This is a genomic window from Pseudomonas psychrophila HA-4, from assembly GCF_000282975.1.
Lineage (GTDB): Bacteria > Pseudomonadota > Gammaproteobacteria > Pseudomonadales > Pseudomonadaceae > Aquipseudomonas > Aquipseudomonas psychrophila_A.
Window position 1 is genome coordinate 1 of the sequence record NZ_ALJC01000015.1, and the last position, 57,671, is coordinate 57,671.

Here is a 57,671-nt window from a genome sequence, read left to right on the forward strand (position 1 = left end):
AAAAAGGCGGCGCCCTCAAAACCATCGACCTCAACGGCCAGCGCTTCACCGGCCACCGATTTGCGGGCGGCCTGGAAACACTTCGTCATCGTCAGCCACTACCAATACGACGAACAAGGCCGCCTGCAAGACCACGCCATCAGCCAACTCAATGCCAGCGGCAGCCTCGACGGCGAACCGCTGTACCGGCGCCACTACCGATACGACGCCTACGGCAACCTCAGACAGGAACGACGCGGCGCAGGCCAACGCCTCACCCGCGATTACCGCTACGACAGCCAACACCGACTGTTCAGCATCACCCTGCCAGAAGGCAGCCACGTGACCTACCGCTACGACGTCTTTGTCCGTCGCATCGCCAAAGAAGTCGACGCCACCACCACCCAATTCATCTGGCAAGGTGAACGCCTGATCGCCGAAAGCGCCCAATAAAGCGGCCTGCGCGGCACCAGCCACTACTGCAGTTACCACTCCCCACGCAACATCAACCTCATCCACGAATGCCGCAAGTCATTTACCTGTCTCCTATTTGAATAATGACGTGGCTTTGCGTCCGTTTGGAGGGGCTTTAATTGACGCTCCACCCCCAACCCTCTAACCTTCGCGGCTTGTTTCAGGTGCTCTGCAACCCAAGGTTGGCCGAGTGAAACAGGGAAGCCGGTGAGGGCGCGTTTACCCCACGCAATCGCTTTGATCCCGGCGCTGCCCCCGCAACGGTAAATGAGTCAATGTCACGCCCAATGCCACTGTGTTTATTGCACGGGAAGGCGCGTGATTAGGCGCTGTTTTTTGTGCAAAAAACGCCCCGCTCATGAGCCCGGAGACCGGCCTGATCCATCCAGCACCCTTGCGGCGGGCAAGGTGTGTCGTTTTTAACGAATTCTCCCGCCTCCCGTTTGCTTAATTCAGCCCCAACGGAGAGCTGCCATGAACGAATCCCCCGAGCGCGACGAACGTCATCTGGCGCGCATGTTGCGTAAAAAAGCTGTGATGGACGAGCGCATTGCCAGTGCCCCTAATGAGTGCGGGCTGTTGCTGGTGTTGACGGGCAATGGCAAAGGTAAAAGCAGTTCGGCGTTTGGCATGTTGGCCCGGGCTATGGGCCATGGTCTGCAATGCGGCGTGGTGCAGTTCATCAAGGGCCGCAACAGCACCGGCGAAGAGATTTTTTTCCGTCGCTTCCCGGAACAAGTGCGCTATCACGTGATGGGCGAAGGTTTTACTTGGGAAACTCAAGATCGTCAGCGTGATATCGCGGCCGCTGAGGCAGCGTGGGAAGTGTCTCGCGAGATGCTGCGTGATCCGTCCATTGGGCTGGTGGTGCTGGATGAGCTAAACATTGCGCTCAAGCACGGCTATCTCGACCTTGAGCAGGTGTTGAGCGACTTGCAAGCCCGCCCGCCGATGCAGCACGTACTGGTTACGGGGCGTGGCGCTAAACCTGAATTGATTGATCTGGCCGATACCGTGACTGAAATGGGTGTGATCAAGCATGCATTCCAGGCCGGGATCAAAGCCCAGAAAGGCATTGAATTGTGAGTGTTGAAGCATGAGAGAGTCGCGTCATTGCCCGGCGGTACTGATCGCCGCGCCGGCTTCCGGCCAGGGCAAGACCACCGTCACCGCAGCTTTGGCCCGGTTGCATCGCAATCAAGGGCGCAAGGTTCGGGTATTTAAATGTGGCCCGGATTTCCTCGACCCCATGATCCTGGAGCGCGCCAGCGGTGCGCCGGTGTATCAGGTGGATTTGTGGATGGTGGGCGCCGATGAAAGCCGTCGCTTATTGTGGGAAGCGGCCGGTGAAGCGGACCTGATTTTGATCGAAGGCGTGATGGGCCTGTTCGATGGCACGCCGTCCAGCGCCGATCTGGCCCGTCATTTTGGTGTGCCGGTGTTGGGTGTGATTGATGGCACCGCCATGGCCCAGACTTTTGGCGCGTTGGCGTTGGGGCTGGCGCGTTATCAGCCGGACCTGCCGTTTGCCGGGGTGTTGGCGAACCGGGTCGGCACGGTGCGGCATGCGCAGTTGCTCGAAGGCAGCCTGACCGAAGGCTTGCGCTGGTACGGCGCGTTGTCTCGCGAGACCGGGATTGAACTGCCAAGCCGTCATTTAGGCTTGGTGCAAGCCAGCGAATTGAATGACTTGGATGCGCGCCTCAATGCGGCGGCCAATGCCTTGGCCAGCACGTGTGAGGTAGCGCTGCCACCGGCGGTGGAGTTTGCCGCCCCAGAACCTGTCGCCGTTGAGCCGTTATTGGCCGGGGTGCGGATTGCGGTGGCGTGCGATGAAGCCTTCGCCTTCACCTATGGCGCGAGTTTGGCGCTGATGCGCGACATGGGCGCCGAACTGGTGTTTTTCTCGCCGATTCGTGACACGCAATTGCCTGTGGCTGACAGTCTGTATTTGCCGGGCGGTTACCCCGAACTGCATCACCTCGAACTGTCGCGCAACACGTCGATGCTGGATGCAATCCGTGCACACCATCACGCGGGTAAGCCGTTGCTGGCCGAATGTGGCGGCATGCTTTATTTGCTTGATGCCTTGACCGACGTCGACGGTCAGCGCGCCGAGTTGGTCGGCTTGCTCAAAGGCGAGGCAACCATGCAAAAACGCTTGGCGGCCCTCGCGTTGCAGGCGGTTGAGTTGCCGGAAGGCCTGTTGCGCGGACACACCTATCACCATTCGTTAACCAGCACCGCGCTTGAGCCTATCGCACGTGGCCTGAGCCCCAATGGCGGTCGTGGTGCAGAGGCGGTGTATCGCGAAGGACGTATGACAGCGTCGTATGTGCACTTTTACTTTCCGTCCAATCCCCAGGCCGTGGCTGCGTTGTTCGCGCCGTGTGCCGTGAAGGTGTCATGAGCAACAACGCATTTAGTCCCGAAGAAAAGGCCGCGGTGTATCGGGCCATTGCTGAGCGCCGAGACATGCGGCACTTCAGCGGGGGCTGCGTGGCCCCTGAGCTGTTGGCACGTTTGCTGGAAGCCGCGCACCAAGCGCCGAGTGTGGGCCTGATGCAGCCGTGGCGGTTTATCCGCATTACCGACCGTGAACTGAGAGGCAAGATTCAAGCGGTCGTTGAGGACGAGCGGGTACGCACCGCCGAGGCGCTGGGTGAGCGTTCGGATGAATTCATGACCCTTAAGGTCGAAGGCATCAACGATTGCGCCGAGGTGCTGGTGGCGGCGTTGATGGAGGATCGCGAAAAACACATTTTCGGCCGACGCACGCTGCCGGAAATGGACATGGCGTCATTGTCTTGTGCTATTCAAAACTTGTGGCTGGCCGCGCGGGTAGAAGGCTTGGGTATGGGCTGGGTGTCGTTGTTCGAGCCGCAGGCGCTGGCGGATTTGTTGGGGTTGCCCGCAGGTGCCAAGCCACTCGCAGTGTTGTGCCTAGGCCCGGTTGAGGCGTTTTATCCTGCGCCGATGCTGGTGCTCGAAGGGTGGGCGCAAGCGCGTCCGCTGAGTGAGTTGGTGTACGAGAATTTTTGGGGAGTAAAGCCATGAGTGTGGCGTTGTTGTGCGTTGCCGGCGTGGCGTTGGATGCGCTATTCGGCGAGCCTAAACGCTGGCATCCGCTGGTTGCGTTTGGCCGGATGGCTGACCGCATCGAGCAGCGTTTTAATTCGGGCGGGCGGGGCTGGCGCAGCCATGGCGTTACCGCCTGGGTGCTGGCGGTGTTACCCCTGACGATTCTGGCCACGGCGTTGTCGTGGTTGCCTTATATCGGCTGGCTGGTGGAAATTGTGGCGCTGTACTGCGCGCTGGGCATGCGCAGCTTAGGTGAGCATGTGCAGCCTGTGGCCGAGGCGTTGCGCGCCGATGATCTGGACGAGGCCCGCACACGGGTCGGGTACTTGGTCAGCCGGCAAACCAGTGAGCTGGATTCGACCGAAGTGGCACGCGCCGCCACAGAGTCAGTGTTGGAAAACGGCAGCGATGCGGTGTTCGCGGCTTTGTTCTGGTTTGCAGTGGCTGGCGCGCCGGGGGTGGTGCTCTACCGTTTGAGCAACACCTTGGATGCGATGTGGGGTTATCGCAACGAACGCTTTGAGCGTTTTGGCTGGGCGGCTGCGCGCATCGACGATGTACTGAACTATATTCCTGCACGGCTAGTGGCGTTGACCTACGCCTTGCTGGGCAAGACGCGCTTGGCGATGAAGTGCTGGCGTCAACAGGCGCCGCAGTGGGACAGCCCTAATGCCGGGCCGGTGATGGCGGCGGGTGCTGGAGCGTTGGGTGTCGAGCTGGGCGGCGCGGCGATTTATCACGGTGAGCTGCATGAGCGTCCACAACTGGGTGAAGGTGTGCCCGCCGACGCTGACTCAATCGGCCGAGGCTGGCAGTTGGTACAGCGCGGTGTGTGGTTGTGGTTACTGATCCTGTGTGTGGGGAGTGAGTTTTATGCTTGAGCACGGCGGACGTTTACGTCAGGCGGCCTTGCACTACGGCATTGCCGAGTCGGCCTGGCTGGATTTGTCCAGTGGCTTGGCGCCCTGGCCTTTTGCGATTCCTGCTATCGCGGAGCGGGCCTGGGCACGTTTGCCAGAAACCGATGACGGGCTAGAGCAAGCAGCCTGCACGTACTACGGCGCGCAAAATGTCTTGCCGGTGCCGGGCTCGCAATGTGCGATCCAGTTACTGCCGCGGTTGCGCCGCAGTGGCAAGGTAGGCGTGTTATCGCCGTGCTACGCCGAGCATGCCGAGGCCTGGCGGCGCAGCGGACACATCGTGCGCGAAGTCATGGAGCACGAAGTCGACTTCTACCTCGACACGCTGGATGTGCTGGTGGTGGTAAACCCAAATAACCCCACGGGCTTGAGCCTGCCCCTCGAGCGTTTGCTGGAATGGCACACGCGGCTGGCGCAGCGTGGCGGTTGGCTGGTGGTGGACGAAGCGTTCATGGACAACACCCCAGACGTGAGCCTGGCGTCTGAGAGCTGGCGTACCGGGTTGATTGTGCTGCGTTCATTCGGCAAATTTTTTGGTCTGGCGGGCGTGCGTTTGGGCTTTGTGCTTGCCGAGCTCAGGTTGCTCAAGCTGCTGGCTGAACAGGTAGGGCCATGGGCCGTCAGTGGCCCAACCCGCATTGTGGGGCAGGCATGCTTGCTCGACACCGCCAGCCAGGCTCACCAGCGCGAACGCACGGAGCAGGCCAGTGCGCGCTTGCAGCGATTGCTGGGTTTGCACGATCTGCTGCCGCAAGGCGGTTGCGCCCTGTTCCAGTGGCTGATCACGCCGCATGCGCAACGTCTTTATGAATTTATGGCGCAGCGCGGAATTTTGCTGCGCCTGTTTACCAGTAACAGCAGCGTCCGTTTTGGTTTGCCCGCCGATGAGGCTGACTGGTCGAGGCTGGAGCAGGCGTTGCAGGCCTATACCCAAGCGTCCACGGAGAGAGTGTCATGAGCACATTGATGGTGCAGGGCACCACCTCCGATGCCGGTAAAAGCACCTTGGTTACGGCCTTGTGCCGCTGGCTAACCCGCCAAGGCGTGCGCGTGGTGCCTTTCAAACCGCAGAACATGGCGCTCAATAGTGCGGTGACGGCTGAAGGTGGTGAGATTGGCCGCGCCCAGGCCGTACAGGCGCAGGCTGCTGGGTTGGCGCCGCACACCGACATGAACCCGGTGCTGCTCAAGCCCAACAGCGACACTGGCGCGCAAGTGATTATTCATGGTCGCGCGGTCACCAGCATGAATGCGGTGGCGTACCACGACTACAAAGCCATCGCCATGCAAGCGGTGCTGGCCTCGCACCAACGCTTGAGCGCTGCGTACCCGGTGGTCATGGTTGAGGGCGCAGGCTCCCCGGCCGAGATCAATTTGCGCGCTGGTGATATTGCCAATATGGGCTTTGCCGAAGCGGTGGATTGTCCGGTGGTGCTGATTGCCGACATCAACCGTGGCGGGGTGTTTGCGCATTTGGTCGGGACGCTGGAGTTGCTGTCCGAGACCGAGCAGGCACGGGTTAAAGGTTTCATCATCAACCGCTTTCGCGGTGATATCGCCTTGCTGCAACCGGGGCTTGACTGGCTGGAACAGCGTACGGGCAAACCGGTGATTGGCGTGTTGCCTTACGTGCTGGACCTGCACCTTGAAGCCGAAGACGGTATCGACCAGCGCCAGACCGATAAGGCTGACCAGGTGCTCAACGTGGTGGTGCCGGTGTTGCCGCGCATCAGCAATCACACTGACTTCGACCCGTTGCGCCTGCACCCGCAGGTGAATTTGCAGTTTGTGGGGCCGGGGCAGCCGATACCTCCTGCGGACTTGATCATCCTGCCGGGCTCAAAAAGCGTGCGCAGTGATTTGGTCTATTTGCGCGCCAATGGTTGGGATGCGGCCATCAGTCGGCACTTGCGCTACGGCGGCAAAGTGCTTGGCATTTGCGGCGGTTTGCAAATGCTCGGCGAGCAGGTGCATGACCCATTGGGGCTGGAAGGCACGGCGGGTTCCAGCGATGGCCTGGGTTTGCTGGCCTTCAGCACTGAACTGGCGGCTGAGAAACAACTGCGCAACGTGCGTGGACACTTAGTGTTGGAAAACGCCGAGGTCATCGGCTATGAAATTCACGCGGGGGTGACCGCCGGCGTGGCGCTTGAGCAGCCAGTGGTGCGTCTGGATGACGGCCGTTGTGACGGTGCGCAAAGTGCTGACGGGCAAATTCTCGGCACCTATCTACACGGCTTATTCGAGTCGCCCGCCGCCTGCAGCGCCTTGCTGCGTTGGGCCGGTTTGCACGACGTGCAGCAAGTGGACTACCACGCCTTGCGCGAGCGCGACATCGAGCGCTTGGCCGACATGGTCGAGAAGCACCTGGACACCGCGTATTTGCGCGAGCTGTGCGGCATCCCTTAGAGGTTTATAAACATGCTGCAACTGATTTTGGGTGGCGCCCGCTCGGGTAAAAGTCGCTTAGCCGAGAAGCTCGCAGCCGACTCGGGCTGCGCCGTCATTTACATTGCAACCAGCCAACCGCTGGACGGGGAGATGAGCGAGCGGGTACGTCATCACCGTGAACGCCGACCTGAGCACTGGGGCTTGATTGAAGAACCGCTCGAACTGGCTCGTGTCCTGCGTGACAACGCGCGTGCCGACACGTGCCTGTTGGTGGATTGCCTGACGTTGTGGCTGACTAATCTGCTGATGCTCGAAGACCCACAGCGTTTGAGCGCCGAGCGTGATGCGCTGCTGGAATGCCTGGCTGAATTGCCGGGCGAGATTGTTTTTGTCAGCAACGAAACCGGAATGGGTGTCGTGCCGCTGGGCGAATTGACTCGCCGCTATGTCGATGAAGCCGGTTGGTTGCATCAAGCCTTGGCCGAGCGTTGTCAGCGCGTGGTGCTGACCGTGGCGGGCCTGCCCCTGACCCTGAAAGGAACTGCTCTATGAATACTCCGTGGTGGCTGAAACCGTGCAAACCGGTTGACCGTGACATGCAGGCAGCCGCGGCCGAGCGCCAGCAACAGTTGACCAAACCTGCTGGCTCGCTGGGGCAACTGGAAGCCCTGGCTGTGCAATTGGCTGGGTTGCAAGGTCGATTGAAGCCACGCGTCGACCAGCTGTGGATCGCGATTTTTGCCGGTGATCATGGCGTAGTTGCCGAGGGTGTATCGGCCTATCCGCAGGCAGTCACCGGGCAAATGTTGCACAACTTTGTCAGTGGTGGGGCGGCAATTAGCGTGCTGGCCCGCCAGTTGGGCGCGCATTTGGACGTGGTGGACCTGGGCACTGTGACACCGATGCTCAATCTGCTGGGTGTACGGCATTTACAACTGGGCGCGGGCACAGCGAACTTTGCCACCGGCCCTGCCATGAGCGATGCACAAGGCCTGAAAGCGCTGGCCGCGGGTCGTGAGAGTATCGCTCGGGCTGAAGAGCAGGGCACTGAGCTGTTTGTCGGCGGCGAGATGGGCATCGGCAACACCGCTTCGGCCAGTGCCGTGGCCAGTGCCCTGCTGAACTGCTCGGCCTCTTTGCTGACCGGGCCGGGTACAGGGCTGGATGCGGCCGGGGTTAGCCATAAGGCGCAGGTGATTGAGCGGGCGCTGGCGTTTCATGAGGGGTACCTCGACGACCCGTTGCAGACACTGTTTCGCTTAGGTGGGTTTGAAATCGCGGCCTTGGCCGGTGCTTATGTCGCGTGCGCGCAAGCCGGAATCGTGGCGCTGGTCGACGGCTTTATCTGCACCGTCGCGGCCATGGTGGCCGTGCGCTTGAATCCGGAGTGTCGCGAGTGGCTGGTGTTCAGTCATCGTGGCGCCGAGCAGGGGCATCGCCATGTACTCGACAGTTTGCAGGCTCAGCCGTTGTTTGATCTGGGTTTGCGCTTGGGCGAAGGCAGCGGCGCGGCGCTGGCGGTGCCGCTGGTGCGTCTGGCCTGTGACCTGCACGGGCAGATGGCAACCTTTGCCGAAGCGGCTGTCGCAGATCGTCCGGCATGAGCATCACTTTGGATTTGCTGCGTCATGGTGAAACCGAATTGGGCGGCGGCCTGCGCGGCAGCCTAGATGACGCGCTGACAGCGCCGGGCTGGGCGCAAATGCGCGTAGCCGTTCAGGGGCAAGGCCCGTGGGACCGAATCATCAGCTCGCCCTTGCAACGTTGCGCCTTGTTCGCCCATGAGTTGGGCGAGCAGCTCGGGTTGCCGGTGTCTTTGGACAAAGACCTGCAAGAGCTGCACTTTGGCGCATGGGAAGGGCAAAGCGCAGCCGCGTTGATGGAAACGGATGCCGAGGCGCTGGGCTTGTTTTGGTCTGACCCTTACGCATTTACCCCGCCTGATGGTGAGCCGGTACTTGAGTTCGCGCGGCGTGTGTTGTCAGCCGTCAATCGCCTGCTGCAGGCGCATGCAGGCGAACGGGTTTTGGTGGTGTGCCATGGCGGGGTGATGAAGTTGTTGCTGGCACAGGCGCGTGGCTTGCCCCGTGAGCAGTTGCTACAGATCCAAGTGGTCAATGGTGCGCTGTTCGAGTTGCAGGTTGACGCGCACGGCGTGTTGATCGAGGGGCGCTGAGCATGTTGCCTTTCTGGATCGCTTTGCAGTTTTTGAGCAGTCTGCCGATTCGCTTACCCGGTATGCCGCAACCCCAGGAGCTGGGGCGTTCGCTGTTGTTCTATCCGCTGGTCGGGCTACTGTTTGGCCTGTTGCTGTGGGTGTTGAACAGCGTACTGACGGGCACGCCGTTGATGTTGCACGCGGCGCTGCTACTGACGGCCTGGGTATTGCTCAGTGGCGGTTTGCATCTGGATGGCTTGGCGGACAGCGCGGACGCCTGGTTGGGTGGTTTCGGGGATCGCGAGCGCACCCTGACTATCATGAAAGACCCTCGTAGTGGTCCCATTGCTGTGGTCACGCTGGTTCTGGTGTTGCTGATCAAGTTTTGCGCGTTGCTGGCGCTGATCGAACAGCAGCACACCGCTGTCTTGTTGATCGTCCCGCTGATCGGGCGCAGCGCCTTGCTGGCCTTGTTCCTGACCACCCCGTACGTACGGGCGGGTGGTTTGGGACAATCCTTGGCCGACCATTTACCCTGCAAGGCGGGCTGGTGGGTGCTGGGGCTGAGTGCGTTGGCCGGTGTCGTGTTGACCGGTTTTTGGGTCATGGTGTTGGCGGCGTCAGGCTTTGTATGGCTACGCCGGGTGATGATCAAACGCTTGGGCGGCACCACAGGTGATACGGCAGGTGCACTGCTGGAGTTGCTTGAAGTGCTGGTCTTGGTAGGTGTGGCGCTAATCTAATCCCTGCTGGGGCGAGCTTGCCTATAGGGGATAGGTCACTGTTTAAATCTTGATTCTCTTTTATTGCGGGTATATACATACAAAATGTTACCAACCCAGTGTTTATGCACCAACCTGCGGCGTGCGTCGCGGGGCATCAGCAAGCATTACGACGGAGCCCTTGATGGTTTCGGGATTAATGTTGCCCAGTTTTCGCTGATGAGTAATCTCAAACGACTTGATCAACCCAGCATTTCCAGCTTGGCTGAGGCCATGGGGCTGGATCGCAGTACGTTGGGGCGTAATCTGCGGGTGCTTGAAAGCGCCGGCTTAGTGAAGCTGTCTGAGGGCCAAGACCAACGTAATCGGCTGGTGTGCATGACAGCAGAAGGGGAGAAGCGCTTCAGTGCTGCCTGGCCAGCCTGGGAGGCCGCGCAGCAACGTTTAATCGAGCGTTTGGGCGAAGAGCGGCGCGAACAACTCTTGCAGTTATTGGATGAGCTGGCGGGTGCTGAATAAGCCCCCGCTGTACGAATAAAAATAGGTATATACCCGCTTACGGAGAATAAAAATGACATCGGTGTGGCGGGCGAGCGTGTGGGTATTGGTGGGCAGTGCGCTGATTTTGGCGCTGTCGTTGGGGGTCAGGCATGGCTTTGGCCTGTTTTTGCCGCCAATGAGTGCTCAGTTTGGCTGGGGTCGTGAGGTTTTTGCCTTCGCGATTGCCTTGCAGAATTTGATCTGGGGCCTTGCGCAGCCGTTTACTGGGGCGTTGGCTGACCGCTTTGGTGCGGCCAAGGTGGTGCTGATCGGTGGCGTGTTGTACGCCGTCGGTCTGGTGCTGATGGGCTTGTCTGATTCGTTACTGACGTTATCACTCAGTGCCGGCTTGTTAATTGGTATCGGTCTGTCTGGAACTTCGTTCTCCGTCATTTTGGGTGTCGTGGGGCGTGCCTTGCCACCGGAAAAACGCAGTATGGGCATGGGGATCGCCAGTGCCGCCGGCTCCTTTGGCCAATTTGCAATGTTGCCGGGTACGCTGGGCCTGATCGGCTGGCTCGGCTGGTCGTCGGCATTGCTGGTGCTGGGGCTGCTGGTGGCATTGATTGTGCCGTTGGTGAGCATGCTCAAAGACCGCCCGATGCCAAGTCTGGGCGGCGAGCAAACCCTTAAGGAAGCGCTGCGCGAAGCATGCAGTCACTCGGGGTTCTGGTTGTTGGCGTTTGGTTTTTTTGTGTGCGGGTTTCAGGTGGTGTTCATCGGCATCCACTTGCCGGCTTATCTGGTCGACCAGCATCTGCCCGCCACTGTGGGCACAACGGTCTTGGCGTTGATCGGCCTGTTTAATATCTTCGGTACCTACACAGCGGGCTGGTTGGGTGGGCGTATGTCCAAGCCGCGTTTGCTGACGGCGTTGTATCTGGCGCGAGCCGTGGTGATCGTGCTGTTTTTATGGGCGCCGGTGACGCAATTCAGTGCTTACCTGTTCGGCATGGCCATGGGCTTTTTGTGGTTGTCGACCGTGCCGCTGACCAACGGAACGGTCGCGACCATGTTTGGGGTGCGCAACTTGTCGATGTTGGGTGGGATCGTCTTCCTGTTTCACCAGTTGGGGGCATTCCTGGGCGGCTGGCTAGGCGGGGTGGTCTATGATCAAACCGGCAGCTATGACTTGGTTTGGCAAGGTTCCATTTTGCTGAGTCTGTTGGCAGCCGCTTTGAATTGGCCGGTACGTGAGCGCCCGGTAGCGCGTTTACAAGCACGAGGAAGCGTGGCGTGAATTCAGCGTGGCTTTGGTTAGGTGCCGTCAGTGCGGGCTTTCTCCTGCTGGCGCTGACTTGGTGGGGGTGGCATCAGGGCGGTTTGGCGTTATTACAGTTGGGTATGGGTGCTTGCTAGGCGGGTAGAGGGGCGAGTAAGTTCTGTACCTGCCTCTTCGTCACAGGACACTCATAATGCTAAAGCGCTGGATTGCGATGCCTGTACTACTGTTAGCGTGCGCGGGTACAGTTTGGGCGGCCGATTGCCCGCCGCTACTGGAGGGCTCGTTGCCCAAGTTACGGGCTAAAGAGTCTATCGATCTGTGCCAGCACTTCGCAGGCAAACCTCTGTTGATTGTTAATACAGCTAGCTTTTGCGGTTTCGCGCCGCAGTTCAAAGGACTTGAGGCGTTGAATCAACGCTTCAAGGGGCAAGGATTGGAAGTGATTGGTGTGCCATCGGATGACTTCAAGCAAGAGTCTAAGGATGGCGAGGAGACCGCCAAGGTCTGCTACGTCAATTACGGCGTGACCTTCACTATGACTGAGCCGCAAAAGGTTCGCGGTGATGACGCAACGCATCTGTTCAAGGTGTTGGCTGATCAATCCAACGCGCCGAAGTGGAATTTCTACAAGTACGTCGTCGACCGGCAAGGTAAGGTCATTGCCAGCTTCTCCAGCCTGACCAAGCCGGATAGTCCGGAGCTGGTTGAAGCTATAGAAAAAGCCATCGCATCAAAGCCTTAATTCCGACACAAAAAAAGCCCCGCCTCGATGAAGAGAGCGGGGTTTTTTGGGTTCAGCCGGCGAGCGATTCAGGCTCGTGGTGAATTAGAACTTGTACGTTGCGCCAACTGCAAAGCCGTTAGCGCTGTTTTCATACTTGGAGCTGTAGTAGCTACCGAGCGCTGGTTTGGAGTCGTTAACCTTGACCGACTCTTCTTTCAGGTAAGAGTAAGCCACGTCGATAACGAGGTTGTCATTGACGGCATAGCCAGCACCCAAGCTGAAAATCGTACGGTCGCCAGTCGGGATGCGCGGCGAGCGATTTTCATTGTTGGTAGGCGATTGGTCCCAAGTCAGACCGGTACGCAAGACCCACTGCTTGTTCAACTGATACGAAGTACCGATGGCGTATGCCCAGGTATCGTGCCAATTCTGCTCTTCGGTGATGGTGCTAAACAGCGCTGAGTTGGTTGGACCTGTAACGCCTTTGTTTTCGATGGTGATGTCTTTCAGGCGGCTCCAGCGGGTCCATGTAGTACCTGCATAGACTTTCCAGGCATCACTCAGTTCTTGAGTTACCGAGAGATCGTAGGACTCTGGAGTGTCGATTTTCAGCGAAGCGTCATAGCGATCGCTTTTCAGTCGAGCCGCAGTGAATGGGTCGCTGCTGGCTGTGATTGCAGTGTGACCATCCAGCTTGTATTTAACTTGCGAGTGGTAGGTCAAGCCCACACGTGTTGTGTCGGTCGCTTGTACCAGTACGCCAATGTTGAAACCGAGCGCCGTATCATTGCCCTTGATTTTCACATTGTTGTCGCCAGCCCCAGCCAGTGGGTTAGGGGTAAGTCTGATATCGGACTCAAGCGTACCGGAAATTCGGTTGATGGTCGGACCGAAACCAATAGACACTCTGTCGTTGAATGCGTAGCTGACAGTGGGTTGCAGGGTGACAACTTTCACTTCGCTTTTGCTGCCAAAGCCGCGGCCCTGGAAGCTGCTTTCGTAGTCTGTAACGAGACCAAACGGTGCGTAGACACCAAAGCCGACAGCCCACTGATCATTGAGCTTGTTGGTGTAGAAGCCCATAGGTACGGCAGTAAACGGGACCATGTCACCTTTGTTGGTGCCTGAGATACTGCCCCTGCCGTCTTTGATGTCAGTCGACGCGTCGATGACTGCGAAACCACCTGTGATTTGCTGCCCTTCGAGGCGGGCCATACCGGCAGGGTTACCGAAAACGGTACTTGCATCGTCAGCAGAAGATGAGCGACCTGCGAAACCGGTCCCCATACCGCTAACGCTTTGTTCGTTGAGGGCGAAGCCGCTGGCGAAAATCTGGCTGGAAGCCAAAGTAACGGCGAGGCTAAGTGTGGTCTTGAGCATTACTTTTTTCATTATTAGAACTCCTTTTGATCACCGGACGAAAACTACCAACATTTTTGATTAAGCGCTATAGGCTAAATCGCAGAAGATAACGTTGTTTTGTAGGACAATCCGACCATATTTGGATCATTTTAATGTTTTTGTAGGAAGCTTCTACATCAAGCAACTTGGTTGAGGGGGTGGACACAGTTTTGCCAAGCATTTATGTAATCGCGTAAACGTCCTTGTGGCTCAAATACTTGGCGCCATATTCTTGCCATCCCGGGTACGTCATCGAAGTGCGGAATGGTGGTTTTTTGCTCTTCAATAAGCAGCCAGGCAATAGCGGTGGCGTAACGCAAATTAACGGTCAATTCCAGATGAGGGCTACGCAGGAATGCATGCTGACTGGCCAGCCCGCGTACTTGGCTGGCTAAATCCGGGTTGCGGGCCAGATACAAATCCCACAATGCGCTGTGGCGAGGTTCGCGTATGCCGTAAAGGCCATGACCGCGACGGTTGTGCAGCGCCGATCCTAAACTCGATTGGCTGGCTGCAATGCCCAGTAACAAAGCTTCGGCATCCGGGTTGTTTTGGCCCAGATAAAGAAGCGTTGGCCGAATCACATAAAGGCTCAACTCCCTGGCAGCGATCCCCATATCGTCCTCGACGGCTGAAAATGGCCGGGGACCCTCAAGCACTTGGCAGCAGTGAGTCGTGTGGGGGCGCCGGAAGCGGAACAAGCCGCTTGAGTTGAAGTGTAGTGTCATATTCTTGCTGTAAAGTTATGTTTTTAAAACATTTATAGCTTCAGGGGGGTGGTGATATATCCGCAAGGACTTAAGCGATGCGGGATATGTCATAAATCGCAGGCAACAAAAAGCCCTGCTAATCAGGCAGGGCTTGTTGTGTAAACGCTTACTGGAGACTTAGGCGATCAGTGCCTGACGAGTACGCTCGATCACAGCTTGCAGAGGTTCTGCGCTGGAATATTGATCGGGATACAGGCGCTCGCTGTGACGAGCGATGCCGTGTTCGTTGACCAGAGTAAAGCTGAAGCATCCTTTGCGAGCGGCCATAATCAGGCAGTTCATTGGAGCAAAGGCGTTGGTTAGGGTGCGAATGGCATCCTGAGTGTGGATTTGAGTAGACATAGTTATTAGGTGTTCCTACAAATGACACGGATATGATCCGTGCTGCGTTAAAACGTTCCAGTGACGTCGCGCCATCTTTGGCTAGACGAAGAACCTGACTGGAACAAAGCCGCCAGTTGGAGCGCATTAAGTATGTGGCGCTTGGGCTGGCAGGTAGGTACTTAGGAGGGCAGGCAGTCACAACAGGAGCTAAGGTTCCGTGCTCCGGGTGAAGATCCTGATCAATTTGCAGGTTGGTTCGGTCAGAGTAAAAAACTTCGCGATACCCTTTGTCTATGTTCAAAGGCTGTATCGACGCAAGATTTACCTGGAAACCATCGAGGGGGTCGATCCCGTTTATCAGCGTGACTTCTCTTTTTGGGAGGTCGCTGAGGGATTTGTTCGGCCCGAATTGACTTTCAGCTTGGTACTAACGCTGCGGATACTATCGGGTTGAAAATCTAAATGCAAGTGTGCTAGTAAAAATACATTCTGTTTCCCCACCAAGTGTGGGTGCCGCCGGGTAATGGTTGTGTTGATTTCACGTGTTATTGATTCTGGTATTAGCCTACTTTGGCCGTTATTCCAGCGTGGTGACTGGGGCATAGGCCTCTGCACAGCGCTTTGCTAGTGGGGGCTTTACCGGTACGTGGTCCTACATTTTTAGGGCTGCTGTTTCACGATCCATTGAGTGGAATGCGAACTTGTGCACATTTGTAGTGCAAATGCCACAATCGCTTCTGATACCGATCTACACAAGCGTCTAGCCTGTTCTGTAAATTTAAGTCAATGAAAAACATCGTTTTTTTTAATTGGTGAAAAAATCGACAGTTTGACTCGAAGCCCCGCAGGGTGGGCGTTTGCGGGGGGTAAACGGGGGTTGTCCACTGACTTATCCACAGGATCTGTGGATTGTCCCATGCACTTGCTCTAGATCGCGGGTATAGACTTTTTACGGCTTTACCCCAGCGAAAAAAGGAGTAGAGTGGCGCGCCTTCTGTTCTGCCCTACAGTGTTTTATGAAGTTTCGCACCTCTACTTCCTCTGTTGCTCGCTCCAGCGCACCGCCCGAAGCCCCAAAACGTTTTTCTTTGCGGATTGCGGTCTGGTTGCTGGATAACCCTCATCTGGGCGCTAATCCCAGCGTCAAGCATGTTGCCGGTCATTTGCTTAAGCAACCTGCCCGTCAAGGCGTCGTGTTAGCGCAAAGCCGTTTGGGGCAATTGATGTGCCGTGATTGCGGCAGTGCTCGTGATCAGCGCATTGGTCACGAACTGTTGCGTCAAGCCGCACGTGCTGGCGACCGCCTTGCTCAGCAGGAACTGAGCAAGATCGAAGACTGAGCTGTCTTCGATCCCTGAGCTTGGTTAACCTTGCTCTTTTACCGTGTGCGGAGTGGTTATGGCCTTGGACCTGAACAGCATTTTGCTGGGCTTGGCGCTGGCGGGTGTACCGTTGTTGGCGTTTGTCTGGCAGTTGCAGCGTCGTGCCAGTGGGCACCAGGCAGAGCTGAATCTGCTGGATGAACGCTTGAACATGGCGCAGTTGGCGCAAGAAGGTTTGAGTGCCCAGTTGGATGCCAGTCGTGATGAGATCAGCGACTTGGGGCAGGCCAACGCGGCCAAACAGGCAGAGCTTGCCGCTCTGCGCCGCGAAGTCGAGTTACTCCAGTTGGAGCGCGACAACGCCCGTGATGCCGCGCATGCCTGGAGCCTAGAACGAGCGCAGAAAGAGTCCGAGTTACGCCGTTTGGACGCCCAAGCCGCGGCACTGAGCGCCGAGTTGCGTGAGCAGCAAGACAGCCATCAGCAACGTCTAAGTGACCTGCAAGGTTCACGGGATGAACTGCGGGCGCAGTTTTCGGAGCTAGCAGGCAAAATTTTCGATGAGCGCGAGCAACGGTTTGCGCAGACCAGCAATGAGCGCCTCGGGCAATTGCTCGATCCGCTCAAAGAGCGCATTCAGTCGTTCGAAAAGCGGGTCGAAGAGAGCTATCAGCAGGAAGCCCGCGAGCGCTTCTCGCTGGGCAAAGAGTTGGAGCGCTTGCAGCAACTGAACCTGCGCCTGAGCGATGAAGCCACCAACTTGACCCGCGCCTTGAAAGGTCAAAAGACCCAAGGCAACTGGGGCGAGTTGATTTTGGAACGAGTGCTTGAACACGCAGGGCTTGAAAAGGGGCGTGAATATCAGACCCAAGTCAGCTTGAAAGGTCCCGACGGTGAGCGTTTTCAGCCAGACGTATTGATCATGTTGCCGGGTGACAAACAGGTCGTGGTCGATTCCAAAGTCAGCCTTACGGCCTATCAGCAGTATGTGGGGGCCGATGACGAGGTGATCGGCCAAGCGGCCCTCAAGCAGCATGTGCTGTCGCTGCGTAACCACGTTAAAGGCTTGGCCGGTAAAGACTATAAGCGCCTTGAAGGGCTGCACAGCTTGGATTTCGTGTTGCTGTTTGTGCCTATCGAAGCCGCTTTTTCTGCGGCGTTACAAGCTGAGCCCAACCTGTTTCAAGAAGCCTTTGATCGCAACATTGTGATCGTCAGTCCGACCACGTTGCTCGCGACCTTGCGGGTCATCGATAGCCTGTGGAAGCAAGAGCGTCAGAGCCAAAATGCCCGTGAAATCGCTGAGCGCGCAGGTTGGCTGTATGACAAATTCGTGCTGTTTATTCAGGACTTGGATGAAGTCGGCAATCGCCTTCAGCAATTGGACAAAGCCTACGCAGCCGCCCGCAATAAACTGACAGATGGACGTGGGAACCTTGTGAGCCGTAGTGAGCAACTCAAATTACTGGGCGCGCGGGCGAGTAAAAGTTTGCCGCCCGAGCTGCTGGAACGTGCCATGACCGACGTTGACGGCGTGGCGCACCCCGCGGAGTAGACCTAACGCGGCCCTTGTAGGAGAGCGCTTGCCTCGCGATCTTTAGATCTTTAGATCTTTAATCGATCGCACAATACGCTCCTACAATGGCACATGCCGGCTCAGCAGCGCTCTCAGCACCGCAGGCTTGACCGGTTTTGGCAAGTATTCCAAGCCTGCCGCATGCACTTGCGCAATCATTTCTGGGCGTCCGTCAGCGCTAATTACCACGCCCGGCACGGGTTCTTCCAGTTGCGCACGCAGCCAGCCCATCAGGTCGGTTCCAGTCTCGCCATCGTCTAGGTGGTAGTCCACCAGCACCAGTTGCGGGCGCACGCCGTCGTTGAGCAAGGCAGCACACTCATCACGGTTTCTGGCGGTCCAGACGCGGCATCCCCAGCGCGTGAGCAAGCTATGCATGCCAATCAAAATGCTGTCTTCGTTATCTATGCACAGCACTTGCGCGCCGATAACGGATTGGCCTTTCTGTTCAGTCGCGGTCCTTTTCGTTTCGCTTTGAGTTGGCGCTAGCGGCACGCTGACACTGAATACGCTGCCTTTACCTGGCCATGAGCGCACTTTAAGCGTGTGTCCCAGCACGCGGCACAGGCCATCGGCAATCGCCAGCCCCAGCCCTAGGCCTTTTTCGGCTCGTGTCTGATGGCTGTCCAGGCGTTTGAACTCTTCAAAAATGACCTGCAGTTTGTCTTGCGGGATACCGGGACCGCGGTCCCAAACTTCCAAGCACAACTGATCGCCACGGCGACGTACGCCTAGCAATATCGGGCCTTTGGCGTAGCGAAACGCGTTGGTCAGGAAGTTCTGCAAAATACGTCGCAGTAATTTGATGTCGCTGTTGACCCGCAAGCGGCTGCCGCGAACCCTGAACTTGAGTCCTTGCTCTTGCGCCTGAGCGGTAAATTCATTGCCCAAGGTATTGAATAGATCATTGATCGCAAAAGGCTTGATGTCAGGAGTGAACTTGCCGTTTTCCAAGCGTGAAATATCTAACAAGTCGCTGATCAAGTCTTCGGCCGAGCGCAACGAACTGTCCAGGTGCTGCACCAGTTTTTGCGCGTCGGGGCTTAAGTCTTCTTGATGCGACAGGGCGGCTGAAAACAGCCGCGCCGCGTTCATGGGCTGCATCAAATCATGGCTAACGGCAGCCAGGAAGCGGGTTTTCGATTGGTTGGCGGCTTCGGCTGTGCCTTTGGCTTCGATCAGCGCCTGATTAAGTTGCGACAGCTCGCGGGTCCGTTCGGCTACCCGCTGTTCAAGGCCTTCGTTGGCTTCGGTGAGTGCCTGCTCAGCCTCACGGAAGGCGGTAATGTCAGTAAAACTCATGACGAACCCGCCGCCCGGCATGGGATTGCCGATTAGTTCGATCACCCGGCCATTGGGGAACAAGCGCTCAGAGGTGTGCGCCCGGCCTTGGCGCATCCAATGTAGGCGACGTGCCACGTGCACTTCGGCTTCACCTGGGCCGCACAGGCCGCGCTCGGCGTTGTGACGAATAATGTCGGCAATCGGCCGGCCGACACTGATCAGTCCTTCCGGGTAGTTGAACAGTTCGAGATAGCGGCGGTTCCAAGCCACGAGGCGTAATGATTGATCGACCACACTGATGCCTTGAGTGATGTTTTCAATCGCGCCTTGCAGCAATGCGCGGTTGAACTGCAAAACTTCTGACGCTTCATCCGCAATACGGACTACGTCTTCAAGCTGCATTTCCCTACCTTCAATGGCCGCTTTAACCACTGCGCGGGTTGATGATGCGCCGAGTACCCCGGCCAGTAGCCGTTCTGTGTGGGCGATCCATTCGCCGTCGGCGTTTTGATTGGGGTTGAAGCCTTTGCCCTGTCGATAGGCAAAACGGATAAAGCTCTGGCGGGCGCGTTCTTCACCGACAAAGCGCGCTGCCAGCGTCAGCAGGTCGTTGATCTGTACCGAGAGCATTGAGCGACCGCTGGGGTGGCTGCTGATTTCTTGGCCGATGAAGCGACCTGCCTGCCAATGCTCTGAGACGCGGGTACGCGATAGAACCGACACCCAGGCAAACAGGGTGAAGTTCCCCGCCAGGGACAGCACCACACCTTGGGTCAGTGGTGTGATGGGCAGGCCCAACGGGTTGCTGTGCAGCCACGCCAGCCCTGGGAAGTGTCCCAGGTGCCAGCCCATGCTATGGGCGATCAGCGGCAGCACCAAGGTGTAGAACCAAATGAATGTCCCCGTCGCGAGCCCTGCGAAAACACCGCGACGGTTGGCTTGTTTCCAGTACAGCGCGCCGAGCATGGCGGGCGCCAGTTGAGTCACGGCGGCGAAGGAAATTTGTCCGATGGTGGCAAGGCTGGCGGTTGAGCCCAGCAGGCGGTAGCTGACATAGGCCAGTAGCAGAATGACCACAATCGAAACGCGGCGTACCGACAGCATCCAGTGACGGAACACTTCAAACGGGCGCTCGGCATTCTTGTGTCGCAACAACCACGGCAGCAGCATGTCGTTGGAAACCATGGTTGAAAGCGCCACGCTGGCCACAATCACCATGCCGGTGGCGGCCGAGGCTCCCCCGATAAACGCCAGCACTGCCAGCGCCGGATGCGCTTGCGCCAGTGGCAAGCTGATCACGAACGAGTCGGGTAGCACTGAGCTTGGCAGCATCATTTGCCCTGCTAGGGCAATCGGTACTACAAACAGCGCCGCGAGAATCAGATAGGCCGGGAACACCCACTTGGCCAGTCGCAGGTCTTGCGGCTCAATGTTTTCAACCACCGTTACGTGGAATTGCCGGGGCAGGCAGATGATGGCCATCATCGCGACGCCGGTTTGCACCACCATTGATGGCCAGTTAACGGTTTCTTTCCAGTACTCCTCAAGCCGCGGCGCCAGCATGGCTTGACTAAACAGGTCGTCGAAACCGTCATAGAGGCCGTAGGTCACAAACGCGCCGACGGCGAGAAATGCGAATAGTTTGACCAGCGATTCAAATGCAATCGCCAGCACCATGCCCCGGTGGTGCTCGGTGGAGTCGAGGTTGCGTGTGCCAAACACAATGGTGAACAGCGCCAAAACCAGCGACACCAGCAGCGCGGTGTCCTGGGCGCGGGTGCCTGTGGTGTCGGCTCCGGCGCCGATCAGCAGGTTCACCCCGAGTACGATGCCTTTGAGTTGCAGGGCGATATAAGGCAAGACCCCGACCAAGCAGATCAGTGCGACAACAATCGCCAGGGACTGTGATTTGCCGTAGCGCGCGGCAATAAAGTCAGCAATCGAGGTGATGTTTTCCTGTTTGCTGATCATCACCATCTTTTGCAGCACCCAAGGTGCGCAGACCAACAGCAGCACAGGCCCCAGATAAATCGGCAAGAACGACCAGAGTTGTTCGGCTGCCTGGCCTACGGCGCCGAAGAATGTCCAACTGGTGCAATACACCGCCAGCGACAGGCTGTAGACCCACGCGCGAACCCGCGGCGGCAGCGGTTTGCTGCGCCGGTCACCATAAAAGGCAATGGCAAACATAATGGCCATGTAGGCCAGGGCGACGGCGGCGATCAGCCCGCTGGACAACGACATGAAGACTCCTGCGCGTAAAAAGACCCGAGCAATCCCGCTGCGGAAGTCTAGTCTCGCACGATGTTTGAGCCGCGGCACGTCGACGATGGTCTGAGCGCGGCCACGCGTCGCAGTCGTTCAGTCGTGGGCGCAGGGCTAGGTCGATTTGTTCGTCAGTTGCTCAAGGGTTAACGGTGTCTGGGCAAACAAAATCCGAAAAACCACCGGGGCGACTATCACGTTCAGCAGATGATCAAGGCTAGAAGGTGTGAACGCTTGGGCTTATATAGGTGAAACAGATAACACATAGAGAAAATACCCGTTATATAGATATTCGATTCGGTTCTACTCTTGCATCACCTCATATGAGGAACAGGAGGAGCCCATGATGTGCCCAAACACTGCCAAAGCCGGTTTTCGGCCATTTAGCCACTTGCAGCACCCACGTGAAGTGATTCGCCAGTTCACCCCGAACTGGTTTGCCGCGACCATGGGGACTGGGGTTTTGGCGCTGGCGCTGGCTCAGTTGCCGGTACAAATCCCCGGCCTGCATGCGCTTGCCGAAGGGCTGTGGTTGTTCAATATCGGTTTGTTCATTCTGTTCAGCGTGCTCTATGGCGCACGCTGGGTGATGTATTTTGATGAGGCGCGGCGGATTTTCGGTCACTCCACCGTGTCGATGTTTTTCGGCACCATCCCCATGGGGCTGGCGACCATCATCAATGGTTTTCTGCTGTTCGGCGTTGCGCGCTGGGGCAGCGACATGGTGCAGCTCGCACACGTGTTGTGGTGGCTGGATGTGGCCATGTCGCTGGCGTTCGGGGTGATGATTCCCTACATGATGTTCACCCGGCAGGAACACAGTATTGATCAAATGACCGCCGTCTGGCTGTTGCCTGTGGTGGCGGCAGAAGTGGCTGCGGCCAGCGGCGGGTTGCTGACGCCGCATCTGGCGGACCCGGTGGCGCAGTTCCATGTACTGATCACCAGCTATGTGTTGTGGGCATTTTCGGTCCCTGTGGCGTTCAGCATTTTGACCATTTTGATGCTACGCATGGCGCTGCATAAATTGCCTCACGAAAATATGGCGGCCTCGAGTTGGCTGGCCTTGGGGCCGATTGGTACCGGCGCGTTGGGTTTGTTGCTGTTGGGCGCAGACTCGCCTGCGATCTTTGCCGCCAACGGTTTTGCCGGGATCGGTGACATTGCCCAAGGCTTGGGACTGATTTGTGGCGTGGCGCTGTGGGGCTTTGGCCTGTGGTGGATGTCGATGGCGGTGCTGATTACCGTGCGATATATGCGGGCCGGTATCCCGTTCAATCTGGGCTGGTGGGGCTTCACCTTCCCGCTGGGTGTTTACGCGCTGGCCACCTTACGTCTGGGGCAGGTATTGCACCTGAGCTTTTTCGATGGGGTCGGTTGCGTACTGGTGCTGATGCTGGCGCTGATGTGGCTGATCGTCGGCACACGCACGGTCAAAGGTGCCTGGCGCGGCGAGCTGTTCGTGTCGCCCTGCATCGCAGGCCTTAACAAGTAGTCCATGTACTCAGGTGCTGTGCGAAAGCGCCGAATATGACGTTTTTCGTGACAGAACCTGAGTAAGGTTGTGCCCTGAGTGTTACAACCACACTCCAATGAGAAAGCCTCCGGCGCAACGTGAGTACATGGAAGATGAGTCACCCTTCGCAGTTCAGCTTGCTCGGGAAGCGTCGCTTCCTGCCGTTCTTCGTGACCCAGTCCTTGGGTGCGCTCAATGACAATCTCTTCAAACAATCGTTGATTCTAGCCATCCTTTATAAGCTGAGCATCGAAGGCGACCGTGGAATCTGGGTCAACCTCTGCGCGCTGCTCTTTATCGTGCCGTTCTTTTTATTCTCGGCACTGGCTGGTCAATTTGGCGAAAAATACCCCAAGGACCAACTGATACGCCTGATCAAGCTGGGCGAAATCGCGATCATGGTGGTCGGCGCTATTGGTTTTGCGTTCGATCATTTGGCACTAATGCTGGTCGCGCTATTTGCCATGGGCACCCATTCGGCGCTGTTCGGGCCGGTGAAGTATTCGATCTTGCCGCAGACCCTGCATGAAGATGAGTTGGTGGGCGGTAATGGTTTGGTGGAAATGGGCACCTTTCTGTCGATTCTGGCCGGCACCATAGGCGCGGGAATCATGCTCTCGTCGAGCAATTACACGGTCATTGTGTCGGTGGTGATCATTTCGGTCGCCGTGCTCGGTTATCTGGCCAGTCGTGCCATTCCTCGGGCACCCGCTGATACGCCAGACTTGCGTCTCAACTGGAACATCTTCAGCGAGTCTTGGGCTACGTTGCGCATGGGCTTGAATCAGACACCTGCGGTGTCGCGCTCTGTCGTAGGTAACTCTTGGTTCTGGTTTGTCGGTGCGATTTATCTCACGCAAATCCCGGCTTACGCCAAAGAGTGGCTGTACGGCGATGAAACTGTGGTCACGCTGATTCTCACGGTGTTCTCGGTCGGTATTGCCTTGGGCTCGATGCTGTGTGAAAAGCTCTCGGGGCGTAAGGTTGAAATCGGTCTGGTACCGTTTGGCTCGTTCGGCCTGACGGTGTTTGGTCTGCTGCTGTGGTGGCACTCGGGGCACATGCCACAAAACCTCCAAGCCAATGACTGGCTCGGTGTGCTGGGCTACAGCCAGGCGTGGTGGGTGCTGTTAGATATTCTCGGACTGGGCGTGTTCGGTGGTTTCTATATTGTGCCGCTGTATGCGCTGATTCAGTCGCGTACCGCTGAAAACGAGCGTGCACGGGTTATTGCGGCCAACAACATCCTTAACGCGCTGTTTATGGTGGTATCGGCAATCGTCACCATTCTGTTGCTGAGCGTGGCCAAGCTGACGATTCCCGAGTTGTTCCTAGTGGTGTCGTTGCTGAACATCGCGGTTAACACCTACATCTTCAAAATCGTTCCTGAGTTCAGCATGCGTTTCATGATTTGGCTGCTCAGCCATTCCATGTACCGCGTACAGCACAAAAACCTGGAAGCGATTCCAGACGAAGGCGCGGCCTTGTTGGTGTGCAACCACGTGTCGTTTGTCGATGCGCTACTGATAGGCGGCGCAGTGCGTCGGCCGATTCGCTTTGTGATGTATTACAAAATCTACAATCTTCCGGTGCTTAACTTTATCTTCCGTACAGCGGGTACGATTCCGATTGCCGGACGTGCTGAAGATGAAGTGATTTATGAGCGGGCATTCAAGAAGATTGCCGAGTACCTGAACGATGGCGAGCTGGTGTGCATCTTCCCCGAGGGCAAGTTGACCAGCGATGGCCAGATCAGTGAGTTCAAGGCGGGGATGACGCGCATTCTCGAGCAAACGCCGGTGCCCGTGATCCCGATGGCGTTGCAAGGCTTGTGGGGCAGTTTCTTCAGTCGTGACCCGAACAAGGGCGTGTTTCATCGGCTATGGTCGCGGGTAACGCTGGTGGCCGGGGAGCCGATAGCGGCCAGTGAAGCCACGCAAAAGTTGCTGCGTGAACGGGTGACTGAGTTGCGGGGCCAGACCTTGTAGCCGCTGGCGTAGGCTGCGAAAAGGTCCTAAGGGCCTTCATCTTTCAGGGCTGCTTTGCAGCCCATCGACCTGCGACAACGGCTAAAGGGTTTTGCGGGGTTAGGCGCTCATCTTCAGGCCGACTAGGCCGGCAATAATGAGTGCAACGCTGGCCAGTCGGAACAGCGCCATGGATTCACCAAACAGGATGATCCCAGCGATAACCGTGCCGACTGCGCCGACGCCCGTCCAGATGGCATAAGCGGTGCCCAGCGGCAGCTCTTTCATCGCCAAGCCGAGCAGGCCAAGGCTGCAAACCATGGCAGCAATGGTCAGTGCCGTCGGCATAGGACGAGTAAAGCCTTCGGTATACTTCAGGCCGACGGCCCAGCCAACTTCAAACAGACCGGCGAAAAACAGAATAATCCAGGACATGCTTGCCTCCATCAATTGATGGGGTCGTCCCCAGATTAATCACTCGATGAGTCGCGGGGCCGTCCCCGCAGTGCGCATTATAGTGCCCACGATTTTTCTGACGATCAACCCCGAATTTTCAGTCGGCGGATAGTTTTTCCGCAGCCAAACGATCCTCTTTTTCGCTCATTCGACGGAAGTACGTCGACAGCAGTGCGCCTGAGATGTTGTGCCACACGCTAAACAGCGCGCTGGGCACGGCTGCCAAAGGCGAAAAGTGGGCACTGGCCAATGCGGCTCCCAGCCCTGAGTTCTGCATGCCGACTTCCAGCGCCAGGGATTTACGTTGCGCCAACGGCAGTTTGAACAGGCGCCCGGTAAAGTAGCCGAGCAAGTAGCCAAAGCTGTTGTGCAGCATGACCACGGCCATGATCAACAGGCCCGACTTGGCGATTTGTGCCTGGCTGGCGGCGACGACAGCGGCGACGATAATCACGATGCTGATCACCGAAACCAGCGGCAGCACGTCGACTGCAAACCGCACCCTCGCGCCCAGCACGCGCTGAGCCAAAACCCCGAGCACAATGGGCAGCAGCACGACTTGCAGAATCGACCAGAACAACTCCATGAACGAAACCGGCAGCCAGGCTGATGCCAGCAGCCAAATCAGCGCAGGAGTTAGCAGCGGGGCGAGGAGGGTGGTCACGGCAGCAATGGCGACTGACAGCGCGAGATCGCCTCGGGCCAGCCAAGTCATGACATTAGAAGAGGTGCCGCTTGGGCAGCAACCCACGAGAATCACGCCAACCGCGATTTCGGGCGGCAGGTGAAACACTTGGCAGAGTAACCACGCCACGCCGGGCATGATCACGAAGTGAGCAACCACGCCCAGTGCGACGCGCCACGGGTGGCGAGCGACTTCGGCGAAGTCATCGAGTTTGAGGGTCAGGCCCATGCCAAACATCACCAAACCCAGTAGCGGCACGATGTAGCCTTTAAGGCCAACGAACCAGCCGGGCTCAAGAAACGCCAGCACGGCAAAAATCAGAACCCAATAAGCAAAGGTATTACCGACAAAGCGGCTTAAGGCAGCGAGTGCGCGCATGGTGTTCCTTATTATGGTTATGGTGTGTGGCAGGCGTGACAACCGTGGGAGCCTGGCTTGCCAGCGATGCAGGCGATGTGGTTTTTTCTGTTAAACCGCGTCGACACCTTCGCGAGCAAGCCAGCTCCCACAGCCGTTTTGAGGTTTAGATCCCCTGAGGAATCTCTTCTCCGCCCAGCGCTTCAAACAACTGTGGCAAGAACTCGCCGAAGGTCAGCATCATTAAGGTGAAGCTAGCGTCCTGCTGGCCTAGATCGTCGTCGCCGCCATTTTGCTCGGCTTCGTCTTGCAGCAGGTCTTCAAACTTCAGACGCTTGACCACCAGCTTGTCATCCAGCACGAACGACAGTTTGTCTTGCCAGGCCAGCGACAGTTGAGTCACGACTTTGCCTGTGCTCAGGTGCAGCTGGATTTCATCGCTGGTCAGGTCCTGACGCTTGCAGCGGATAATCCCGCCATCTTCGTGGGTGTCGCGCAGCTCACATTCATCGAGTACAAAGAAGTTGTCGGCCGCTTTTTGGGTTTTGACCCATTCGGTCATGACCGCACTCGGCGCAATTTTAACGGCCAGCGGGCGAACCGGCAGCGAGCCGATCACTTCGCGCAGCGTGGATAGCAGGTCTTCGGCGCGTTTCGGGCTGGAGGCGTTAACCAGAATCAGGCCCTGTTTTGGCGCAATGGCGGCAAAGGTCGCCGAGCGACGGATAAAGGCACGCGGCAAGAAGGCCTGGATGATTTCATCCTTGAGCTGATCACGCTCCTTCTTATAGACCTTGCGCATTTGTTCGGCTTCGATCTCTTCGACCTTATCCTTTAATGCATCGCGCACCACGCTTCCAGGCAGGATGCGTTCTTCTTTACGGGCTGCAATCAGCAGGAAGTCCTGGCTGGCGTGAACCAGAGGGGCGTCTTCACCTTTACCGAAAGGGGCAACGAAACCGTAGGTGGCTAATTCCTGGCTTGCACACGGGCGGGCCGGCTTGGTGGCCAGTGCCGTTTCCAGCACCTGCGCATCAAAAGGCAGATCTTGGGTCAGGCGATAGATAAGCAGGTTTTTGAACCACATGGGGTGAATCACTCCTTTATACAAAGACGGCATTATTCGCTTGATAACCTTATTAGGCCAACCCTGCGCTAAGCCTTTGTCGTGCATAAGAAAATTATTTTAAAAAGTGCTTGCCAGACTATAGGTCGCTCCGTAGAATGCGCGCCACACCGAGAGTGAAAGGGTGATTAGCTCAGCTGGGAGAGCATCTGCCTTACAAGCAGAGGGTCGGCGGTTCGATCCCGTCATCACCCACCATTCGCTTACAGTGTTACGCGCAGCGGTAGTTCAGTCGGTTAGAATACCGGCCTGTCACGCCGGGGGTCGCGGGTTCGAGTCCCGTCCGCTGCGCCATATTTTTACCACAAGCCCCTTGAACGTTTGTGGTTAGGGGAAGCCCGCTGAATGCGGGCTTTTTCTTGAAAGGCTTCGGTTCTACAGTTCGCTGTTGAATCAAAGATGCAGGGCGTTGGAAATGGTGGTTTTTAAACAGTTTTTAAAAAACTTGAATAAAAACAACCACTTACACAAAAAGTGTGAGAGAATGCGCCCCGCAACGAGAGTGAAGTGAAAGGGTGATTAGCTCAGCTGGGAGAGCATCTGCCTTACAAGCAGAGGGTCGGCGGTTCGATCCCGTCATCACCCACCATTCGCTTACAGTGTTACGCGCAGCGGTAGTTCAGTCGGTTAGAATACCGGCCTGTCACGCCGGGGGTCGCGGGTTCGAGTCCCGTCCGCTGCGCCATATTTGAGTCATAAGCCCCTTGAACGCTTGTGACACGCAAAAAAGCCTGCCTAGTGCAGGCTTTTTTGTGCGCGCGTTTTTTGTATGTGGCTGTAGGAGCAGTCGGTCGACGCTCCTACACATTTGCTGCGTAGGCGGCTTAAAAGTCCCAGCGCGTGCTGACCATGACGTTGCGCGGATCACCGTAGTACGACGTGTTGTAGAACCCGATGTTGGTGTAATACGACTTGTCGAATACGTTGTTGAGGTTGACCGTGCCCGACAGGTTTTTCGTGAACTGATAGCGCGCCATCAGGTCTACCAGCCAATACGGGTCTTGGGAGAACTTCTCCACGGTGCCGCCCTTGTTCCAGTTGGTCAGCATCTGCCAGCCCGTGCCCTGCCAGCGCACGCCACCACCGAGGGTGAGTTTGTCCAGTGGCCCGGTCAACTTGTAGCTCGTGTATAGGTTGATCTGGTCTTCGGGTTCCCAGGTCGAGACCTTTTTGCCGCCCTGTTCGCGGCTGACCTTGTGCGTGTAGCCTGCTTGCAACTGCCAGCCGGGCAGCAGTTCGCCAGAGATTTCTGCTTCGTAACCTTTAGTCGTGGCCTTGATGCCCTTGTAGGCATATTCGATGTCCGGGTTGGTCGGGTTCGCGTTGTAGGCGGTGTCGTCTTCGGGGCGGTTGTCCTGATGGACTTCGAAATACGCCAGGCTTGAATTCAGCCGCCCGTCAAAGAACTCGCCTTTCAAACCCAGTTCATAGTTGGTGCCTTCATCGGGCTCAAGCATTTTGTTGTCGCGGTTGCGGTAGTACGACTGCGGCAGAAAAATCTCTGTGTAGCTGGCGTAGGCCGAGATGTTTTCGTTGATGTCGTAGATGATCCCGGCATAAGGCAAGACCTTGCCGGTGTCTTTGGCCTGGCTGGTGCCGGTCAATGTGTAGTCGGCCACGCGGGTGCCGAGCATCAGTGTCAGGTCATCGGTCAGGCTAAAACGCCCGGTGATGTAAGTGCCCGTCTGGCGTGTGGTCTCGTCGTTTCTTGACGTCACGTTGTTCCAGTCAGGCTCAAGGGCATCGCCTTTCCAGTGGTAGTAGTCGTAGTTGCTTTTAACCATGATTGCGTTGGTGTAGTCGTTGCCGGTCCAGTGTGAGCGCGACACCGAGCCGCCCACCACCAACTCATGTTCACGGCCCAAAAACTCGAATGGGCCGGTGGCATACAGATCGCCGCTGTCACTGACGTATTCGCCAGTGTATTTACGCGCTAGCAATCTTGCCTCGCCGGTCTCTACGTTCGGAAAAAGCAGTGCGCCGAGCGGGGCGTTGTAGCCATTGATTTGGTGGTTGTACTGGGCTTTGGCGACCCAGCCGTTATCAAAACTGTGTTCCAGAGTGGCGAAAGCGGTGCGGGTGTATTGCTTCCAACTGCTCCACTTGGCGCCGTTATTAAATGAGCGCGGGGTGCTAATGCGCTCGCCCGCCGAGTTGAACAGTGAAGCGCTGCCAGACCAACTGGAACCTTTGGGGTTGTTGTCCTGGTAATCGGCACCAAGGGTCAGCAGGGTGTCCGGGTCCAGGTCGATTTCTAAAATCCCGTAGTACACCTCGCTGTCGCGCGTGTAGTGATCCATAAACGAGTGCTTGTCTTGATAGGCCGCAACCGCCCGGCCGCGCACATTGCCGCTCTCGGTCAATGGCCCGCTGACATCGATTTCGGAGCGGTAGTTATCCCACGATCCTGCACCCACATCGACGTGGGCCTTGAACTCGCTGGTGGGCTTTTTGCGCACCATGTTGATCGTGCCGCCTGGGCCACCTGCGCCAGTGAGCAAGCCGGTTGCCCCCTTAAGAATCTCAACCCGGTCGTAAATCGCAGTGTCGGTGAGGGTGTGCCCGGCGGAGTATTGCGGGTCTTGCAGGATCGGGATGCCGTCGTACTGGAAGTTCTTGATCGCAAAGCCGCGTGAATAATAGCTGGTGCGGTCGCTGTCATAGGTGGCCACGGTGATGCCGGGGGTGTGGCGCATCACGTCATCAATCGAGGTGAGGCCAAAGTCATCCATTGCTTGGCGCGTGACAACCGAAATCGACTGCGGCGTTTCACGCGGTGTCAGTACCATGCGCGTTGCGGTGGCGATGCTGCCGGGCGTGTAGGAGCCTGAGCCTTCAGTGATGGTGCCCAATTGGTTGGCGCTGACCTGGGTAGCGCCCAACTCCAGTGCGTCGCCGCTGGGCATGGCGTCAAGCATGTAGCCGTTGGCGCTTTTGACCACGGTAAAACCGCTGCCGCGCAGCAGGGTTTCGAACCCGCTTTGTTCGTTATAGACCCCATGCAGACCGGGTGTGGTTAAGCCGTCCAGGTTGTGCGATTGAAAAATAATGGCCACGCCTGCCTGCTGTGCAAAGCGATTTAAGGCGCTGCTCAGCGGCCCAGCAGGAATGTCGTAGGTCTGCACGGACGTCTGCGCCTGTGCGATAGAGGTGCCTAGCACGCCTGCCGCTGAGGCCACAATCAAGTGAATGGCCAGGGTTAACGGCTTAAGACGCCCGCGTTGGTTGGAAGAGGTCAGCATGGAGAACGCAATCCTTTATGGGTCTGTATACCTTCCTTGACGGGCGACTCGAAAAAAGCGGAACGAATGCGAATTATTATTTTTTAGAAACTGGCGCCTGACTGATCACAATCAGCCACGGCGTGTAGGTCTTGAGGGTTAGCGGCAGGGTTTGTGCGATCAACTGCAAGGCCCGATCGGTGTCGTCCAGCGGCAAGACGGCAGAAACGCGCAAGCCGTCTAAGGCTTCGCGATCAAACTGGATGAGGCCGCGACGATGGCGCGAAATTTCATCGAGAACCTGCGTCAACGGCTGGTTTTCGACCACCAGTTGATGACGACGCCAGGCATCATCGATGCTGGCGGGATCGAGGCTGCCTGCCAGTTTGACGGTGTCGCGGCTGATCAGCGCGCGCGAGCCGGCGTCGACTTCTAGGGTGTGCTGTTCGTTGGCGCTTTGCGCCGCCACACGCGACTGCAACATGCTCAGCACCGTGGTGTCTGCCTGGCGTTTGACCACAAATCGGGTGCCCAAGGCGCGCATGCGGCCTTGTTCGGTCTGCACGACAAACGGGCGAGCACTGTCATGCGCGACTTCGACCAATACTTCGCCTTGGAGCAATTCGATCCGGCGTTCTGTGCTGTTGAAATGTACATTGACGGCGCTGGTGCCGCTGAGGGTGAGGGTGGAATTATCGGCCAGATGCAGGGTCTTCCAGTCGTTGGGCCCGGTGCTGATGTCGGCCAGCCAGCGTTCTGGGTAATGGCTTTTAAACGTCAGGGTGAGGGTCAAAGACAGGCAGCCGACAATCAGCAGTGCGCGCACGACTGGTTTGCGTTGCGTGGCTGTTTTGCGCTCCTTAAAGGCTGCATTCAGTGCTGCCTTTGCCGGGGCTGACTGCTCGCGCAACGATTGCAGGCGGCTGATTGCGTCTTGCATACGCAGCGCGGCCGCTGTGTGTTGCGGACTGTGTTGTTTCCAGCGCTCGAACTCAAGGCGCGTTGCGTCGCTGAAGCCCTCTTCGTGCAGGCGCAGCATCCATTCGGCGGCTTGTTCGTCTATGGTCTGGCGTGTAGCTGGCATCAGGTGTCCAGGCTATGGCTGCAATGAAGCAAGGCTTGAATCAGGTACTTGCGCACCGTGCGATCAGACAAGCCTAGCTGACGGGCGATTTCGCTCTGCGTCAGGCCATCTAGGTAATACAGCACGAAGGCTTGTCGAACGTTGTCGTGCATGCCTTCGAGCATAAACGCGATGTGCTCCAGAGCTTCCAAGGTGGTGAGGATCTGCTCGGGTGATTGAAAACCTTCGAGCGCTTCTGTGGTCAGGGCCAACTCGTGCAGGTAGGCGTTTTCGATTTGCTTGCGACGTACCTGGTCGATGATCAGCCGACGGGCGGTGGTGCTGAGAAACGCTCGTGGTTCGCGCAACGTTGCAACGGACTCGCGGGCATTCAGGATTCGGGTGAAGGTGTCTTGGGCCAAGTCGGCAGCATTGTGCGCGCAGCCGAGTTTTCTGCGCAGCCAGCCGAACAGCCAACTGTGATGCTCGCAGTACAGGTCAGAAATCGCGGTCTGGAACGGAGGCTCACCCGAAGACATAAGACAGGCTCAAACGTTATTGAGAATTATTGCTAATTCTGTACGCAAGTCCGGGGTAAACGCAAGATGGGTATTTTCTGCAGCCGCTGCCGCAGGCTGCGATCGAGTCCGAAGGGCTAGCGCCTTCAAAGGCGAAGCCCCTGCGGGCCTTATCGCAGCCTGCGGCAGCGGCTACAGAAATGTTGATTTAATGTTTGGCGATCAGGTTGCCGGCATGCAGCCCGCATTCTTTTTGCGTGGCTTCTTCCCACCACCAGCGGCCTTCGCGCTCGTGTTGGTTAGGCAGCACCGGGCGGGTGCAGGGCTCGCAGCCGATGCTGATAAAACCGCGCTCATGCAGGCTGTTGTACGGCAGTTCCAGCATGCGGATGTAACCCCAGACTTCCTCACTGGTCATTTGCGCCAGCGGGTTGAACTTGTACAGCGGTCGCTCTGGCGTCGAGAACGCGCCGTCGATTTCCAGTGCTGCTACCTGGCTGCGCGTCCCAGGGCTTTGGTCGCGGCGCTGGCCGGTCGCCCATGCTCGTACAGTCGACAACTTGCGGCGCAGAGGCTCGATTTTACGCACGCCGCAGCACTCGCCGTGGCCGTCTTTGTAAAAGCTGAACAAGCCTTTTTCTTTTACAAACGGTTCAAGTTTGCTTTGGTCCGGCGAGATCAGTTCGATTTGGATCTTGTAGTGATCGCGTACTTGCTCAATAAAACGGTAGGTCTCGGGGTGCAGGCGTCCGGTGTCTAGGCTGAACACTTTGACGTTTTTGTTGAGTTTCCAGGCCATGTCCACCAGCACCACATCTTCGGCGCCGCTGAACGAGATCCAGAGTTCGTCGCCAAAATGTTCAAGGGCGAGTTTGAGAATGTCTTGCGGTGACTTGTTGGCGTATGTCGCGGCGGTTTCGGCGACGTCGAACGGATGGCTCATCAGGCGGCTTCCTACAGTAAATGGCGCTTGGCGCTCTCTAGTGGGGCGGATGGTAGCAAAAACCGCGCGCTACAGGGTTTGCAGCGTATCGAGCAACACCTTCACTTTGGTGATGGATTCCTGATATTCATCCTGCCAGTCGGAGTCGGCCACGATCCCGCCGCCGCCCCAGCAATTCACCCGCCCGTCTTTGATCAGCAGGCTGCGAATGGCGATTGAGCTGTCCATTTCTCCGCGTACATCCAGGTACAACAACGAGCCGCAGTAAATGCTGCGGCGCGTCGGTTCCAATTCATCAATGATTTGCATCGCCCGGATTTTCGGCGCGCCGGTGATCGAACCACCGGGAAAACTATCGCCGATCAGGTCCAGCGCGTCTTTGCCGTCGGCCAGTTCGCCGATGACGCTGCTCACTAAGTGGTGAACGTTGGGGTAGCTTTCGAGGGTGATCAACTGCGGCACACTCACCGAGCCCGTGCGGCAGGTGCGCCCCAAGTCATTGCGCAATAAATCGACGATCATCAAATTTTCGGCACGATCCTTAGCGCTGGCCAGCAATTGGGCGGCGTTCGCCGCATCTTCGGCGCTGTCTTTGCCGCGTGGGCGAGTGCCTTTGATCGGGCGGGTTTCGACCTGATTGTTGCTGACGTGCACAAAGCGCTCAGGGGACAGGCTTAAAATTGCCGTGTCTTCGGGCAGGCTGATAAACCCTGAGAACGGCGTCGGGCAAGCGGCCCGCAGCGCGCAATAGGCGGTCCAGGGGTCGCCTTCGCACGGGGCGCTGAAACGCTGGGTGTAGTTGACCTGATAACAATCGCCCGCTTGGATGTAGTGCTGAATTTTTTGCAGCGCGTGTTGGTAGTACTCGGCGCTGATATCGGGCTGCATCGGGTGTTTTAGCGAGAACGCGCGGGTTTTTGGCGACACCGGTTGGGTGAACAGTTCAATCAGCCGCTCGCGCTCCGTGTCCGCCAGACGTGGGTGAAACACCAATTGGCTGGTCGCCGCGTGATGGTCACTGACCAGTGCCCAGGCATACAGGCCGAGCCGTGCATCCGGTAATTGCAGGTCATTGAGTGATTGTGCAGGCAGGTGTTCGAGTTGGCGGCCGAAGTCGTAGCTCAGATAGCCGATGAGTCCGCCGACAAAAGGCAGCTCGTAAGGTATGGGCAGTTCGGCATTGCCCAGTTGTTTTAAAGCACCGCGCAGGCGCTGCAAAAAAACATGCCCTGACTCTTCTGGCTGCACTGCGAACGCCTCGATGGGCCACGCGCTCATCAGGTCATAACGTCCGCGATCTGCGATGGGGCGGCCGCTGTCCAGCAGTACGGCACCAGGCGCATGGCGAATCGCTGCAAAGTAGTGGGCAGGGTCGGGATGGTAAGGCAGGGGATGTACAGAGCAGGTCAACATGCGAAGCCAATCAGCCAACGGAGCGGGGTGCTGATTGTAGTCCTGTGTAGGACGTCAAGGCTATGTGGCCGTTGTAGGAGCAGCCGGTCGACGCTCGCTTGCCTCGCGATCTTTTAAGGGGGTGAGAAGATCGCGAGGCAGTTGGCTCCTACACGTTATTCGCTCTGGTGAATATGCCCAAACAGCTCTTGGGCAAAGCGCACGCGTTCTTCTACGGTTTCTTGGATGCCTTTGGTCGCCAGCTCTTCCAGATGCGCTTCTACGGCATGCGTGCGCAAGGTCAGGCCGCAGTCGTTGGCGATCTGGATGTTCAGGCCGGGGCGGGCGTTGAGTTCCAGGATCAGCGGGCCTTGGTCCTGGTCGAGCACCATGTCGACGCCGATGTAGCCCAAGCCGCACAGTTCATAACAACCGGCTGCCAGCTTCATGAAGCCGTCCCAGTTGGGCAGTTGCACGCCGTCCACCGCATTGGTGGTATCCGGGTGTTTGCTGATGATGTTGTTCAGCCAAGTGCCGCGCAGGGTCAGGCCGGTTGCCAGGTCTACGCCCACGCCAATCGCGCCTTGGTGCAAGTTGGCTTTGCCGCCCGACTGGCGGGTCGGTAAACGCAACATGGCCATTACCGGGTAGCCCATCAGCACGATGATGCGAATATCCGGCACACCTTCGTAGCTGATGCTTTTGAAGATCTGGTCGGGTGTTACGCGGTATTCAATCAGTGCTCGGTCGCGGTGTCCGCCCAGCGAATAAAGGCCCGTGAGGATGCTGGAAATCTGATGCTCGATTTCTTCGTGGCTGATGATCTTGCCCGAAACCGTACGAAAACGATCTTCGAAACGGTCCGCGATCACCAAAATGCCATCGCCGCCCGCGCCTTGCGCAGGCTTGATCACGAAGTCGCTGCGCCCCCCGATGATTTCGTCGAGTTTTTCGATTTCTTTTTCGGTGGAGATAACGCCGTACATTTCCGGCACGTGAATGCCGGCCTTGATCGCGCGTTCTTTGGTGATGATCTTGTCATCCACAATCGGGTACAGGCTGCGTTTGTTGTACTTGAGTACGTAGTCCGCATTGCGCCGATTGATGCCCATGATGCCCCTGGCTTCCAGGGCCTTCCAGGTCTTCCAGAAGCCAAACATCAGGAATCAGCCTTCAAGAACGCTTTGAAGCGCACCAGTTCAGTCAGGCGGTAGCCGCGATAGCGACCCATAGCCAGCATGAAACCCACCAATATCAACAACACCGCCGGGAAGGTGAAGACGAAGTACACCAGCTCAGGGATGCTCATCACCAGATACGCCAGCGTGGCTGCAAACAGGGTGCCGATAGCGACTTTCATCGCATGGCCGCCGCCACGTTCTTCCCACGTGATCGAGAGTCGCTCGATGGTCATGGTCAGAATCACCATTGGGAACAGCGCCACAGACAGGCCACGTTCCAGGCCCAGCTTATGGCTGAACAGGCTGATGGCGGCGATCAGTATCACCACGAAGGTCAATACAACGGAGAGTCTGGGCAGCATTTGCAGTTTTAGGTGCTCAAGGTATGAGCGCAGCATTAATCCGAGGGCCGTTATCACCGTAAACAGGATGATGCCAAACTCCAGTTGGGTTTCGCGGAACGCCAAGGCAATCAGAACGGGGGTAAATGTGCCCAGGGTTTGCAAGCCGATCAGGTTGCGCAACACCAGAATCACCAGCACGCCAATCGGGATCATCACCATGATCATGAAGGTCTGCTGGGTTTGCAGTGGCAAGCCGTACAGCGAGTACTCAAGGAAGTTGGCGTCGGTGTTTTCGTCCGTCAGCTTGGCCAAGCGAATGGCGTTCATTTCGCTGTTGTTGAGGCTGAAGGTCACGTTAGGTTTTTTGCCGCCATCAACCGTGACCATTGGCTCGTCGCCGATCCACCACAGCAGGCGGTCGGATGGCAGGCCTTGTTCACCGGTTTCCGGGTTGAAATACAGCCAGTCGTTACCGTTGAAGCTGCGCAGCCACAGTTCAGGGTTTTGCGGTTGATCGGCCACCAGACGGATGGTGTGTACTCGTTCCATAGGGACGTGGGCAATCGATAGTAGCAACTCGATGACCTGAGCTTTGTGCGGGGTAGACGGGTCGCCCGCCAGCAGCAGTTTCACATTGTCATCATTAAGGTTGTTAACCCGCTTGATGGTTTCACCGATAAAGGTTTCGACGTCAGCAGAGTGCTGGCGAATCGGCGCCAGCAGCGCTTCGGCGGCGATTTTTTCCGGGCCTTCGACAGCAATGCTGTCGCGAAATACCGGGCCTTTTACCTTGGTTTTGTCGCCCGAATAACGCTTGGTTAACACCAAGCGGTAGTAAAGGGTTTGCTTGCCGCTGACTCGGCGCGCCGACCACGTGACTTTGCGGTTGCCATCGACCCGATTAACGCTTACCCCGTAGTTATTCGAGATAAAGCTTTCGTTGAGGCTGACGTAGTCGCGGTTCAGCGGCGGGACGAACATCTGGATCTTGACCGGATCTTTGGCGTTGGCCACGAACTCGACTTTGGCGTCGATGTTCCACAGATCGTCGGTCGCATCTTCGGTCACAGGGATGCCTATGACAAAGATTTGATAAGCGGTAATCGAAATCCCCAGCACCACAAGGATGCTGATCAAGATTTTCAGGTGAAGGGTGAGCGCGCGCATTTCAATTACTCTGCGGTTTGAGCGTTGGCGACGCAGGCAGGTTTGCCAGCAGCGTATTTAAGACTGGGGTCGACCAGCGCATCAAAGCGTTTTAGTGCTTCGGAGCCAATCAGCAGCGGGTATTGGAACGCACTTCGGTCGGTCAAGTTCACTTCGATGGTGCGTAAAGCTTTGCCCATGCAGATTTCTAGGGAAATAACCGGGCGCGAGGTGTAGTTGTTGTCCGACTCTGGGTCGTAGTCGCCGGAGCGGCGTTTGATCTTGCTGACGCGTGCCAGTGGACGCTCGATAGGGTGCGAGTGAGCATCGTCGATGGCCAGGTAAAAACGCACCCAGCTCTCGCCATCACGCTTAAAGCGTTTTATATCGCGAGCACTCAGCGAGGCGGTTTTGGCGCCGGTGTCGAGTTTGGCGGCGACCAGCAGGTCGATTCCGGCCAGTTCGGCGTATTCATTAAGGCCATACACGGTTTTTTCGCCGGCAAGGCTCAGGCCCGGCAAACACAGCAGACATATAAGGGTAAAAAAGGACGTGAGTTTCATAAATCGAAGCGTGGTCTCTTGCAATCTACAGGTCAAGGCGACTGGCTGGGGTGCAAGTTTCCTCGTGCGGCTGCCCGATGATAGGGGCAGGGCGGATGCGGTCGGCATTCTAACATGATGGTTTTATGGCGCCAGCGTTGAGGCGGGGTCGATACCGGTAAGGCTCGTGTCGATAGAACTAAGGTCGCATACGCAGATTGTCGACAATATCAATTTAACCTTTGACTGAAAGCGCTTAAATCGCTAGTTTTGGCGCTATTGATTTATAAGGTGTCGACAATATGCTGCAAGTACTGGAGCCGGCGGTCATTGCCCAAGACGATTCGGAAACCCTTTCCGAGAACGTCTTTCGGCGTATTCAGGCAGCTATTGTCAAAGGCGAAATAGCCCCCGGTAGCAAGATCTCCGAACCTGAGCTGGCACGTACCTACGGCATCAGCCGCGGCCCATTGCGTGAGGCCATTCACCGTCTTGAAGGTCAGCGCTTGCTGGTGCGGGTCCCGCATGTAGGGGCTAGGGTGGTCTCTTTAAGCCATGCTGAGCTGATCGAACTCTACGAAATTCGCGAGTCCCTTGAAGGCATGGCGTGTCGTTTGGCCGCCGAGCGCATGAGCGACGAAGACATCGCAGAACTGCGCCGGGTGCTCGAGACCCACGAACGCGATGAGGCGTTTCAGGCGGGTGTCGGCTATTACCAGCAAGAAGGCGACTTCGATTTTCATTACAAGATTATTCAAGGCAGCGGCAATCGCACGCTGACCCAAATGCTCTGCGGTGAGCTGTATCAACTGGTGCGTATGTACCGCATCCAGTTTTCTACCACCCCCAATCGCCCGCATCAGGCGTTTGCCGAGCATCACCGCATTCTCGATGCCATTGCCGATCGCGACGGCGAACTGGCCGAGTTATTGATGCGCCGACATATCGGCGCTTCGAAACGCAATATTGCGCGTCACTACCAAGACAGCGCCCAGCAGACAGCCACTCCACGAGGTGAGTCATGAGCAATAAAAACAGTCCAGGCCAGCGTTTCCGTGATGCAGTCGCCAGCGAGCACCCTTTGCAAGTGGTCGGCGCGATTAACGCCAACCACGCGTTGCTGGCCAAGCGTGCTGGTTTCAAGGCGATTTATCTGTCGGGCGGCGGCGTTGCTGCAGGCTCGCTGGGTGTGCCGGACCTGGGCATTACGGGCTTGGACGACGTACTGACCGATGTACGCCGCATTACCGACGTGTGCGACCTGCCACTGCTGGTCGACGTGGACACCGGCTTTGGTTCGTCATTTTTCAACGTGACGCGCACGGTTAAATCGATGATCAAGTTTGGCGCTGCGGCCATTCACATCGAAGACCAGGTCGGTGCCAAGCGTTGCGGCCATCGTCCGAACAAAGAAATCGTCTCGCTGCAAGAAATGGTCGACCGTATCAAAGCGGCAGTTGATGCCCGCACCGATGACAGCTTCGTGATCATGGCGCGGACCGATGCGTTGGCGGTGGAAGGTCTGGAGTCAGCCCTTGAGCGCGCAGCAGCGTGTGTTGAAGCCGGTGCCGACATGGTGTTCCCGGAAGCCATCACTGAGCTTGAAATGTACAAACTGTTCGCTAATCGGGTTAAAGCGCCGATTTTGGCTAACATCACCGAGTTCGGTGCGACCCCGCTGTACACCACCGAACAATTGGCTGGCGCTGATGTGTCACTGGTGCTGTACCCGCTGTCGGCGTTCCGGGCGATGAACAAGGCGGCCGAAAACGTCTACACCGCTATCCGCCGCGACGGCACCCAGCAAAACGTGATCGATACCATGCAAACCCGCATGGAACTGTACGACGCCATCAACTACCACGAATTCGAGCAGAAGCTCGACGCGCTGTTTGCTGCGAAGAAATAACAAAACAGCGCCCGTAGCAGCTGACGAGCCTTGCGAGGCTGCGTCCGGCTGCGAAGCAGTCGTAAAACCGTAAGGCTCACTGTGCCTGAATGAACACGTTGTATGGTTTGCGACCGCTTCGCGCTCGGACCTAGCCTCGCAAGGCTCGTCAACTGCTACGAAGCTTATTGAAGATACAAAGACTTGCCGAATCCCTAACAAATTCAAGATTGGAGAGTGCAATGGCCGAAGCAAAAGTATTGAGTGGTGCCGGATTACGCGGCCAAGTGGCTGGGCAAACGGCCCTGTCTACCGTAGGCCAAGAAGGCGCGGGCCTCACTTATCGTGGCTATGACGTACGTGAACTGGCAGCCGATGCCCAGTTCGAAGAAGTGGCTTACCTGCTGCTGTACGGCGAACTGCCAAACAAAACCCAACTGGCGGACTACACCGCCAAGCTCAAAACCCTGCGTGATTTGCCGCAAGCCTTGAAAGAAGTGCTGGAACGCATCCCCGCAGACGCCCACCCGATGGACGTGATGCGTACGGGGTGTTCGTTCCTGGGCAACCTGGAGCCGGAGAAGGACTTCTCCGAGCAACTGGACAAGACCAACCGTTTGCTGGCCGCCTTCCCGGCGATCATGTGCTACTGGTACCGCTTCAGCCACGATGGCAAACGCATTAACTGCGTAAGCGATGAAGCGTCGATTGGTGGTCACTTCCTGCACTTGTTGCACGATAAAAAGCCGAGCGAGTTGCACGTCAAAGTGATGAACGTATCGCTGATCCTGTATGCCGAGCACGAGTTCAACGCTTCGACGTTCACCGCGCGCGTCTGCGCCTCGACCTTGTCTGACCTGTATTCGTGCATCACCGCGGCCATTGGTTCGCTGCGCGGCCCGCTGCATGGCGGCGCCAACGAAGCGGCCATGGAAATGATCGAGCGCTTTGGCTCGGCTGAAGAAGCGGTGCAGGGCACCCTTGGCATGCTGGCGCGCAAAGACAAGATCATGGGCTTTGGCCATGCGATCTACAAAGACAGCGACCCGCGTAATGAGGTGATCAAGGGCTGGTCGAAAAAACTGGCGGACGAAGTGGGCGATACCGTGTTGTTCCCGGTGTCCGAAGCCATCGACAAAACCATGTGGGAGCAAAAGAAACTGTTCCCGAATGCCGACTTCTACCATGCCTCGGCGTATCACTTCATGGGCATCCCGACCAAGCTGTTCACGCCTATTTTTGTGTGTTCACGCCTGACCGGCTGGGCCGCGCATGTGTTCGAGCAGCGCGCCAACAACCGCATCATCCGCCCAAGCGCCGAGTACATCGGTGTTGAACAGCGCAAGTTCGTGCCAATCGAGCGTCGCTGACAAGCAGGGCACCCCAAGCCCTGTGGGAACGAGCGTGCCTCGCGATCTTTTAATAGCTCGCGAGCCAGTTCGGTCCTACAGGGTTAAGGCGCCCTCAGACTTAACCGTGATCGAGTCCCGCGCCAATGAATACTGAATTTCGCAAAACACTGCCGGGCACCCGGCTGGATTACTTCGACACCCGTGCGGCGGTCGATGCGATCAAACCCGGTGCTTATGACACCCTGCCTTATACCGCTCGCGTGCTGGCCGAAAACCTGGTGCGACGCTGCGATCCGGCCACCCTTAATGCTTCGCTGAGCCAGTTGATTGAGCGCAAGCGCGACCTGGATTTCCCGTGGTTCCCGGCGCGTGTGGTGTGCCACGACATTCTTGGCCAAACCGCCCTAGTTGATTTGGCGGGCCTGCGTGATGCAATCGCGCAACAAGGTGGCGACCCGGCGCAAGTTAACCCGGTGGTGCCGACCCAGTTGATCGTCGATCACTCGCTGGCCGTGGAGTGTGGCGGCTACGATCCCGAGGCGTTTGAAAAGAACCGCGCCATCGAAGACCGCCGCAATGAAGACCGTTTCCACTTTATTGAGTGGACCAAAAAAGCATTCAAAAACGTCGATGTGATCCCGCCGGGCAACGGCATCATGCACCAGATCAACTTGGAGAAAATGTCTCCGGTGATTCAGGTGCGTGACGGCGTGGCCTTCCCGGACACCTGCGTCGGCACTGACAGCCACACGCCGCACGTCGACTCGCTGGGCGTGATCGCCATTGGCGTTGGCGGCCTAGAAGCCGAAAGCGTGATGCTGGGCCGTGCGTCGTGGATGCGCCTGCCGGAAATCGTCGGCGTTGAGTTGACCGGCAAACTGCAACCGGGCATCACCGCCACTGACATGGTGCTGGCGCTGACCGAGTTCTTACGCAAACAGAAAGTGGTCGGTGCTTGGCTGGAGTTCTTCGGCGAAGGCGCCGCGGCGCTGACCTTGGGCGACCGCGCAACCATCTCCAACATGGCCCCGGAATATGGCGCCACGGCTGCGATGTTCTTCATCGACCAGCAAACCATTGATTACCTCAAACTGACGGGGCGTGAAGACCAGCAAGTGCAGTTGGTCGAGCACTACGCCAAGGTCAGCGGCCTGTGGGCTGACAGCCTCAAGGGCGCGCAATACGAGCGCAGCTTGAGCTTTGACCTGTCGTCGGTGGTGCGCAACATGGCCGGTCCGAGCAACCCGCATGCGCGCGTTGCGACCAGCGACCTGGCAGCCAAAGGTATCGCCGGGCAATGGGATGACGTGCCGGGGCAAATGCCTGATGGCGCGGTGATCATTGCTGCCATCACCAGTTGCACCAACACCAGCAACCCGCGCAACGTGATTGCGGCGGGGTTGATTGCGCGTAACGCCAACAAATTGGGGCTGACCCGCAAGCCGTGGGTTAAATCATCGCTGGCCCCGGGTTCGAAAACTGTCGCGCTGTACCTCGACGAAGCCGGTCTTACGGACGAGTTGGAGCAACTGGGCTTTGGCGTTGTGGCCTTTGCCTGCACCACGTGCAACGGCATGTCGGGCGCGCTGGACCCTGTGATTCAGCAAGAAATCATCGACCGTGACCTCTACGCCACGGCGGTGTTGTCGGGCAACCGCAACTTTGACGGTCGTATTCACCCCTACGCCAAGCAAGCCTTTTTGGCATCGCCGCCGCTGGTGGTGGCGTATGCCATTGCCGGGACCATCCGTTTCGACATCGAAAAAGACGTACTGGGCCTCGATGCGAATGGCAATGAAATCCGCCTAAAAGACATCTGGCCAAGCGACGAAGAAATCGACGCGGTGGTCAAGGCGTCGGTTAAACCTGAGCAGTTCCGTCGGGTCTATATCCCGATGTTTGCGATCCATGAAGACACCGGCCCAAAAGTCGAACCGCTGTACGATTGGCGTCCGCAAAGCACCTACATTCGGCGTCCGCCGTATTGGGAAGGTGCGCTGGCAGGTGCGCGTCCGCTCAAAGGCATGCGCCCATTGGCCGTGCTGCCAGACAACATCACCACCGACCACTTGTCGCCCTCCAACGCGATCATGCTCGACAGCGCCGCGGGTGAATACCTGGCGAAAATGGGCCTGCCGGAAGTCGACTTCAACTCCTACGCTACGCACCGTGGCGACCACTTGACGGCCCAGCGCGCGACTTTCGCCAACCCGAAACTGTTCAACGAGATGGTGATCGAGGACGGCAAGGTCAAACAGGGTTCGTTGACCCGCCTTGAGCCTGAAGGCCAAGTGATGCGTATGTGGGAAGCGATTGAAACCTACATGGACCGCAAGCAGCCGCTGATCATTATTGCCGGTGCCGACTACGGTCAGGGCTCGTCCCGCGACTGGGCCGCCAAGGGCGTGCGTCTGGCCGGGGTTGAAGCGATTGCCGCTGAGGGCTTTGAGCGTATACACCGCACTAACTTGGTGGGCATGGGCGTATTGCCGCTGGAGTTTATGCCGGGTACTGATCGCAAAACCCTGCAAATTGACGGCAGCGAAACCTACGACGTCATTGGCGAGCGCACCCCGCGTGCCACGCTGACGCTGGTCATCACCCGCAAAAATGGCGAGCGTGTCGAGGTGCCGGTGACGTGCCGCCTTGATACCGCTGAAGAAGTGTCGATTTATGAAGCGGGCGGCGTGTTGCAGCGCTTTGCTCAGGACTTCCTGGAATCGGCAACCGCATAAACACAACCCTGTAGGCGCGAGCTTGTCTCGCGCCTACAGGGGTTATGACAGGATTCTATTCATGGCTTATGCAGCGCAAATCAAAATCCCGGCGACGTATATGCGGGGCGGGACCAGTAAGGGCGTGTTCTTCAGCCTGCTCGACTTGCCGGCGCAGGCTCAGGTGCCGGGTGCGGCCCGGGATGCCTTGTTGCTGCGGGTGATCGGCAGCCCGGACCCGTACGAGAAGCAAATCGACGGCATGGGCGCCGCCACCTCTAGCACCAGCAAAACCGTGATCGTCAGTAAAAGTCTGCACGCGGACCATGACGTCGACTACCTGTTTGGTCAGGTCTCGATCGACAAGCCTTTTGTGGACTGGAGTGGTAACTGCGGCAATCTTTCGGCGGCGGTTGGCTCCTTTGCCATCAGCAGCGGCTTGGTGGACGCGAGCCGCATCCCCCGCAACGGCACCGCCGTGGTGCGTATCTGGCAAGCCAACATCAGCAAAACCATCATCGCGCATGTGCCCATCACCGACGGCGCGGTGCAGGAAACCGGCGATTTCGAGCTAGATGGGGTTACGTTTCCGGCGGCAGAAGTTCAACTGGAATTTCTCAATCCAGCAGCCGATGAAGAGGGTGCAGGCGGTTCGATGTTTCCCACTGGCAATCTGGTGGACGACCTGGAAGTGCCGGGCGTGGGCAGCTTGAAAGTGACGATGATCAATGCCGGTATTCCGACGATTTTCGTCAACGCGCAGGCTATCGGTTATACCGGAGCCGAGTTGCAAAACGACATCAACAGCGACCCGAAAGCACTGGCCATGTTCGAAACCATTCGCGCCCATGGTGCGTTGCGCATGGGGTTGATCGACACGCTGGAAGACGCGGCCAAGCGTCAGCACACGCCAAAAGTCGCGTTTGTGGCCGGGCCTGTGGATTACGTGTCATCGAGCGGCAAGCCCGTGAGTGCACAAAATGTGGACTTGCTGGTGCGTGCCTTGTCGATGGGCAAGTTGCACCACGCGATGATGGGCACCGCGGCGGTTGCAATTGGCACAGCGGCAGCCATTCCGGGCACGTTGGTTAACCTAGCGGCGGGCGGCGCATTACGCAGCGCTGTGCGCTTTGGTCATCCATCGGGCACGTTGCGCGTTGGCGCCGAGGCCCGGCAAGTAGACGGCGAATGGACCGTGACCAAAGCCATCATGAGCCGCAGTGCGCGGGTCTTGATGGAAGGTTGGGTGCGGGTGCCGGGCGATAGTTTTTAAGGTTGGTCACAACCCTTGTGGGAGCGGGCTTGCTCGCGATGCAGGCGACTTGGTTTATCTGATGAGTTGCGGTGATGCTATCGCGAGCAAGCCCGCTCCCACAAAAGCAAGACTGTATTTCAAAGCGGGCATTTAGACCTGCCGTAAACACTAGCCTGACCCTGAGGATGGAGCACGACACTCACTCACCCAAATGGAGTCAATCCACATGAGCGCCAACGTCGACCTCAACAACCGTCCCGACTATGACCAGGTTTTGCAGGACATTGCCGACTACGTCCTGACGTACCGCATCACTTCCCAGGAAGCCCTGAACACCGCCCGTAACTGTCTGATGGACACCTTGGGCTGCGGCCTGCTGGCACTGCGTTTTCCTGAATGCACCAAGCATCTGGGGCCTATTGTCGAGGGCACGGTGGTGCCGTTCGGCGCCCGTGTGCCTGGTACGTCTTTTCGCCTGGATCCGGTGAAAGCCGCATGGGACATCGGCTGCATCGTGCGCTGGCTGGATTACAACGACACCTGGCTTGCGGCGGAGTGGGGGCATCCATCGGACAATCTGGGCGGGATTCTGGCGGTGGCCGATCACCTCTCGCAAAAGCGCGTGGCCAATGGCGAGGCGCCGTTGACGGTGCGCGCGGTACTTGAAGCGATGATCATGGCGCATGAGATTCAAGGCGTCATTGCCCTGGAAAACTCATTTAATCGTGTCGGGCTGGATCATGTGTTGCTGGTTAAAGTCGCTTCGACGGCGGTGTGCGCCATGTTGATGGGCGCGAACCGCGAGCAGTTATTGTCGGCGCTGTCGCATGCGTTTGTTGATGGTCAGGCGTTGCGTACGTATCGCCACGCGCCGAATGCCGGATCGCGAAAATCCTGGGCGGCGGGCGATGCATCAAGCCGGGGCGTGCGCTTGGCTGGTATTGCGCTACGCGGTGAGATGGGTATTCCCGGTGTGCTGACGGCGCCGCAATGGGGTTTTTACGACGTCTTGTTCAGCCACACCAACAAGGACCTGGCGCTCAAGCCCGATGCTCAGCGCCAGTTCAGCCTGTCGCAGCCTTACGGCACGTATGTGATGGAGAACGTGCTGTTCAAAATCAGTTTTCCAGCTGAGTTTCATGCACAAACTGCCTGCGAGGCGGCGGTGACCTTGCACCCGCAGGTCAAGGACCGCCTGCACGAGATCGACAGAATCGTGATTACAACCCACGAATCAGCGATTCGGATTATTTCCAAGCAAGGCAAATTGGCCAACCCGGCGGACCGTGATCACTGCATTCAATACATGACCGCCGTACCGCTGGCGTTTGGCAATCTGGTGGCCGAGCAGTACGAAGACGACTTTCACGCGGCGCACCCGATCATCGATGAATTGCGCGAGAAGATGGTCATCGTCGAAGAGCCGCGCTACACCCGCGAATACCTGGAAGCCGACAAACGCTCGATTGCCAACGCGATTCAGGTGTTCTTCACAGACGGGACCCGCACCGAGCAAGTGGTGGTGGAGTACCCGATTGGCCATCGTCGGCGCCGGGCAGAGGGTATTCCGTTGCTGGAAGATAAGTTCAAGGCCAACCTGGCGACGCGTTTTGTAGCCCAGCGCTGCCAGCAGATTTTTGAACTGTGCAAAGACCAGGCGAAGCTTGAGGCGACGCCGGTTCACACATTTGTAGGACTCTTCGAGCAGTAAGAACAGTTGCAAGCTACAAGCTGCAAGTAAAAGCAGGCACTGCGCCATCTGGCTTTCACCTTGCAGCTTGTTGCTAGATTCATTTGAAACGTCTTTCTACGCCTTTCTCGACCAGGATCTTGGCCGAGATTTCTTCGACCGAGAAATGCGTGGAGTTGATGTGTGGGATGTTTTCACGTTGGAACAGGCGCTCAACCTCGCGAACTTCAAACTCGCACTGGGCAAAACTGGAGTAACGGCTATTGGGTTTGCGCTCGTTACGAATGGCCGTCAAACGGTCGGGGTCGATGGTCAGGCCGAACAGTTTGTGTTTGTGCTGGCGCAGGGCCGGTGACAACTTGAGGTTTTCCATGTCGTCTTCGGTCAACGGGTAGTTGGCCGCCCGAATGCCAAATTGCATGGCCATGTACAAGCACGTCGGGGTTTTGCCACAACGCGACACGCCCACCAGAATCAGGTCGGCCTTGTCGTATTTGTGGGTGCGCGCGCCGTCATCGTTGTCGAGGGCAAAGTTCACCGCCTCGATACGCTCCATGTAATTGGAGTTGTGGCCAATAGAGTGCGATTTGCCGACCGAGTATGAAGAGTGCTCAGCCAGTTCTTGTTCAAGTGGCGCTAGGAAACTGGAAAAGATGTCGATCATGAAGCCATTGGAAGTGGCCAGGATCTCGCGAATATCCTGATTGACAATAGTGTCGAAGATGATCGGGCGAAGGCCGTCTTTTTCGGCGGCGTTATCGATTTGTTGTACCATTACCCGCGCTTTTTCTACGCTATCGATGTAAGGGCGTGTGAATTTGCTGAAGGTCACATTTTCAAATTGTGCCAACAAACTTTGACCGAGGGTCTCGGCTGTAATGCCGGTGCCGTCGGAAATAAAGAAAGCAGATCGTTTCATTTGCGCCTTGGGCCTTAAGCTGGTGACGTTTCTTGGATATGATAGGCGCGATTTTGTCGCCCTGAATGGCAGGCAGTGTCACTTATTTTCCAGGTCCAGGCCACAAACGCTGAGATGCTCCAGAGATGAGTGTCCAGCGCCCTGAGCTTTTCCCAACACAGTTAGTGGAGAGATCACCTTGGTAGAGTACGTAGTTTCCCTCGATAAGCTCGGCGTCCATGATGTGGAGCACGTAGGGGGCAAGAACGCATCCCTCGGCGAGATGATCAGCAACCTGGCAGGCGCTGGCGTTTCGGTTCCCGGTGGTTTTGCAACGACGTCCCAGGCTTACCGTGATTTTCTTGAGCTGAGCGGCTTGAACGATCAGATCCATGCAGCGCTGGACGCGCTGGATGTTGATGACGTGAATGCCTTGGCCAAGACCGGCGCCCAGATCCGTCAATGGATCATGGAAGCTGAGTTCCCTGAGAAACTCAACGCTGAAATTCGTACTGCCTTTGCCTCTCTGTCTCAAGGCAACCCTGACATGGCCGTCGCCGTGCGCTCTTCGGCCACTGCCGAAGACTTGCCGGATGCCTCCTTTGCCGGCCAGCAAGAAACCTTCCTGAACATCCGTGGCGTTGAAAACGTGATCCGTGCGGCCAAAGAGGTGTTTGCCTCCTTGTTCAATGACCGTGCGATTTCCTACCGCGTGCACCAAGGCTTTGACCACAAACTGGTCGCCCTGTCGGCAGGCGTGCAGCGCATGGTGCGCTCCGAAACCGGCACTGCGGGTGTGATGTTCACTCTAGACACAGAGTCGGGCTTCCGTGACGTGGTGTTTATCACTGGCGCCTACGGCCTGGGCGAAACCGTCGTCCAGGGCGCGGTAAACCCGGACGAGTTTTACGTTCATAAGCAAACCCTGGAAGCCGGTCGTCCTGCCATTCTGCGCCGCAACCTGGGCAGCAAAGCCATCAAGATGATTTACGGCGACGAAGCCAAGGCCGGTAAGTCGGTCAAGGTGATCGACGTTGAGAAGGCCGATCGCGAGCGTTTCTGCCTGACCGACGCTGAAGTAAGCGAACTGGCCAAGCAAGCGATGATCATCGAGAAGCACTATAAGTGCCCGATGGATATCGAGTGGGCCAAAGACGGCGATGACGGCAAGCTGTACATCGTTCAGGCCCGTCCTGAAACCGTGAAAAGCCGTACCCAGGCCAACGTGATGGAGCGCTACCTGCTTAAAGAAACCGGCACTGTGCTGGTGGAAGGTCGCGCGATTGGCCAGCGTATTGGCGCTGGCAAGGTTCGCATCATTAAAGACGTCTCCGAGATGGACAAAGTCCAACCGGGCGACGTGCTGGTATCGGACATGACCGACCCAGACTGGGAACCGGTTATGAAGCGCGCCAGCGCCATCGTGACCAACCGCGGCGGCCGTACTTGCCACGCTGCGATCATTGCGCGAGAGCTGGGCATCCCCGCTGTAGTGGGTTGCGGTAATGCCACTCAGCTGTTGAAAGACGGCCAGGGCGTGACGGTTTCCTGTGCCGAAGGCGATACCGGTTTTATCTTTGAGGGCGAACTGGGCTTCGACATCAAGAAAAACTCGGTTGATGCCATGCCGGAACTGCCGTTCAAAATCATGATGAACGTGGGTAACCCGGACCGTGCATTTGACTTCGCACAGTTGCCGAACGCCGGTGTGGGCTTGGCCCGTCTGGAGTTCATCATCAACCGTATGATCGGCGTGCACCCTAAGGCGTTGCTGAACTACGACGGTTTGCCACAAGAAATCAAAGACAGCGTCGATAAGCGCATTGCTGGCTACAACGATCCAGTCGATTTCTACGTCGACAAACTGGTTGAAGGGATCAGCACCCTCGCTGGCGCGTTTACTCCGAAGAAAGTGATCGTGCGTCTGTCGGACTTTAAGTCCAATGAATACGCGAACCTGATCGGCGGCAAGTTGTACGAGCCGGAAGAAGAAAACCCGATGCTGGGCTTCCGTGGTGCTTCGCGTTACATCAGCGAAAACTTCCGCGATTGCTTCGAACTCGAATGCCGCGCCCTCAAGCGTGTGCGCAACGACATGGGCTTTACCAACGTCGAAATCATGGTGCCATTCGTGCGCACCTTGGGCGAAGCAAGCCAGGTGATCGACTTGCTGGCTGAAAACGGCCTCAAACGCGGTGAAAATGGTCTGCGCATCATCATGATGTGTGAACTGCCGTCCAACGCGATTCTGGCTGAGGAGTTCCTTGAATTCTTCGACGGCTTCTCGATCGGCTCCAACGACCTGACTCAGCTGACCCTGGGGCTGGACCGTGACTCGGGTGTGATCGCGCACTTGTTCGATGAGCGTAACCCGGCGGTTAAGAAGCTGCTGTCCAACGCTATTCAGGCGTGCAACAAGGCAGGCAAATACATCGGTATTTGCGGCCAAGGACCATCCGACCACCCGGATCTGGCGCTGTGGTTGATGGAGCAGGGCATTGAAAGTGTGTCGCTGAACCCGGACACCGTGCTGGAAACCTGGTTCTTCTTGGCAGAAGGTCAAGCCCAGGCTTGAGTCGTTGAGAGAAGGGCAGGGCTGCCATCAGGCAGTTCTGCTCTTTATAAGCAGTTTTAGGGCGAGTTCCGATGTGGATTCGCCCTTTTTTGTGCAAGAGCATTATGCAAAGCAGCAGTCATCTTTTTCCCGTTGCCCTGATTAGCGCTGAGCGTCGGGGGGATCTGAGCGAAGACGTTTATCGCTTGAAGCCCGCTAACAGCCCGGATATTTCCGTGGAGTTGGTGGTCACCCGCCTGGGCATGGCCGACGCCAGCCAGGTGCGGGGCGTGCCGGTTATCCTGTTACACGGCAGCTTTTCCAATCGACGTTTCTGGTACTCGCCCAAAGGTGTCGGGCTGGGCGCGTTTTTGGCGCGTGCAGGCTTTGATGTGTGGCTGCCCGAAATGCGCGGGCATGGGCTGTCGTCGCGCAATATTCACTGGGCCAGAAATCGCGTGGCTGACTATGCCCGCTACGATTTGCCGGCCATCAGTGCGTTTGTGCGTGAGCAAAGCGGGCAAGTGCCGCACTGGATCGGCCACTCTCAAGGGGCTATCAGTCTGGCTGCGGCCCTGGGTGGTCAGTATCTGGAGGCGGATGACGTGGCCTCGGTCGCGTTTTTTGGCTGCCAGATCAACCGTCGTTATTGGTCACTGAAAATTGCGCCGGTGCAATGGTGCGCTTATCTGCTGTTGAAGCGTTTTACGCACTTGTCGGGCACACGGCTCAAACGCGGGCCGGAAGACGAACCTGTCAGCATCGCCCTTGAAACCTTGCGCTGGAATGGCTTTCTGGGCCGTTTCAAAGACGCTGAGCGGGATTGGTGGGCCGGGCTGGCTGAGGTCCAATTGCCTGCGCTGGTAGTGGCTGCGCAAGGTGATCGGGTAACGCCTGAGTGGGCATGCCGTAAATTGTATGACCAGTTAGGCTCTGCGCAGCGCACGTTTGTCTCTTTGGCGCGCGGGCAGACATTCAGCTCTGACTTTGGTCACGTCGAGATGTTGGTAAGTCCGGCGGCTCAACAAGAGGTCTGGCCATTGGTACTTGATTGGCTGGCACAGGATGAAACGCGCTGATACGTGTTGTCGGGGTTTCGATCGGTAAAGGTTGCGGCTAATATCTGACGAATCAGCTTCTTATAGTCATATTGTGTGAGTGCTTGGTCGATTGGTCCTCTGGGTCATCTATAAAGGCAGCTTCCATCAGAACGTCTATAACGTTAGCAACCCTCGTTGCGCCTACCTTTTAACAGGAGCTTTTTCATGAACCACTACATCACTCCCGATTTGTGCGATGCCTACCCTGAGCTGGTGCAGGTGCTGGAGCCCATGTTCAGTAACTTTGGCGGGCGTGACTCCTTTGGTGGCGAGATTGTGACCATCAAATGCTTTGAAGATAACTCGCTGGTCAAAGACCAGGTCGAGCTTAAGGGCAATGGCAAGGTCTTGGTGGTGGATGGGGGTGGTTCCCTGCGTCGAGCCCTGTTGGGTGACATGCTGGCTGAAAAAGCGGCCAAAAATGGCTGGGAAGGGTTGGTGATTTACGGCTGCATTCGCGACGTGGACGTCATAGCGCAAACAGACCTTGGCGTTCAGGCCTTGGCCAGTCACCCGTTGAAGACTGACAAGCGCGGGATCGGTGACTTGAACGTGGCTGTCACGTTTGCAGGCGTCACGTTCCGCCCGGGAGAATTCATTTATGCGGATAACAATGGCGTTATTATTTCGCCTTCTGCGCTGAAAATGCCCGACTAAACGCTTTGACGACAAGGATCACGGATGTTTGAGGAAGACAACGCGCAGTGGGGGCTGGTGCATGCCCTGCTGCTGGACGGTGAGGGCGGTGCGCGGCCCATTTCGCGCTCCGACCTGAATGACCTTGAGCTTAAAAGCCATGAAAGCCTTTGGTTGCACTGGGATCGCAGTCACCCGCAAACCCAGAGCTGGTTACGCACTTCGAGCGGTTTGAGCGATTTCAGCTGCGACTTGCTGCTTGAAGAAAACACCCGTCCACGCTTGCTGCCATTGCCCGATAACGAGCTCTTGCTGTTTTTGCGCGGGGTGAACCTCAATCCAGGTGCCGAGCCTGAAGACATGGTGTCGCTGCGTATTTTCGGCAGTTCGCAACGGGTCATTTCGTTGCGCTTTCGGCCGTTGCGCGCGATTGATGAAATGCTGAGTGACTTCGAGCATGGCGAAGGTCCAAAAAACCCCGCTGAACTGATGCTTTACCTCGCTCAGTACCTGACGCTGAAAGTTCAGGATTTGATCGGTGAGCTGTCTGAAATCGTCGATGACGAAGAAGATAAAATAGATGCCGACGAACGGTATACCCCTGAACACAGCGCTATTTTGCAGATCCGCCGCAGGGCAGCAGGCTTGCGCCGTTTTCTGGCACCCCAGCGTGATATTTTCGGTCAGCTAACGCGTACAAAACTACCGTGGTTCAGCAGCGATGTGGCTGATTACTGGAACGAACTCAACAACAGTCTGACGCGCTATCTCGAAGAGCTCGAACTGACCCGCGAGCGCGTGGGGCTGGTTCTTGAGGCGGTAGATCGTCGTTTGAATGTGCGTATGAGTCGCATCATGTACCGCTTTGGTGTGCTCACCGGGATCTTCTTGCCGATTACCTTTATGACCGGCTTGTTGGGGATCAACGTAGGCGGTGTGCCGTTCTCCGATAACCCTTATGGTTTTGCCGTGATGTGCGCTGTGATGCTGGTTATTGGTTTGGGGCAGTGGTGGTTTTATCGCCGTTTGCAGTGGCTGTGAACACGCGTGAATGTGACCCGATGTAAATAGCCTGCGTCTTTCACAGACATACCGAGAGGTGCTTATGCACGATCCGTTTGAACAGTCGTTGCGTGAAATGCTCAAGGCGCCATCGTCCACCCGAGACGACGATGCGTGTTTGGGTCGAGTTCTGAAAACCGCTAACCGACAGGTTGGCGCGGGTGACCTTTTCAGTTTGCCGGGTCGCTGGATGCAAGCACTGACGATTGCTTTGAATAGCGGTTCCGCTCATATTGCGCCCGTTTCGCGGCGCAAACCTGCTGCTCGCCCTGTTGATAAGGCTGATTGAACATGGAACTTGATCTCTGGACCCAGAGCCTGGTCACGGCAATGACTGCCTTGTGGACTAAAATAGCCAACTTCATTCCGAACCTTTTCGGGGCGCTGGTGGTCGTACTGCTAGGTTTCGTGGTTGCCAAACTGCTTGATACCTTGCTGTCGAAATTGCTTGCAAAACTGGGCCTTGACCGCCTCATGGGTGGCACTGGCCTGACCAAGATCCTGGCGCGTGTGGGCATCAAGGTGCCCATCTCGACCTTGATCGGAAAAATTGTCTATTGGTTCATCCTGCTGGTCTTTCTGGTGTCAGCGGCTCAATCGCTGGGCCTGGATCGCGTTTCTGCAGCACTGGATATTTTTACGGTTTATTTGCCCAAGGTGTTTGGCGCGCTGCTAGTGTTGCTAGCGGGTGTGCTGGTAGCACAACTGCTCAATGGTTTAGTGCGTGGTGCTGCCGAAAGTGTCGGCTTTGATTACGCAAGCGGCTTGGGACGTGTGGCGCAGGGCTTGGTCATCATCATCAGTATTTCGGTCGCAATTAGTCAGTTAGAGGTTAAAACCGACCTCCTGAACCATGTGATTGTGATTGTGTTGATTACCGTTGGTCTGGCTGTCGCCTTAGCGATGGGGCTGGGAAGTCGTGAAATTGCCGGGCAGATTCTTGCCGGGATCTATGTGCGTGAGTTGTATCAGGTGGGGCAAGAAGTGCGAGTTGGCGAGGTCGAAGGGCAGATCGAAGAGATCGGCACGGTTAAAACCACATTGCTGACCGAGGAAGGTGAGCTAGTCTCAATTTCCAATCGGATTTTGCTGGAGCAGCATGTGACCAGTCGCTAATGCGGCAAACCCTGCTAATGTATGCCGCCGTAAAAACGCCTGCTTCTGAGGTTGATACGGTGGCCATTGACCTGACTGTCGGCACGACTCGTTTTGAATAAAGCCCAACCGCTGTCCATGCGCTACGACCCCCGTGAGCTCTCTGATGAGGAGTTGGTTGCGCGCGCGCATGATGAGTTGTTCCACGTTACACGTGCTTATGAAGAATTGATGCGTCGCTATCAACGCACTTTGTTCAACGTTTGTTCAAGGTATTTAGGGAACGATAGGGACGCTGATGATGTCTGTCAGGAAGTGATGCTTAAGGTGCTGTACGGCTTGAAGAATTTTGAGGGCAAATCGAAATTCAAGACATGGCTATATAGCATCACTTACAACGAATGCATCACACAGTATCGGAAAGAACGGCGAAAGCGTCGCTTGATGGACGCATTAAGTATTGACCCCCTTGAGGAAGCGTCTGAGGAAAAGGCGCCGAAACCTGAGGAAAAGGGCGGACTTGATCGCTGGTTGGTGCATGTGAACCCGATTGATCGCGAAATTTTAGTGCTGCGTTTTGTCGCAGAACTGGAATTTCAGGAAATCGCAGACATAATGCATATGGGTTTGAGCGCGACGAAGATGAGATACAAGCGTGCTCTTGATAAATTGCGTGAGAAATTTGCAGGTATTGCTGAAACTTAGTTCAGTGCAAATGGATCTACGTGTAGGTAAGGTCTGATAGACTTGCCGCCGAGTTGTCCCCCGGTATGTGGGACTGCTTTACAATCACCAGATGGGGATTTAACGGATGAAACTGAAAAACACCTTGGGCATTGCCATTGGTTCCTTTGTAGCCGCAACTTCGTTCGGTGCCCTGGCACAAGGCCAAGGCGCGGTCGAGGGTGAACTGTTCTACAAAAAACAGTACAACGACAGCGTCAAGCACGTAGAAGACGGTTACAACCCAGGCGCATCGATCGGTTACTTCCTGACCGACGACGTTTCGTTGAACCTGACCTACGACACCACTAACCACACCCGTTCGAACGACGGCACTGGCCATCAGAAAATCAAAGGCGACAACTTTGGTCTGAACGCTCAGTACCACTTCGGCACCGTAGGTGACGCACTGCGTCCATACGTTTCCGGTGGCGTTGCTCACAAGAGCATGACCAACGTAGAAGCTGACGGCCACAGCGGTCGCGACAAGTCGACTTTCCTGACTGCCGGCGCTGGCGTTAAGTGGTACATCACTGACAACTTGTTCGCCCGTGCAGGCGTTGAAGCTGACTACAAACTGGACAACGGCAAGTGGGACTACGCTCCTACCGTTGGCCTGGGTGTTAACTTCGGCGGCAGCGGCGGCAAAGTAGCTCCGGCTCCAGTTCCAGCTCCAGCACCAATCGCTGAGCCAGAACCAGAAGCTCCGATCGCTGAAGTTGTTAAAGTTGAGCTGGACGTTAAGTTCGACTTCGACAAAGCAGTTGTTAAGTCTCAGTACCTGCCAGACATCAAGAACGTTGCTCAGTTCATGCAGCAGTACCCAGCAACCAACACTACTGTGAATGGTTACACTGACAGCGTCGGTACCGATGCTTACAACCAGAAGCTGTCGCAGCGTCGTGCTGACTCTGTGCGTCAAGCTCTGGTTCAGCAAGGTGTTTCTGCTGGTCGTGTAGACGCAGTTGGCCACGGTAAAGCTGATCCAATCGCTACCAACTCGACTGATGAAGGTCGTGCTCTGAACCGTCGCGTAGAAGCAGTTGTTCAAGCTCAAGCTAAGTAATTTTTAGCTCGCTTGATCAGAAAAACCCGGCTTAGGCCGGGTTTTTCTTTGCCTGTGATTTGCCGGGTGTCGCAGCTATAATCGCGCCCTCTTTCCGTTATCTTTAGAGTCCATTGCGCCCATGTATAACCTGGCCCGCCAGCTGCTTTTCAAACTTTCCCCTGAAACCTCTCACGATCTGTCCTTGGACTTGATCGGCGCGGGCGGCCGTCTGGGGCTTAATGGTTTGTTGTGCAAGGCACCGGCGAAGCTGCCAGTGACAGTCATGGGGCTAAACTTTCCAAACCCGGTCGGGCTGGCCGCAGGTCTGGATAAAAACGGTGCAGCCATCGATGGCTTCGCCCAATTGGGTTTTGGTTTTGTTGAAGTCGGCACGGTGACCCCGCGTCCTCAGCCGGGCAATCCCAAGCCGCGTATTTTTCGATTGCCTGAAGCGCAGGCAATCATCAATCGTATGGGGTTCAACAACCTTGGCGTTGATCATTTGTTGAACCGTGTACAGGCGGCCAAATACACCGGCATCTTGGGGATCAATATCGGCAAAAACTTCGACACGCCGGTTGAGCGTGCCGTTGATGATTACCTGATTTGCCTAGACAAGGTTTACGCCTACGCCAGCTACGTGACCGTCAACGTCAGCTCACCTAACACGCCGGGTCTGCGCAGCTTGCAGTTTGGGGATTCGCTCAAGCAATTGCTCGAAGCCTTACAGCTGCGTCAGAACGAACTCACGCAACGCCACGGTAAGCGCGTACCTCTGGCGATTAAGATCGCGCCTGACATGACAGACGAAGAAACCGTTCTCGTGGCTCAGGCGCTGCTAGAGACCGGTATGGATGCTGTGATTGCGACCAATACCACGCTTAGCCGCGTCGGCGTAGAAGGTTTGGCGCACGGTGACGAAGCGGGCGGTTTGTCTGGCGCTCCAGTGCTGGAAAAAAGCACCCATACGGTCAAAGTGCTTGCCGCTGAGTTGGCGGGGCGGATGCCGATCATCGCCGCAGGCGGTATTACTGAAGGCAAGCATGCGGCTGAGAAAATCGCCGCAGGTGCCAGCCTGGTGCAAATTTACTCGGGGTTCATCTACAAAGGACCGGCTTTGATTCGTGAGTCGGTTGATGCCATTTCATCCTTGGGCCGCCAATAAGCAGCACAGCTAAAAACAGGCATAAAAAAGGGCTCCTCTAAGGAGCCCTTGGGCCGAAGCCCGCCGCCTGGATAGGACGGCAAGGTTAAATCGTTGCAGCTTCGTGGTGGTGTTACGTGCCCGGTATTAACCGACGGCGTGAAGTTCGTTGAGTCTGTGGATGCCCGCAGTGCCAGTCATACCGTCCCAGTTGTCGCCGCGTCCTTCGCGCCAGCCGTTAATCCAGGCTTGGCGTACCGACGGTAGAGTAAAAGGGCAAAGCTCACGGGATTTACCATGAACGCCATATTGATATCCGCGTAAAAAAGCTTTTTCCAACGGATCACGCTTAAGTCTTCTCATAGGGTGTTGCCCTCACTTGTTGACTGTTTTTTATAGCGTCGACCTACCAGAGGTCGGGGCAGAGTGTTCTGCCGTTGGGTGCTCGCTGCCGGCGTGGCGAGCCTTTTCGTTATCACCTGTGCGGCGACAACCTGAGTCCATTTCTAACCAAAGCACTCAGATGATGGAATGATCGTTTTGTCATAAGGACGTAACGAAAATGATGTTAGTGCCATAAGAAAAGCTGCTTTTTCAGGCTCGGGTTCGACTAAAGCCTGATAGGACGAGCGCTTGCAAAGATGATGAGTTTCATTCTCTGTCGCGAATAGCCTCTGGTTTCACTCAGGTACTATTCGACGAAGGGTCTGGATATGACTAATTGTTTCTTAATGAATGAACTGCTTCAGCGTCTAGACTCACCTTGCATCATGGCGGGTTCTGTCGTTGAAGTGGAACGGCACAGTTTCGTGCCACACGAGCGCTCTTCAAGAAAAGCGCTTGATTGAAAACGGAGTAGGCAATGCGTTGCCTCCTCACAGAAAGCTAAAAGCTCAGGA

The 57,671-nt window shown here is 56.9% G+C and carries 49 protein-coding genes, 4 tRNA genes, 1 pseudogene and 1 riboswitch; of the genes and pseudogenes, 37 read left to right on the plus strand and 17 right to left on the minus strand.

The window, feature by feature from the left end; genetic code table 11:
• From B347_RS25500 to B347_RS0101545, 14 genes and pseudogenes are all read left to right on the plus strand, one after another.
• A pseudogene (locus tag B347_RS25500) lies at positions 1-432 on the plus strand (RHS repeat domain-containing protein); the annotation flags it as partial.
• 166 nt (positions 433-598) lie between these two features.
• A riboswitch (cobalamin riboswitch) is annotated at positions 599-847 on the plus strand.
• An 80-nt stretch (positions 848-927) separates the two neighbouring features.
• Positions 928-1,539, plus strand: a complete 612-nt coding sequence (gene cobO, locus B347_RS0101485) for a cob(I)yrinic acid a,c-diamide adenosyltransferase (protein ID WP_019407948.1) — start codon at positions 928-930, stop codon at positions 1,537-1,539.
• A gap of 10 nt (positions 1,540-1,549) precedes the next feature.
• Positions 1,550-2,863: a cobyrinate a,c-diamide synthase gene (locus B347_RS0101490; RefSeq protein WP_019407949.1), complete on the plus strand. Its 1,314-nt coding sequence runs from the start codon at positions 1,550-1,552 to the stop codon at positions 2,861-2,863.
• Positions 2,860-3,510 carry a 5,6-dimethylbenzimidazole synthase gene (bluB, locus tag B347_RS0101495; RefSeq protein WP_019407950.1) on the plus strand — a complete coding sequence of 217 codons (651 nt, stop codon included), beginning with the start codon at positions 2,860-2,862 and terminating at the stop codon, positions 3,508-3,510. The genes B347_RS0101490 and bluB overlap by 4 nt, the downstream gene beginning before the upstream one ends.
• Positions 3,507-4,415 (plus strand): adenosylcobinamide-phosphate synthase CbiB, encoded by a 909-nt coding sequence (cbiB, locus tag B347_RS0101500; RefSeq protein WP_019407951.1) that lies wholly within the window; start codon positions 3,507-3,509, stop codon positions 4,413-4,415. Before bluB ends, cbiB begins: the two co-directional genes overlap by 4 nt.
• Entirely contained in the window at positions 4,408-5,412 is a 1,005-nt protein-coding gene (gene cobD / locus B347_RS0101505) for a threonine-phosphate decarboxylase CobD (protein WP_019407952.1), read from the plus strand. Before cbiB ends, cobD begins: the two co-directional genes overlap by 8 nt.
• The gene (locus B347_RS0101510) at positions 5,409-6,863 is read left to right on the plus strand and encodes a cobyric acid synthase (RefSeq protein ID WP_019407953.1); all 1,455 of its coding nucleotides are present in this window, start codon (positions 5,409-5,411) and stop codon (positions 6,861-6,863) included. The genes cobD and B347_RS0101510 overlap by 4 nt, the downstream gene beginning before the upstream one ends.
• Positions 6,864-6,875: 12 nt before the next feature.
• Positions 6,876-7,397: a bifunctional adenosylcobinamide kinase/adenosylcobinamide-phosphate guanylyltransferase gene (gene cobU / locus B347_RS0101515; RefSeq protein WP_019407954.1), complete on the plus strand. Its 522-nt coding sequence runs from the start codon at positions 6,876-6,878 to the stop codon at positions 7,395-7,397.
• Positions 7,394-8,449 (plus strand): nicotinate-nucleotide--dimethylbenzimidazole phosphoribosyltransferase, encoded by a 1,056-nt coding sequence (gene cobT, locus B347_RS0101520; RefSeq protein WP_019407955.1) that lies wholly within the window; start codon positions 7,394-7,396, stop codon positions 8,447-8,449. Before cobU ends, cobT begins: the two co-directional genes overlap by 4 nt.
• A complete protein-coding gene (cobC, locus tag B347_RS0101525) occupies positions 8,446-9,021 on the plus strand; it encodes an alpha-ribazole phosphatase family protein (protein ID WP_019407956.1) in 576 nt (191 codons plus the stop codon). The genes cobT and cobC overlap by 4 nt, the downstream gene beginning before the upstream one ends.
• Before the next feature lie 2 nt (positions 9,022-9,023).
• Positions 9,024-9,746, plus strand: a complete 723-nt coding sequence (locus B347_RS0101530) for an adenosylcobinamide-GDP ribazoletransferase (protein WP_019407957.1) — start codon at positions 9,024-9,026, stop codon at positions 9,744-9,746.
• An 84-nt stretch (positions 9,747-9,830) separates the two neighbouring features.
• Positions 9,831-10,244, plus strand: a complete 414-nt coding sequence (locus B347_RS0101535; protein ID WP_019407958.1) for a MarR family winged helix-turn-helix transcriptional regulator — start codon at positions 9,831-9,833, stop codon at positions 10,242-10,244.
• Positions 10,245-10,305: 61 nt separating this feature from the next.
• Entirely contained in the window at positions 10,306-11,505 is a 1,200-nt protein-coding gene (locus B347_RS0101540) for an MFS transporter (RefSeq protein WP_192812342.1), read from the plus strand.
• A 175-nt stretch (positions 11,506-11,680) separates the two neighbouring features.
• Positions 11,681-12,232, plus strand: a complete 552-nt coding sequence (locus tag B347_RS0101545) for a glutathione peroxidase (protein ID WP_019407960.1) — start codon at positions 11,681-11,683, stop codon at positions 12,230-12,232.
• A gap of 84 nt (positions 12,233-12,316) precedes the next feature.
• Here the strand turns inward: B347_RS0101545 and B347_RS0101550 are convergent, their stop codons facing one another.
• The 3 genes from B347_RS0101550 to B347_RS0101560 all read right to left on the minus strand — a co-directional run bounded on the left by B347_RS0101550 (position 12,317) and on the right by B347_RS0101560 (position 14,727).
• The gene (locus tag B347_RS0101550) at positions 12,317-13,606 is read right to left on the minus strand and encodes an OmpP1/FadL family transporter (protein WP_019407961.1); all 1,290 of its coding nucleotides are present in this window, start codon (positions 13,604-13,606) and stop codon (positions 12,317-12,319) included.
• Positions 13,607-13,752: 146 nt separating this feature from the next.
• A complete protein-coding gene (locus B347_RS0101555) occupies positions 13,753-14,232 on the minus strand; it encodes a hypothetical protein (RefSeq protein WP_019407962.1) in 480 nt (159 codons plus the stop codon).
• 270 nt (positions 14,233-14,502) lie between these two features.
• The gene (locus tag B347_RS0101560) at positions 14,503-14,727 is read right to left on the minus strand and encodes a hypothetical protein (RefSeq protein ID WP_019407963.1); all 225 of its coding nucleotides are present in this window, start codon (positions 14,725-14,727) and stop codon (positions 14,503-14,505) included.
• Between the two features lie 998 nt (positions 14,728-15,725).
• Here B347_RS0101560 and B347_RS0101570 point away from each other — a divergent pair.
• Together B347_RS0101570 and rmuC are read left to right on the plus strand one after the other, a co-directional pair.
• Entirely contained in the window at positions 15,726-16,049 is a 324-nt protein-coding gene (locus tag B347_RS0101570; protein WP_019407965.1) for a hypothetical protein, read from the plus strand.
• 172 nt (positions 16,050-16,221) lie between these two features.
• Positions 16,222-17,586, plus strand: a complete 1,365-nt coding sequence (rmuC, locus tag B347_RS0101575) for a DNA recombination protein RmuC (RefSeq protein ID WP_192812343.1) — start codon at positions 16,222-16,224, stop codon at positions 17,584-17,586.
• 81 nt (positions 17,587-17,667) lie between these two features.
• Here rmuC and B347_RS0101580 read toward each other — a convergent pair whose 3' ends face one another.
• On the minus strand, positions 17,668-21,135 hold the full coding sequence (locus B347_RS0101580) for a hybrid sensor histidine kinase/response regulator (RefSeq protein WP_019407967.1): 3,468 nt from the start codon (positions 21,133-21,135) through the stop codon (positions 17,668-17,670).
• A 364-nt stretch (positions 21,136-21,499) separates the two neighbouring features.
• Between B347_RS0101580 and B347_RS0101585 the strand changes: the two genes are divergently transcribed.
• Together B347_RS0101585 and B347_RS0101590 are read left to right on the plus strand one after the other, a co-directional pair.
• Positions 21,500-22,651, plus strand: coding sequence for a TDT family transporter (locus tag B347_RS0101585; protein WP_019407968.1), 1,152 nt, complete (start codon positions 21,500-21,502; stop codon positions 22,649-22,651).
• A gap of 134 nt (positions 22,652-22,785) precedes the next feature.
• Positions 22,786-24,660: an MFS transporter gene (locus tag B347_RS0101590; RefSeq protein WP_019407969.1), complete on the plus strand. Its 1,875-nt coding sequence runs from the start codon at positions 22,786-22,788 to the stop codon at positions 24,658-24,660.
• A 99-nt stretch (positions 24,661-24,759) separates the two neighbouring features.
• Here the strand turns inward: B347_RS0101590 and sugE are convergent, their stop codons facing one another.
• The 3 genes from sugE to rdgC all read right to left on the minus strand — a co-directional run bounded on the left by sugE (position 24,760) and on the right by rdgC (position 27,224).
• Entirely contained in the window at positions 24,760-25,074 is a 315-nt protein-coding gene (gene sugE / locus B347_RS0101595) for a quaternary ammonium compound efflux SMR transporter SugE (RefSeq protein ID WP_019407970.1), read from the minus strand.
• A 118-nt stretch (positions 25,075-25,192) separates the two neighbouring features.
• Entirely contained in the window at positions 25,193-26,158 is a 966-nt protein-coding gene (locus B347_RS0101600) for a bile acid:sodium symporter family protein (RefSeq protein WP_019407971.1), read from the minus strand.
• 145 nt (positions 26,159-26,303) lie between these two features.
• A complete protein-coding gene (gene rdgC / locus B347_RS0101605; RefSeq protein ID WP_019407972.1) occupies positions 26,304-27,224 on the minus strand; it encodes a recombination-associated protein RdgC in 921 nt (306 codons plus the stop codon).
• A gap of 161 nt (positions 27,225-27,385) precedes the next feature.
• Between rdgC and B347_RS0101610 the strand changes: the two genes are divergently transcribed.
• From B347_RS0101610 to B347_RS0101625, 4 genes are all read left to right on the plus strand, one after another.
• Positions 27,386-27,461: transfer RNA gene (locus B347_RS0101610), tRNA-Val, on the plus strand.
• 19 nt (positions 27,462-27,480) lie between these two features.
• Positions 27,481-27,557: transfer RNA gene (locus tag B347_RS0101615), tRNA-Asp, on the plus strand.
• 219 nt (positions 27,558-27,776) lie between these two features.
• Positions 27,777-27,852 (plus strand) — tRNA-Val (locus tag B347_RS0101620).
• Positions 27,853-27,871: 19 nt separating this feature from the next.
• Positions 27,872-27,948: transfer RNA gene (locus B347_RS0101625), tRNA-Asp, on the plus strand.
• 139 nt (positions 27,949-28,087) lie between these two features.
• On the opposite strand, the gene B347_RS0101630 is transcribed toward B347_RS0101625, so the two are convergent.
• The 8 genes from B347_RS0101630 to B347_RS0101665 form a co-directional block, all read right to left on the minus strand.
• Entirely contained in the window at positions 28,088-30,505 is a 2,418-nt protein-coding gene (locus tag B347_RS0101630; RefSeq protein WP_019407973.1) for a TonB-dependent siderophore receptor, read from the minus strand.
• A gap of 76 nt (positions 30,506-30,581) precedes the next feature.
• Complete coding sequence (locus B347_RS0101635) at positions 30,582-31,568, minus strand: FecR family protein (RefSeq protein ID WP_019407974.1); 987 nt, start codon at positions 31,566-31,568, stop codon at positions 30,582-30,584.
• Positions 31,568-32,086, minus strand: a complete 519-nt coding sequence (locus B347_RS0101640; RefSeq protein ID WP_019407975.1) for a sigma-70 family RNA polymerase sigma factor — start codon at positions 32,084-32,086, stop codon at positions 31,568-31,570. The genes B347_RS0101635 and B347_RS0101640 overlap by 1 nt, the downstream gene beginning before the upstream one ends.
• A gap of 187 nt (positions 32,087-32,273) precedes the next feature.
• Positions 32,274-33,008 (minus strand): phosphoadenylyl-sulfate reductase, encoded by a 735-nt coding sequence (locus B347_RS0101645; protein ID WP_019407976.1) that lies wholly within the window; start codon positions 33,006-33,008, stop codon positions 32,274-32,276.
• Positions 33,009-33,077: 69 nt separating this feature from the next.
• Positions 33,078-34,421, minus strand: a complete 1,344-nt coding sequence (gene pabB, locus B347_RS0101650) for an aminodeoxychorismate synthase component I (RefSeq protein ID WP_019407977.1) — start codon at positions 34,419-34,421, stop codon at positions 33,078-33,080.
• 155 nt (positions 34,422-34,576) lie between these two features.
• Positions 34,577-35,560, minus strand: a complete 984-nt coding sequence (locus tag B347_RS0101655; RefSeq protein ID WP_019407978.1) for an alpha-L-glutamate ligase-like protein — start codon at positions 35,558-35,560, stop codon at positions 34,577-34,579.
• Positions 35,560-37,092, minus strand: a complete 1,533-nt coding sequence (locus tag B347_RS0101660) for an inactive transglutaminase family protein (protein ID WP_019407979.1) — start codon at positions 37,090-37,092, stop codon at positions 35,560-35,562. The genes B347_RS0101655 and B347_RS0101660 overlap by 1 nt, the downstream gene beginning before the upstream one ends.
• A 5-nt stretch (positions 37,093-37,097) precedes the next feature.
• On the minus strand, positions 37,098-37,634 hold the full coding sequence (locus B347_RS0101665) for an ATP-dependent zinc protease (protein ID WP_019407980.1): 537 nt from the start codon (positions 37,632-37,634) through the stop codon (positions 37,098-37,100).
• A gap of 281 nt (positions 37,635-37,915) precedes the next feature.
• Here B347_RS0101665 and B347_RS0101670 point away from each other — a divergent pair, with 281 nt between their 5' ends.
• From B347_RS0101670 to prpD, 6 genes are all read left to right on the plus strand, one after another.
• Positions 37,916-38,638, plus strand: a complete 723-nt coding sequence (locus B347_RS0101670; protein WP_019407981.1) for a GntR family transcriptional regulator — start codon at positions 37,916-37,918, stop codon at positions 38,636-38,638.
• Positions 38,635-39,522 (plus strand): methylisocitrate lyase, encoded by an 888-nt coding sequence (gene prpB / locus B347_RS0101675; protein ID WP_019407982.1) that lies wholly within the window; start codon positions 38,635-38,637, stop codon positions 39,520-39,522. The genes B347_RS0101670 and prpB overlap by 4 nt, the downstream gene beginning before the upstream one ends.
• 221 nt (positions 39,523-39,743) lie before the next feature.
• Entirely contained in the window at positions 39,744-40,871 is a 1,128-nt protein-coding gene (gene prpC / locus B347_RS0101680; RefSeq protein WP_019407983.1) for a bifunctional 2-methylcitrate synthase/citrate synthase, read from the plus strand.
• Positions 40,872-40,996: 125 nt separating this feature from the next.
• Positions 40,997-43,588 (plus strand): Fe/S-dependent 2-methylisocitrate dehydratase AcnD, encoded by a 2,592-nt coding sequence (gene acnD / locus B347_RS0101685; protein ID WP_019407984.1) that lies wholly within the window; start codon positions 40,997-40,999, stop codon positions 43,586-43,588.
• Between the two features lie 61 nt (positions 43,589-43,649).
• Positions 43,650-44,840 (plus strand): 2-methylaconitate cis-trans isomerase PrpF, encoded by a 1,191-nt coding sequence (gene prpF / locus B347_RS0101690; protein WP_019407985.1) that lies wholly within the window; start codon positions 43,650-43,652, stop codon positions 44,838-44,840.
• 208 nt (positions 44,841-45,048) lie between these two features.
• Positions 45,049-46,533, plus strand: coding sequence for a 2-methylcitrate dehydratase (prpD, locus tag B347_RS0101695; protein WP_019407986.1), 1,485 nt, complete (start codon positions 45,049-45,051; stop codon positions 46,531-46,533).
• Positions 46,534-46,612: 79 nt separating this feature from the next.
• On the opposite strand, the gene ppsR is transcribed toward prpD, so the two are convergent.
• On the minus strand, positions 46,613-47,431 hold the full coding sequence (gene ppsR, locus B347_RS0101700) for a posphoenolpyruvate synthetase regulatory kinase/phosphorylase PpsR (protein WP_019407987.1): 819 nt from the start codon (positions 47,429-47,431) through the stop codon (positions 46,613-46,615).
• A 178-nt stretch (positions 47,432-47,609) separates the two neighbouring features.
• Here ppsR and ppsA point away from each other — a divergent pair, with 178 nt between their 5' ends.
• The 9 genes from ppsA (at position 47,610) to B347_RS0101750 (ending at position 56,793) form a co-directional block, all read left to right on the plus strand.
• A complete protein-coding gene (gene ppsA / locus B347_RS0101705) occupies positions 47,610-49,985 on the plus strand; it encodes a phosphoenolpyruvate synthase (RefSeq protein ID WP_026013930.1) in 2,376 nt (791 codons plus the stop codon).
• Positions 49,986-50,089: 104 nt separating this feature from the next.
• Positions 50,090-51,043 carry an alpha/beta fold hydrolase gene (locus B347_RS0101710; RefSeq protein WP_033386943.1) on the plus strand — a complete coding sequence of 318 codons (954 nt, stop codon included), beginning with the start codon at positions 50,090-50,092 and terminating at the stop codon, positions 51,041-51,043.
• Between the two features lie 186 nt (positions 51,044-51,229).
• Entirely contained in the window at positions 51,230-51,721 is a 492-nt protein-coding gene (rraA, locus tag B347_RS0101715) for a ribonuclease E activity regulator RraA (RefSeq protein WP_019407990.1), read from the plus strand.
• 24 nt (positions 51,722-51,745) lie between these two features.
• Complete coding sequence (locus B347_RS0101720; RefSeq protein ID WP_019407991.1) at positions 51,746-52,741, plus strand: zinc transporter ZntB; 996 nt, start codon at positions 51,746-51,748, stop codon at positions 52,739-52,741.
• 64 nt (positions 52,742-52,805) lie between these two features.
• On the plus strand, positions 52,806-53,051 hold the full coding sequence (locus B347_RS0101725) for a hypothetical protein (RefSeq protein WP_019407992.1): 246 nt from the start codon (positions 52,806-52,808) through the stop codon (positions 53,049-53,051).
• 2 nt (positions 53,052-53,053) lie between these two features.
• Entirely contained in the window at positions 53,054-53,878 is an 825-nt protein-coding gene (locus B347_RS0101730; RefSeq protein WP_019407993.1) for a mechanosensitive ion channel family protein, read from the plus strand.
• Positions 53,879-53,971: 93 nt separating this feature from the next.
• Positions 53,972-54,562 carry an RNA polymerase sigma factor SigX gene (gene sigX / locus B347_RS0101740; protein WP_026013931.1) on the plus strand — a complete coding sequence of 197 codons (591 nt, stop codon included), beginning with the start codon at positions 53,972-53,974 and terminating at the stop codon, positions 54,560-54,562.
• 106 nt (positions 54,563-54,668) lie between these two features.
• Entirely contained in the window at positions 54,669-55,646 is a 978-nt protein-coding gene (locus tag B347_RS0101745) for an OmpA family protein (protein WP_019407995.1), read from the plus strand.
• 121 nt (positions 55,647-55,767) lie between these two features.
• On the plus strand, positions 55,768-56,793 hold the full coding sequence (locus tag B347_RS0101750) for a quinone-dependent dihydroorotate dehydrogenase (RefSeq protein WP_019407996.1): 1,026 nt from the start codon (positions 55,768-55,770) through the stop codon (positions 56,791-56,793).
• A gap of 126 nt (positions 56,794-56,919) precedes the next feature.
• Here B347_RS0101750 and rmf read toward each other — a convergent pair whose 3' ends face one another.
• Complete coding sequence (gene rmf, locus B347_RS25715) at positions 56,920-57,135, minus strand: ribosome modulation factor (protein WP_019827662.1); 216 nt, start codon at positions 57,133-57,135, stop codon at positions 56,920-56,922.
• Positions 57,136-57,671: the final 536 nt, after the last annotated feature.

Coding starts and splice junctions, on each gene's coding strand:
- cobO (WP_019407948.1), top strand. CDS start 928: ATGAACGAATCCCCCGAGCGCGACGAACGTCATCTGGCGCGCATGTTG.
- B347_RS0101490 (WP_019407949.1), top strand. CDS start 1,550: ATGAGAGAGTCGCGTCATTGCCCGGCGGTACTGATCGCCGCGCCGGCT.
- bluB (WP_019407950.1), top strand. CDS start 2,860: ATGAGCAACAACGCATTTAGTCCCGAAGAAAAGGCCGCGGTGTATCGG.
- cbiB (WP_019407951.1), top strand. CDS start 3,507: ATGAGTGTGGCGTTGTTGTGCGTTGCCGGCGTGGCGTTGGATGCGCTA.
- cobD (WP_019407952.1), top strand. CDS start 4,408: ATGCTTGAGCACGGCGGACGTTTACGTCAGGCGGCCTTGCACTACGGC.
- B347_RS0101510 (WP_019407953.1), top strand. CDS start 5,409: ATGAGCACATTGATGGTGCAGGGCACCACCTCCGATGCCGGTAAAAGC.
- cobU (WP_019407954.1), top strand. CDS start 6,876: ATGCTGCAACTGATTTTGGGTGGCGCCCGCTCGGGTAAAAGTCGCTTA.
- cobT (WP_019407955.1), top strand. CDS start 7,394: ATGAATACTCCGTGGTGGCTGAAACCGTGCAAACCGGTTGACCGTGAC.
- cobC (WP_019407956.1), top strand. CDS start 8,446: ATGAGCATCACTTTGGATTTGCTGCGTCATGGTGAAACCGAATTGGGC.
- B347_RS0101530 (WP_019407957.1), top strand. CDS start 9,024: ATGTTGCCTTTCTGGATCGCTTTGCAGTTTTTGAGCAGTCTGCCGATT.
- B347_RS0101535 (WP_019407958.1), top strand. CDS start 9,831: ATGTTACCAACCCAGTGTTTATGCACCAACCTGCGGCGTGCGTCGCGG.
- B347_RS0101545 (WP_019407960.1), top strand. CDS start 11,681: ATGCTAAAGCGCTGGATTGCGATGCCTGTACTACTGTTAGCGTGCGCG.
- B347_RS0101550 (WP_019407961.1), bottom strand. CDS start 13,606: ATGAAAAAAGTAATGCTCAAGACCACACTTAGCCTCGCCGTTACTTTG.
- B347_RS0101555 (WP_019407962.1), bottom strand. CDS start 14,232: ATGGGGATCGCTGCCAGGGAGTTGAGCCTTTATGTGATTCGGCCAACG.
- B347_RS0101560 (WP_019407963.1), bottom strand. CDS start 14,727: ATGTCTACTCAAATCCACACTCAGGATGCCATTCGCACCCTAACCAAC.
- B347_RS0101570 (WP_019407965.1), top strand. CDS start 15,726: ATGAAGTTTCGCACCTCTACTTCCTCTGTTGCTCGCTCCAGCGCACCG.
- B347_RS0101580 (WP_019407967.1), bottom strand. CDS start 21,135: ATGTCGTTGTCCAGCGGGCTGATCGCCGCCGTCGCCCTGGCCTACATG.
- B347_RS0101585 (WP_019407968.1), top strand. CDS start 21,500: ATGATGTGCCCAAACACTGCCAAAGCCGGTTTTCGGCCATTTAGCCAC.
- B347_RS0101590 (WP_019407969.1), top strand. CDS start 22,786: ATGAGTCACCCTTCGCAGTTCAGCTTGCTCGGGAAGCGTCGCTTCCTG.
- sugE (WP_019407970.1), bottom strand. CDS start 25,074: ATGTCCTGGATTATTCTGTTTTTCGCCGGTCTGTTTGAAGTTGGCTGG.
- B347_RS0101600 (WP_019407971.1), bottom strand. CDS start 26,158: ATGCGCGCACTCGCTGCCTTAAGCCGCTTTGTCGGTAATACCTTTGCT.
- rdgC (WP_019407972.1), bottom strand. CDS start 27,224: ATGTGGTTCAAAAACCTGCTTATCTATCGCCTGACCCAAGATCTGCCT.
- B347_RS0101630 (WP_019407973.1), bottom strand. CDS start 30,505: ATGCTGACCTCTTCCAACCAACGCGGGCGTCTTAAGCCGTTAACCCTG.
- B347_RS0101635 (WP_019407974.1), bottom strand. CDS start 31,568: ATGCCAGCTACACGCCAGACCATAGACGAACAAGCCGCCGAATGGATG.
- B347_RS0101640 (WP_019407975.1), bottom strand. CDS start 32,086: ATGTCTTCGGGTGAGCCTCCGTTCCAGACCGCGATTTCTGACCTGTAC.
- B347_RS0101645 (WP_019407976.1), bottom strand. CDS start 33,008: ATGAGCCATCCGTTCGACGTCGCCGAAACCGCCGCGACATACGCCAAC.
- pabB (WP_019407977.1), bottom strand. CDS start 34,421: ATGTTGACCTGCTCTGTACATCCCCTGCCTTACCATCCCGACCCTGCC.
- B347_RS0101655 (WP_019407978.1), bottom strand. CDS start 35,560: ATGTTTGGCTTCTGGAAGACCTGGAAGGCCCTGGAAGCCAGGGGCATC.
- B347_RS0101660 (WP_019407979.1), bottom strand. CDS start 37,092: ATGCGCGCGCTCACCCTTCACCTGAAAATCTTGATCAGCATCCTTGTG.
- B347_RS0101665 (WP_019407980.1), bottom strand. CDS start 37,634: ATGAAACTCACGTCCTTTTTTACCCTTATATGTCTGCTGTGTTTGCCG.
- B347_RS0101670 (WP_019407981.1), top strand. CDS start 37,916: ATGCTGCAAGTACTGGAGCCGGCGGTCATTGCCCAAGACGATTCGGAA.
- prpB (WP_019407982.1), top strand. CDS start 38,635: ATGAGCAATAAAAACAGTCCAGGCCAGCGTTTCCGTGATGCAGTCGCC.
- prpC (WP_019407983.1), top strand. CDS start 39,744: ATGGCCGAAGCAAAAGTATTGAGTGGTGCCGGATTACGCGGCCAAGTG.
- acnD (WP_019407984.1), top strand. CDS start 40,997: ATGAATACTGAATTTCGCAAAACACTGCCGGGCACCCGGCTGGATTAC.
- prpF (WP_019407985.1), top strand. CDS start 43,650: ATGGCTTATGCAGCGCAAATCAAAATCCCGGCGACGTATATGCGGGGC.
- prpD (WP_019407986.1), top strand. CDS start 45,049: ATGAGCGCCAACGTCGACCTCAACAACCGTCCCGACTATGACCAGGTT.
- ppsR (WP_019407987.1), bottom strand. CDS start 47,431: ATGAAACGATCTGCTTTCTTTATTTCCGACGGCACCGGCATTACAGCC.
- B347_RS0101710 (WP_033386943.1), top strand. CDS start 50,090: ATGCAAAGCAGCAGTCATCTTTTTCCCGTTGCCCTGATTAGCGCTGAG.
- rraA (WP_019407990.1), top strand. CDS start 51,230: ATGAACCACTACATCACTCCCGATTTGTGCGATGCCTACCCTGAGCTG.
- B347_RS0101720 (WP_019407991.1), top strand. CDS start 51,746: ATGTTTGAGGAAGACAACGCGCAGTGGGGGCTGGTGCATGCCCTGCTG.
- B347_RS0101725 (WP_019407992.1), top strand. CDS start 52,806: ATGCACGATCCGTTTGAACAGTCGTTGCGTGAAATGCTCAAGGCGCCA.
- B347_RS0101730 (WP_019407993.1), top strand. CDS start 53,054: ATGGAACTTGATCTCTGGACCCAGAGCCTGGTCACGGCAATGACTGCC.
- B347_RS0101745 (WP_019407995.1), top strand. CDS start 54,669: ATGAAACTGAAAAACACCTTGGGCATTGCCATTGGTTCCTTTGTAGCC.
- B347_RS0101750 (WP_019407996.1), top strand. CDS start 55,768: ATGTATAACCTGGCCCGCCAGCTGCTTTTCAAACTTTCCCCTGAAACC.
- rmf (WP_019827662.1), bottom strand. CDS start 57,135: ATGAGAAGACTTAAGCGTGATCCGTTGGAAAAAGCTTTTTTACGCGGA.